The 57,671-nt window shown below is 68.1% G+C and carries 43 protein-coding genes and 1 pseudogene (1 of these 44 running past the window's edge); 17 read left to right on the top strand and 27 right to left on the bottom strand.

Annotated elements, in window-relative coordinates; all coding sequences use genetic code 11:
- Window positions 1-1,405, top strand: the 3' portion of a protein-coding gene (locus AC1EJR_RS21900) for a [protein-PII] uridylyltransferase (protein ID WP_092297604.1). It extends 1,169 nt beyond the left edge of the window; the window shows 1,405 of its 2,574 coding nt (coding positions 1,170-2,574); its start codon lies off the left edge, out of view; its stop codon occupies window positions 1,403-1,405.
- 30 nt (window positions 1,406-1,435) lie between these two features.
- A complete protein-coding gene (locus AC1EJR_RS21895) occupies window positions 1,436-3,361 on the top strand; it encodes a pseudouridine synthase (RefSeq protein ID WP_441590801.1) in 1,926 nt (641 codons plus the stop codon).
- 50 nt (window positions 3,362-3,411) lie between these two features.
- Here the strand turns inward: AC1EJR_RS21895 and def are convergent, their stop codons facing one another.
- From def to smc, 4 genes are read right to left on the bottom strand one after another with little or no spacing between them, the layout of a single operon-like run.
- Complete coding sequence (gene def / locus AC1EJR_RS21890; RefSeq protein WP_477113705.1) at window positions 3,412-3,945, bottom strand: peptide deformylase; 534 nt, start codon at window positions 3,943-3,945, stop codon at window positions 3,412-3,414.
- Entirely contained in the window at window positions 3,942-6,095 is a 2,154-nt protein-coding gene (gene ligA, locus AC1EJR_RS21885; protein ID WP_092297598.1) for an NAD-dependent DNA ligase LigA, read from the bottom strand. Before ligA ends, def begins: the two co-directional genes overlap by 4 nt.
- Window positions 6,096-6,106: 11 nt before the next feature.
- On the bottom strand, window positions 6,107-7,468 hold the full coding sequence (locus AC1EJR_RS21880) for a cell division protein ZipA C-terminal FtsZ-binding domain-containing protein (RefSeq protein ID WP_441590799.1): 1,362 nt from the start codon (window positions 7,466-7,468) through the stop codon (window positions 6,107-6,109).
- Window position 7,469: 1 nt separating this feature from the next.
- The gene (smc, locus tag AC1EJR_RS21875) at window positions 7,470-10,985 is read right to left on the bottom strand and encodes a chromosome segregation protein SMC (RefSeq protein ID WP_477113704.1); all 3,516 of its coding nucleotides are present in this window, start codon (window positions 10,983-10,985) and stop codon (window positions 7,470-7,472) included.
- Window positions 10,986-11,436: 451 nt separating this feature from the next.
- Between smc and AC1EJR_RS21870 the strand changes: the two genes are divergently transcribed.
- The 8 genes from AC1EJR_RS21870 to AC1EJR_RS21835 all read left to right on the top strand — a co-directional run bounded on the left by AC1EJR_RS21870 (window position 11,437) and on the right by AC1EJR_RS21835 (window position 19,116).
- Window positions 11,437-12,276, top strand: coding sequence for a ferritin-like domain-containing protein (locus tag AC1EJR_RS21870; protein ID WP_092297588.1), 840 nt, complete (start codon window positions 11,437-11,439; stop codon window positions 12,274-12,276).
- A gap of 75 nt (window positions 12,277-12,351) precedes the next feature.
- Complete coding sequence (gene dapC / locus AC1EJR_RS21865) at window positions 12,352-13,557, top strand: succinyldiaminopimelate transaminase (RefSeq protein ID WP_477113703.1); 1,206 nt, start codon at window positions 12,352-12,354, stop codon at window positions 13,555-13,557.
- 68 nt (window positions 13,558-13,625) lie between these two features.
- Window positions 13,626-14,453 (top strand): 2,3,4,5-tetrahydropyridine-2,6-dicarboxylate N-succinyltransferase, encoded by an 828-nt coding sequence (gene dapD / locus AC1EJR_RS21860; RefSeq protein ID WP_092297582.1) that lies wholly within the window; start codon window positions 13,626-13,628, stop codon window positions 14,451-14,453.
- Window positions 14,454-14,546: 93 nt separating this feature from the next.
- Window positions 14,547-14,906, top strand: a complete 360-nt coding sequence (locus AC1EJR_RS21855; protein WP_244844656.1) for a hypothetical protein — start codon at window positions 14,547-14,549, stop codon at window positions 14,904-14,906.
- Window positions 14,907-14,911: 5 nt separating this feature from the next.
- A complete protein-coding gene (locus AC1EJR_RS21850; RefSeq protein WP_092297576.1) occupies window positions 14,912-15,259 on the top strand; it encodes an arsenate reductase in 348 nt (115 codons plus the stop codon).
- Window positions 15,260-15,281: 22 nt separating this feature from the next.
- Complete coding sequence (gene dapE, locus AC1EJR_RS21845) at window positions 15,282-16,433, top strand: succinyl-diaminopimelate desuccinylase (RefSeq protein ID WP_092297573.1); 1,152 nt, start codon at window positions 15,282-15,284, stop codon at window positions 16,431-16,433.
- A 60-nt stretch (window positions 16,434-16,493) separates the two neighbouring features.
- A complete protein-coding gene (gene prmB, locus AC1EJR_RS21840) occupies window positions 16,494-17,384 on the top strand; it encodes a 50S ribosomal protein L3 N(5)-glutamine methyltransferase (RefSeq protein ID WP_092297570.1) in 891 nt (296 codons plus the stop codon).
- A 280-nt stretch (window positions 17,385-17,664) separates the two neighbouring features.
- On the top strand, window positions 17,665-19,116 hold the full coding sequence (locus tag AC1EJR_RS21835; RefSeq protein ID WP_255370905.1) for a Fic family protein: 1,452 nt from the start codon (window positions 17,665-17,667) through the stop codon (window positions 19,114-19,116).
- 70 nt (window positions 19,117-19,186) lie between these two features.
- Here AC1EJR_RS21835 and AC1EJR_RS21830 read toward each other — a convergent pair whose 3' ends face one another.
- The 6 genes from AC1EJR_RS21830 to AC1EJR_RS21805 form a co-directional block, all read right to left on the bottom strand.
- Window positions 19,187-19,690 carry an RcnB family protein gene (locus AC1EJR_RS21830; RefSeq protein WP_255370904.1) on the bottom strand — a complete coding sequence of 168 codons (504 nt, stop codon included), beginning with the start codon at window positions 19,688-19,690 and terminating at the stop codon, window positions 19,187-19,189.
- A gap of 239 nt (window positions 19,691-19,929) precedes the next feature.
- On the bottom strand, window positions 19,930-20,685 hold the full coding sequence (locus AC1EJR_RS21825) for a sulfite exporter TauE/SafE family protein (protein ID WP_477113701.1): 756 nt from the start codon (window positions 20,683-20,685) through the stop codon (window positions 19,930-19,932).
- 90 nt (window positions 20,686-20,775) lie between these two features.
- A complete protein-coding gene (locus AC1EJR_RS21820) occupies window positions 20,776-31,434 on the bottom strand; it encodes an LWXIA domain-containing protein (protein ID WP_477147549.1) in 10,659 nt (3,552 codons plus the stop codon).
- 141 nt (window positions 31,435-31,575) lie between these two features.
- Entirely contained in the window at window positions 31,576-32,379 is an 804-nt protein-coding gene (locus AC1EJR_RS21815) for a putative hydro-lyase (protein ID WP_092297559.1), read from the bottom strand.
- Between the two features lie 105 nt (window positions 32,380-32,484).
- Entirely contained in the window at window positions 32,485-33,450 is a 966-nt protein-coding gene (locus AC1EJR_RS21810) for a LysR family transcriptional regulator (protein ID WP_092297556.1), read from the bottom strand.
- Window positions 33,447-34,013 (bottom strand): SRPBCC family protein, encoded by a 567-nt coding sequence (locus AC1EJR_RS21805; protein WP_092297553.1) that lies wholly within the window; start codon window positions 34,011-34,013, stop codon window positions 33,447-33,449. Before AC1EJR_RS21805 ends, AC1EJR_RS21810 begins: the two co-directional genes overlap by 4 nt.
- Before the next feature lie 382 nt (window positions 34,014-34,395).
- Between AC1EJR_RS21805 and AC1EJR_RS21800 the strand changes: the two genes are divergently transcribed.
- The gene (locus AC1EJR_RS21800; protein ID WP_477113699.1) at window positions 34,396-35,709 is read left to right on the top strand and encodes an MFS transporter; all 1,314 of its coding nucleotides are present in this window, start codon (window positions 34,396-34,398) and stop codon (window positions 35,707-35,709) included.
- A gap of 338 nt (window positions 35,710-36,047) precedes the next feature.
- Window positions 36,048-37,055 (top strand): helix-turn-helix transcriptional regulator, encoded by a 1,008-nt coding sequence (locus tag AC1EJR_RS21795; protein ID WP_092297550.1) that lies wholly within the window; start codon window positions 36,048-36,050, stop codon window positions 37,053-37,055.
- Between the two features lie 33 nt (window positions 37,056-37,088).
- Here the strand turns inward: AC1EJR_RS21795 and AC1EJR_RS21790 are convergent, their stop codons facing one another.
- The 13 genes from AC1EJR_RS21790 to sctV form a co-directional block, all read right to left on the bottom strand.
- A complete protein-coding gene (locus AC1EJR_RS21790) occupies window positions 37,089-38,129 on the bottom strand; it encodes an EscU/YscU/HrcU family type III secretion system export apparatus switch protein (RefSeq protein WP_092297547.1) in 1,041 nt (346 codons plus the stop codon).
- A complete protein-coding gene (gene sctT, locus AC1EJR_RS21785) occupies window positions 38,126-38,950 on the bottom strand; it encodes a type III secretion system export apparatus subunit SctT (RefSeq protein WP_092297544.1) in 825 nt (274 codons plus the stop codon). The genes AC1EJR_RS21790 and sctT overlap by 4 nt, the downstream gene beginning before the upstream one ends.
- A 3-nt stretch (window positions 38,951-38,953) precedes the next feature.
- The gene (locus AC1EJR_RS21780) at window positions 38,954-39,466 is read right to left on the bottom strand and encodes a flagellar FliJ family protein (RefSeq protein ID WP_092297541.1); all 513 of its coding nucleotides are present in this window, start codon (window positions 39,464-39,466) and stop codon (window positions 38,954-38,956) included.
- Window positions 39,463-40,824: a FliI/YscN family ATPase gene (locus tag AC1EJR_RS21775; RefSeq protein WP_441590785.1), complete on the bottom strand. Its 1,362-nt coding sequence runs from the start codon at window positions 40,822-40,824 to the stop codon at window positions 39,463-39,465. Before AC1EJR_RS21775 ends, AC1EJR_RS21780 begins: the two co-directional genes overlap by 4 nt.
- Before the next feature lie 11 nt (window positions 40,825-40,835).
- Window positions 40,836-41,444 (bottom strand): type III secretion protein, encoded by a 609-nt coding sequence (locus AC1EJR_RS21770; RefSeq protein ID WP_092297535.1) that lies wholly within the window; start codon window positions 41,442-41,444, stop codon window positions 40,836-40,838.
- Entirely contained in the window at window positions 41,426-42,217 is a 792-nt protein-coding gene (locus AC1EJR_RS21765; protein WP_477113698.1) for a type III secretion system protein SctK, read from the bottom strand. The genes AC1EJR_RS21770 and AC1EJR_RS21765 overlap by 19 nt, the downstream gene beginning before the upstream one ends.
- Window positions 42,214-43,005, bottom strand: coding sequence for a type III secretion system inner membrane ring lipoprotein SctJ (gene sctJ / locus AC1EJR_RS21760; protein ID WP_255370902.1), 792 nt, complete (start codon window positions 43,003-43,005; stop codon window positions 42,214-42,216). Before sctJ ends, AC1EJR_RS21765 begins: the two co-directional genes overlap by 4 nt.
- Window positions 43,002-43,493, bottom strand: a complete 492-nt coding sequence (locus AC1EJR_RS21755; RefSeq protein WP_092297527.1) for a hypothetical protein — start codon at window positions 43,491-43,493, stop codon at window positions 43,002-43,004. Before AC1EJR_RS21755 ends, sctJ begins: the two co-directional genes overlap by 4 nt.
- A 175-nt stretch (window positions 43,494-43,668) precedes the next feature.
- Complete coding sequence (locus AC1EJR_RS21750; protein ID WP_092297932.1) at window positions 43,669-43,872, bottom strand: hypothetical protein; 204 nt, start codon at window positions 43,870-43,872, stop codon at window positions 43,669-43,671.
- 76 nt (window positions 43,873-43,948) lie between these two features.
- Window positions 43,949-45,094 (bottom strand): type III secretion system protein SctD, encoded by a 1,146-nt coding sequence (locus tag AC1EJR_RS21745; RefSeq protein ID WP_477113697.1) that lies wholly within the window; start codon window positions 45,092-45,094, stop codon window positions 43,949-43,951.
- Window positions 45,095-46,810: a type III secretion system outer membrane ring subunit SctC gene (gene sctC, locus AC1EJR_RS21740; protein ID WP_477113696.1), complete on the bottom strand. Its 1,716-nt coding sequence runs from the start codon at window positions 46,808-46,810 to the stop codon at window positions 45,095-45,097.
- A gap of 45 nt (window positions 46,811-46,855) precedes the next feature.
- Entirely contained in the window at window positions 46,856-47,122 is a 267-nt protein-coding gene (locus AC1EJR_RS21735) for a flagellar biosynthetic protein FliQ (protein ID WP_092297519.1), read from the bottom strand.
- Window positions 47,123-47,129: 7 nt separating this feature from the next.
- On the bottom strand, window positions 47,130-49,250 hold the full coding sequence (gene sctV / locus AC1EJR_RS21730) for a type III secretion system export apparatus subunit SctV (RefSeq protein ID WP_092297516.1): 2,121 nt from the start codon (window positions 49,248-49,250) through the stop codon (window positions 47,130-47,132).
- A gap of 281 nt (window positions 49,251-49,531) precedes the next feature.
- Here sctV and sctQ point away from each other — a divergent pair, with 281 nt between their 5' ends.
- From sctQ to AC1EJR_RS21705, 5 genes are all read left to right on the top strand, one after another.
- Window positions 49,532-50,617: a type III secretion system cytoplasmic ring protein SctQ gene (gene sctQ, locus AC1EJR_RS21725; RefSeq protein WP_477147548.1), complete on the top strand. Its 1,086-nt coding sequence runs from the start codon at window positions 49,532-49,534 to the stop codon at window positions 50,615-50,617.
- Window positions 50,614-51,273, top strand: a complete 660-nt coding sequence (gene sctR / locus AC1EJR_RS21720) for a type III secretion system export apparatus subunit SctR (protein ID WP_092297510.1) — start codon at window positions 50,614-50,616, stop codon at window positions 51,271-51,273. Before sctQ ends, sctR begins: the two co-directional genes overlap by 4 nt.
- A gap of 128 nt (window positions 51,274-51,401) precedes the next feature.
- Window positions 51,402-52,706 (top strand): MFS transporter, encoded by a 1,305-nt coding sequence (locus AC1EJR_RS21715; protein WP_092297507.1) that lies wholly within the window; start codon window positions 51,402-51,404, stop codon window positions 52,704-52,706.
- A 25-nt stretch (window positions 52,707-52,731) separates the two neighbouring features.
- On the top strand, window positions 52,732-53,964 hold the full coding sequence (locus AC1EJR_RS21710; protein WP_092297504.1) for a metal-dependent hydrolase family protein: 1,233 nt from the start codon (window positions 52,732-52,734) through the stop codon (window positions 53,962-53,964).
- 90 nt (window positions 53,965-54,054) lie between these two features.
- Entirely contained in the window at window positions 54,055-54,957 is a 903-nt protein-coding gene (locus AC1EJR_RS21705) for a LysR substrate-binding domain-containing protein (RefSeq protein ID WP_441590770.1), read from the top strand.
- A 15-nt stretch (window positions 54,958-54,972) separates the two neighbouring features.
- Here AC1EJR_RS21705 and AC1EJR_RS21700 read toward each other — a convergent pair whose 3' ends face one another.
- The 4 genes and pseudogenes from AC1EJR_RS21700 to AC1EJR_RS21685 form a co-directional block, all read right to left on the bottom strand.
- On the bottom strand, window positions 54,973-56,067 hold the full coding sequence (locus tag AC1EJR_RS21700; protein WP_441590768.1) for a M14 family metallopeptidase: 1,095 nt from the start codon (window positions 56,065-56,067) through the stop codon (window positions 54,973-54,975).
- Window positions 56,068-56,176: 109 nt separating this feature from the next.
- Window positions 56,177-56,308 (bottom strand): annotated as a pseudogene (locus tag AC1EJR_RS21695) (DUF2846 domain-containing protein); the annotation flags it as partial.
- A 232-nt stretch (window positions 56,309-56,540) separates the two neighbouring features.
- Window positions 56,541-56,750, bottom strand: a complete 210-nt coding sequence (locus AC1EJR_RS21690) for a DUF4926 domain-containing protein (protein ID WP_144194986.1) — start codon at window positions 56,748-56,750, stop codon at window positions 56,541-56,543.
- 5 nt (window positions 56,751-56,755) lie between these two features.
- On the bottom strand, window positions 56,756-57,671 hold a 916-nt coding region (locus tag AC1EJR_RS21685; RefSeq protein WP_477147547.1), incomplete at its 5' end, for a DUF6883 domain-containing protein.

Raw genomic sequence — 57,671 nt, 5'->3', positions numbered from 1 at the left:
CCGCCGCCTGTTCCTGGCCATCATGCAAGAGCCGCAGGGTATCACCCACGCGCTGCGGCTGATGAACCAGACCAGCGTGCTGGGCCGCTACCTGATCAATTTCCGGCGCATCGTCGGCCAGATGCAGCACGACCTGTTCCACGTCTACACCGTGGACCAGCACATCCTGATGGTGGTGCGCAATATCCGCCGCTTCGCCATCGTCGAGCACACGCACGAGTTCCCGTTCTGCAGCCAGTTGATGGCCAGCTTCGACCGCCCGTGGGTGCTCTGGGTGGCCGCGCTGTTCCACGACATCGCCAAGGGCCGGGGCGGGGACCACTCCAAGCTCGGCACCGTCGATGCGCGCCGCTTCTGCAAGCAGCACGGCATTTCGCGCGAGGACACCGACCTGATCGCCTGGCTCGTCGAGCATCACCTGACCATGAGCCACGTGGCGCAGAAGCAGGACCTGACCGATCCGGACGTGGTCAAGGCCTTCGCCGGCGTGGTGGGCAATGAACGCTACCTGACCGCGCTCTACCTGCTGACCGTGGCCGATATCCGCGGCACCAGCCCCAAGGTGTGGAATGCCTGGAAGGGCAAGCTGCTCGAAGACCTGTACCGCATCACGCTGCGCGTGCTCGGCGGCGCGCAGCTCGACCCGCATTCGCTATGGGCCCAGCGCCGGGACGACACCATCGCCCAGTTGCGGCTCAAGGCGTTCGACCCCGAACTGGGCAGGCCGCTCTGGGACAAGCTCGACGTCTCGTTCTTCCTGCGCCACGATGCCCGCGACATCGCCTGGCTCACGCGCCATCTGTTCAACAAGGTGGATAGCGACGCGGCGGTGGTCAAGGCACGCATCTCGCCGGCTGGCGAGGGCCTGCAGATTGCCGTCTACGTCAAGGACCAGCCTGACCTCTTCGCGCGCATCTGCGGCTATTTCGAACGAAAGGCGTTCTCGATTCAGGACGCCAAGATCCACACCACACGCCACGGCTACGCGCTGGACACCTTCCAGGTGACCGACCCTGGCCTGGCGGGCGACTATCGCGACATCCTCGCGTTGGTCGAACACGAACTGGCGGAACGGCTGCGGCTGGAGTGCCCGCTGCCCGATCCGGCGCAGGGCCGGCTGTCGCGCCAGTCGCGCAGCTTCCCGATCAAGCCCCGCGTGGACCTGCGGGCCGACGAGCGCGGGCAGTTCTACCTGCTGTCCCTGTCCGCCAACGACCGAACCGGCCTGCTCTACGCGATCGCCCGCGTACTGGCCCAACATCGCGTGTCCGTGCATTCGGCGCGCATCAACACCCTGGGGGAGCGCGTCGAAGACGTGTTCCTGGTCGATGGCAGCCGTCTTGCCGCCGACAACCGATTGCAGATTCAGCTTGAACAGGATTTGCTCGACGCGCTAGCCATCTGATGGCAATGCGGGTCGGGCAAACGCAACGATATGACAGACAGCAAAACGCCCGGCCGCAAGACGCTGGGCATCAAGACCGCCACGTCCACCTCGGACGCGCCGCGCAAGCCCACCCGCCCGGTGCGCGTCTCCGACCTGAACCGCAAGCGCGTGCAGGACGTGGTGACGGGCATCAAGGAGGCGCGGGAACGCGCGGGCGAGCGCAACAAGCGCAAGGCCGCTCCCGCCGAGGGCGCCGCCCGGCCTGATCGGGCGGATCGTGGAGAGCGCCCGGCGCGCCCTGCCCGTCCGCGCCCCGAGGGGGATCGGCCGCCGCGCCGCTATGGCGACGACGAGCGACGCCCGCCGCAGCGTGGTTTCAGCGGCGATGACCGCCGTCCGCCCCAGCGTGGCGCCGGTGGCGACGACCGTCCGCCCCGCCCCCGTCGTTTTGGTGACGACGAAGCCCGTCCGCCGCGCCGCTATGGCGATGACGAACGCCGCCCGCCGCAACGTGGCTTCGGCGGCGATGATCGCCGTCCGCCCCAGCGCAGCTTCGGGAACGATGATCGCGGTGCGCCGCGTCCCCGCCGTTTCGGCGATGACGAGGCCCGCCCGCCGCGCCGTTATGGCGATGACGAGCGCCGCCCGCCGCAACGTGGCTTCGGCGGCGATGATCGCCGTCCCCCGCAACGTGGCTTCGGCGGCGACGACCGCCGCCCGCCCCAGCGCAGCTTCGGCAACGATGATCGCGGCGCGCCGCGTCCGCGCCGTTTCGGTGACGATGAAGCCCGCCCGCCGCGCCGGTATGGCGATGACGAGCGCCGCCCGCCGCAGGGTGGTTCCAGCGGCGATGACCGCCGCCCCCCGCAACGCGGCTTCAGCGGCGATGACCGCCGTCCCCCGCAGCGTGGTTTCAGCGGCGACGACCGCCGTCCGCCCCAGCGCAGCTTCGGCAATGACGACCGCGGCGCGCCGCGTCCGCGCCGTTTCGGTGAGGACGAAGCCCGCCCGCCGCGCCGTTATGGCGATGACGAGCGCCGTCCGCCGCAGCGTCGTGCCGATGGCGATGACGCGCGCCGTCCTGCCGCGCCGACCCGTCGCTTCAGCGACACCGCCGATCGTGCGCGCCCGGTGCGACCCGAGCGTCCGGCGCCCCGCGCCGAGGCGCGCGAGCCGGTCCGGCAGCAGGCGGAGGCCAACGACGACGGTCTCATCCGCCTGTCCAAGCGCATGTCGGAGCTGGGCCTCTGCTCGCGCCGCGAGGCCGACGAGTGGATTCCGCGTGGCTGGGTGCACGTGGACGGCAAGGCCGTGACCGAACTGGGTTCGCGCGTCCGCCCCGACGCCGAGATCGAGATCCTGCAGGCCGCCCGCTCCGAACAGGGCGAGCGCGTGACCGTGCTGATCAACAAGCCTGTCGGCTATGTCTCAGGTCAGGCCGAAGACGGCTACGAGCCGGCCGCCGTGCTGTTCGCGCCCGAGAACCAGTGGGCCGAAGACCCCACCCGCAAGCGTTTCCAGCCGTGGCAGCGCAAGAACCTGGCCCCGGCCGGCCGTCTCGATATCGACTCCACCGGCCTGCTCGTGCTGACGCAGGACGGCCGCGTGGCACGCGCGCTGATCGGCGACGACTCGAATGTGGAGAAGGAATATCTGGTCCGCGTGGTCTGGGAATCGCCGGAAGGTCCGGTCGAGCGAGACATCAGCACCGTGTTTCCGGCCGAGGAGATCGAGCGGCTGCGCCACGGCCTGTCGCTCGACGGCGTGCCGCTGAAGCCCGCCAAGGTGAGCTGGCAGAACGAGGAGCAGCTGCGCTTCGTGTTGCGCGAAGGCCGCAAGCGCCAGATTCGCCGCATGTGCGAGCAGGTTGGCCTGCGCGTGGTGGGCCTGAAGCGCGTGCGCATGGGCCGCATCGTGCTGGGCGACCTGCCGCCGGGCCAGTGGCGCTTCCTGGGGGCGTTCGAGAAGTTCTGACGTCAGGTTGCGCCTCCCTCGCCGGCAAGCGGTGAGGGAGGCCAGCCGCCTCAATCGTCGTAGTTCGCCGGCAGCTCCGGGAACAGCACCTCGGTGAAGCCGAAGCGCGTGAAGTCCTTCACCCGCATCGGGTACAGCACGCCGATCAGGTGGTCGCACTCATGCTGCACCACGCGCGCATGGAAGCCATCGGCCACCCGCTCGATCGGTTTCCCCATCGGGTCGAATCCCGAATACTTCAGTCGGGCATGGCGCGGCACCACGCCTCGCAGCCCCGGCACCGACAGGCACCCTTCCCAGCCCTCTTCCATCTCGTCGGAGAGCGGTTCCAGCACCGGATTGATCAGCACCGTCTTCGGCACCATCGGGGCGTCCGGATAGCGCGGGTTGCTGTCGAAGCCGAAGATCACCACCTGCAGGTCCACGCCAATCTGCGGCGCGGCCAGGCCGGCGCCGTTGGCGTGCGCCATCGTGTCGAACATATCGTCGATCAGCACGCGCAGCTCGGGCGTGTTGAACGCAGTCACGGGCCGCGCCACCTGCGTCAGGCGCGAATCTCCCATCTTCAAAATGTCACGGATCATTGCGCGTCCTCCGGTTGTGCGCCCGTGGCGTCGGCCAGTAGCGCCAACATGCCATCCTCGTCGATCACCGCCACGCCGAGCGCCTGCGCCTTTTCGAGCTTGCTGCCCGCCTCGGCGCCAGCCACCACGTAGTCGGTCTTCTTCGACACCGAGCCGGCCACCTTGGCGCCGGCCGCTTCCAGCCGCGCCTTGGCGTCCTCGCGCGAAAGCGTCGGCAGCGTGCCGGTCAGCACGAAGGTCTTGCCGGCCAGCGGCAGCGGCGCGCGGGCCGCAGGCTCGCTCTCCGGCCAGTGTACGCCGGCGGCGCGCAGTTGCTCGACCACCTCCACGTTGTGCGGCTCGCCCAGGAAGTTGGCGATCGACTGCGCCACCACCGGCCCGACGTCGTTGACGTCGAGCAGCGCGGCCTCGTCGGCGGCCAGCAGGTTGTCCAGCTTGCCAAAGTGCTTGGCGAGATCCTTGGCCGTGGCCTCGCCCACGTGGCGGATGCCCAGCGCGAAGATAAAGCGGTTCAGCGTGGTGCTGCGCGACTTGTCGATGGCGGCCACGAGGTTCGTCGCCGACTTGTCGGCCATCCGGTCCAGCGCGGCCAGCTTGGCTACGCCGAGCTTGAAGAGGTCCGCCGGGGTGCGGACAATGCCCAGATCGACCAGTTGCTCCACCACCTTGTCGCCCAGGCCCTCGATGTCCATCGCACGGCGCTGGGCGAAGTGCAGCAGCGCCTGCTTGCGCTGCGCGGCGCAGATCAGGCCGCCGGTGCAACGGGCGATGGCCTCGTCCTCCAGCCGCTCCACGTGCGAGCCGCACACCGGGCAGGTGGTCGGCATGACGAACGCGCGCGCGTCAGCCGGGCGCCGTTCCAGCACCACGGCCACCACCTCGGGAATCACGTCGCCGGCTCGGCGCACGATCACCGTATCGCCGATATGCACATCCTTGCGACGGATCTCGTCCTCGTTGTGGAGCGTGGCGTTGGTCACGGTCACGCCGCCCACGAACACCGGCGCGAGCCGCGCCACGGGCGTGATGGCGCCCGTGCGGCCCACCTGCACCTCGATGTCCTCGACGGTCGTCGTCATCTCCTGCGCCGGGAACTTGTGCGCCAGCGCAAAGCGCGGCGCGCGCGAGACGAAGCCAAGCTGCTCCTGCTCGGCAATCGCGTTGACCTTGTAGACCACGCCGTCGATGTCGTACGGCAGCTGGTCGCGGCGCGCGCCAATATCGCGATAGAAGGCCAGCAGGCCCTGCGCCCCCTTCACCACCTGGCGCTCGGTGCAGACCGGCAGGCCCAGCCCGGCAAAGCCGTCGAGCATTACGCTGTGGGTGGCGGGCCGGTCCGCGCCCTGCAACTCGCCGATACCGTAGGCGAAGAAAGACAGCGGGCGCTTGGCCGTGATGCGCGGATCGAGCTGCCGCAGGCTGCCGGCGGCCGCGTTGCGCGGATTGACGAAGGTCTTCTCGCCGGCCTCGGCCTGGCGCGCGTTGAGCTTGTCGAACTCGGCGCGGTACATGAAGACCTCGCCGCGCACTTCCAGCACGGCCGGCGCCTTGCCGCGCAGCTTCAGCGGAATCGCCTTGATGGTTCGCACGTTGACGGTCACATCCTCGCCGGTCTCGCCGTCGCCGCGCGTGGCGGCCTGCACGAGCTTGCCGTCCTCATAGCGCAGCGACATGGCCAGACCGTCGAACTTCAGTTCGCAGGCGTATTCCACGGCCTGATCGGTCGCCTCGGCGGCGCTGAACAGGTCGTCAGCCGGCGCGGGCGCGGCGGCGGTCCGGCCCAGCCCCTGGGCGCAGCGGCGGTCGAAATTGACGACGTCCTCGTCGGCGAAGCCGTTATTCAGCGACAGCATCGGCACGCGATGCCGCACGGAGTCGAACGCGGACAGCGGCGCGCCGCCCACGCGCTGCGTGGGCGAATCGTCGGTCAGCAAGTCGGGATGCTCGGTCTCCAGCGCCTGGAGTTCGCTGAACAGCGCATCGTACTCGGCGTCCGGAATCGACGGATCATCGAGCACGTAATACTGGTAGGCGTGGCGATCGAGTTCATCGCGCAGCCATTGCACGCGCGCGGTGGCGGCGGCGTCGGCCGGCAACGCGCCGGGGGGCGCGGAGGCCGGAGCCTGCGCGCCCTGAGTCTTGGCGGTCATGGCAGGCTTCCTTACAGGCTGAACAGGCGCTGGGCCGCCGATGAGCCGGCGGGCATGCCGCGCGCCTCGAGCTTCTCGTACAGCTTTTCGAGCTGGGCGAAGATCGCCACGAACGAAGCCTCGGTCAGCGGCCGCATGTTGTCGTCCACGAGCTGGGCGCCCATGCGCTGGGCGAGGCTGTAGCCGTACTCGCACACGGTCTTGAACGGCTTGACGGCCTGCGCGGCCTGCGGCACGTCCAGCAGCAGCGTGATCTGGCGGCCGGCGTTGACGGTCAGGTCATCGCGCAGGAAGTTCGTGTCGCCGAACTGGAGCGTGAACAGCGGCTTCTGCACGCCATCGGCGCCCGGTTCATAGCGGATGAAGCGCGTGCCGTCGCGAGACAGCACCAGCCCGTCCTGCGTGGCCACGGTCTGCACATAGGCGGCCGACCACGGCGCGCCATCGGAAATCACGTTCACGCCAAGCTGCACGTCGGCGCCGGCGGCAAAGCCGTCCAACTCGCGGGCGTTGGCGACGGTCTCGGTCATGTCGGGGAGGTCTGCCGATGCATCGAGCGCCTCGGCCAGCGCCTCCACGGCATTGACGAATTCGGAGAACTCCAGCGCGTTCAGCGGGCCGCTGCGGTTGGCCAGCTGCACGGCGACCTGGATGTCCTCGTACTGGTGGCCGGCAGTCACCGGCTCCCAGGCGTTGGCTTCGGCACGCAGGCCCTCGATATGGACCTGCTTGGTCCCGGCGCGGCGCAGCCGGCCCGTCAGCGGCAGGATGCGGTCGCCAGACGCCTTGCGTTCAAGGTGCATCGGCACGATGCAGTCGATCAGCGGGTCGATCACCGCCTGGGCCGGCTGGCCGTCCATCCCAGCGGGGGCGGCCTCCGGGGCGGCGGGCTTCGGCGCGGGCGCCGCCACGGTGGCGGTTTGGGCCTGATCGCTGTCCTCGTCGGCTTGCTCATTCCGGCTGGCAGGCTGCGCCATGGCCGGCGATGCCGCCACGGCCACTTCGTCGGCGACGATCTCGTCCGCATCGGCCGAACCTGCGGCTGCATGCGCGGCGGCGGTGGCAGTGGCTACCTCGGCGTCGTGCTTCGACTCCTGCCGGGTGGCTGGCTTCACCTCAGGCCTGGCCATCTTGCCAGCCTCGCCTAGCGTGGGCTCGCGCCGGGCGATGTGCTCGGGCGGCAGCTCCTGCAGCTTGGCGGCCGTCTCGGGATGCACGGTCTTGCCCACCACCGGCTCGCGCATGGGCGGCAGGTCGTCGTCAGGCATCAGCGGCCGCACGCGGCGCGCCTTGTGGATCTGCCAGCGGTTGTACGCCACCAGCAACAGCAACAGGATGACACCGGCGATGATCAGAGCGTTTTGCAGTTCCATCTCAAGCGGCCTCCGCCATAGACACTGCTGCATCCATATCCACCGCCACGATCCGCGACACGCCTTGCTCCTGCATGGTCACGCCGATCAGCTGGTGGGCCATCTCCATCGCTATCTTGTTGTGAGAAATAAACACGAACTGGGTCTTGTCGGACATGTGCGCCACCATGTTGGCGTAGCGCTCGGTATTGGCATCGTCGAGCGGCGCGTCCACCTCGTCCAGCAGGCAGAACGGCGCCGGGTTGAGCTGGAACATCGCGAACACGAGCGCAATCGCGGTCAGCGCCTTCTCGCCGCCGGACAGCAGGTGAATCGTCGAGTTCTTCTTGCCCGGGGGCTGGGCCATCACCTGCACGCCGGCATCGAGGATTTCCTCGCCGGTCATGATCAGGCGCGCCTGGCCGCCACCGAACAGCTGCGGGAACAGCTCGCCGAAGTGATGGTTGACCTGGTCGAACGTGCCTTGCAGCAGCGCGCGCGTCTCCTGGTCGATCTTCGCAATGGCGTCCTCGAGCGTGTTGATGGCGTCGTTCAGGTCGGCCGACTGGGCATCGAGGAAGGTCTTGCGCTCGCGCGCGGCGGACAGTTCATCGAGCGCGGCCATGTTGACCGGGCCCAGCGCGTTGATCGCGTTGTTGATACGCGTGACCTCGCCTTGCAGGTAGGACGGCTTCAGGTCGCCGGTCAGCTTCTCGGCCAGCGCCACCTCGTCGACCTGCGCGGTCGTCAGTTGCTCGGTGAACTGCTCCTGGTTCAGGCGCGCAGCCTGCTCCTTGAGCTGCAACTCGGTGATGCGGTCGCGCAGCGGCTGCAGGCTGCGCTCGGCGGCCAGGCGCTGTTCGTCGAACTGGCGGAGCTGTGCGGACAGCGCATCCAGCTCGATGCGCGCCGCCGACAGCTTCTCTTCCTTCTCGGCGCGCACTTCCAGCGCCTCTTGCAGGCCGGTGTGGGCGGTCTGCTCGTTGATCGTCTCAAGCTCGACGCGTGCGTTTTCCAGCGATTCGGCGATCCGCTCGGACTGGTCCGCCGCCATCTGGATATTGCGGCGCAGTTCGTCGATGCGGCCGGACAGATTGCGCTCGCCGAACACCGCCTCCTGCGCAGCCCGTTCGAAATCGCGCAACTGCTGGCGCGCGCCGGTCAGCTTGCCGTCCAGCGCCTCGAAGGCCATCTGGTGGTCTTCGTGGGCCGCCTGCATCTCGGCCAGCTGGGTGTCGTGCTGCTCGAAGGTCGCCTCGGACTCGGCACGCACGGCGCGCTGTTCCTCGATCTGGGCCTCGATCTCCGACAGTTCCTCGCGGATCTGGCCGCTCCGGGCGGAGAATCGCTCCATCGCCTGCGACAGCTTGAGCACGTCCATCTGCAACGTGTGCACGCGCCGCGTGGCCTGCTCGGCACGGGTGCGGGCCTCGGCCAGCGCCTGACTGGCCTGGGTGTAGGCCGACTCCGCGCGCACGGCCTGGGTCTTGGCCTCGTCGGACAGCAGCATCTGCGCGCGCGCCTGCTTCTGCAGGTTTTCGATTTCCTGCTCGCGGGCCAGCATGCCGGCCTGCTCCGAATCGGCAGCGTAGATCTGGATCGCGTTGCGGCCCACCAGGTGACCTTCGGCGACGACAAACTGCGCGCCCTCGGGCAGCGTGCCGCGCCCGGCCAGCGCCTGTGCCATGTCGGTGGCGGTGTAGATGTCGGCCAGCCAGTCCTGCATGACCGCGCGGATGCCCGGCTCGGTGATCTGCACCAGCGACATCAGCGGACGCAGGCCGGCCGGCGCGTCCACGGGCCGCGCGGCGGACGGCGGCGAGTAGAAGGCCAGCTTGGCGGGCGGGGCATCGGACAGGAAGGCCTTGACCCAGTCCAGGTTGGACACTTCCAGTGCGGCCAACTTCTCGCGCAGCACGGATTCGAGCGCGTTTTCCCAGCCCGGCTCGATATGAACCTTCTTCCACAGGCGCGGCAGCTCGGCCAGACCATGGCGCTCCAGCCACGGCTGGACCTTGCCTTCGGTCTGCACGTTTTCCTGCAGCTGGCGCAGCGCGGAGAGGCGGGCTTCCAGCGCGGCGATGGCGGCGGCCTCGCTCTGCACGCGCTCCTGCGCGCTGCGGCGCTCGCCGTCCAGGCGCGGCACGCGGTCCTCGCTGTCCATCAGCAAGGCCTGGGCTTCCTCGAGCATCGCTTCCTGCTCGGCCAGTTCGCCGCGTTGTTCTTCCAGACGGGTCTCGTCGGGGCGGTCGAGCCCCTTGTCTTCCAGTGACAGGCGTTCCTTGCGCTGCTCCAGCTGCTGGAGCATCTGGTCGGCACTGCGCTGCTGGGCGGCCTCGAGCTTCAGCGTCTGCTCGGCCTGCATGATGCCGGCGCGCTGCTCGTTCAGCAGTTGCTGGGCATCGCGCCACTGGCCTTCCAGCGTCGGCAGTTCGTCGGACTTCTGCGCCACGGCGTCCTGCGCCTCGATGGTGCGGGCCTCGGACAGGGCGAGGTTTTCCTCGGCCTGCGCCAGTTCCTCGGTGGCCTGCTCGGCCTTGCCCTGCCATTGCTCGCGCTGGGTGGTCAGCGCGGCGATCTGCGCCTGCACGCGATTGCGCGACTCCACCACATAGCGGATCTCGGCTTCGAGCTTGCTGACCTCGGAATTGGCTTCGTACAGCGCGCCCTGTGCGGCGTGCATGCCGTCCGACGCGGCGTAGTGCGCCGCGCGCATCGTCTCCAGCTCGGCTTCCACATGGCGTAGCTGGGCGGTCTGGGCTTCCAGGTCGATCTGGGCCTGCTCGATGGCGCGCGCATGGCGCTCCTGCTCGGCCTGGGCCTCGCGCTTGCGCAGCAGCCACAGCAGTTGCTGCTTTTCCTCGCCGTCGGCATGCAGCGTCTTGAAGCGCTGGGCCACCTCGGCCTGGCCTTCCAGCTTGTCGAGGTTGGCGCCGAGTTCGCGCAGGATGTCTTCCACGCGGGTCAGGTTCTCGCGCGTGTCGCCCAGGCGGTTTTCGGTCTCGCGGCGGCGTTCCTTGTACTTGGAGACGCCCGCGGCCTCTTCCAGGAAAATCCGCATGTCATCGGGCTTGGCCTCGATGATCCGCGAGATCATGCCCTGCCCGATGATGGCGTAGGCGCGCGGCCCGAGGCCGGTGCCAAGGAAGATGTCCTGGATGTCGCGCCGGCGCACCGGCTGGTTGTTGATGTAGTACGAGGAGGTGCCCTCGCGGGTCAGCACGCGCTTGACGGCCACTTCGGCGTATTGGCTCCACTGGCCGGCGGCGCGGCCTTCGGCGTTGTCGAACACCAGTTCCACGCTGGCGCGCCCGGCCTGCTTGCGCGCGGTGGAACCGTTGAAGATGACGTCCTGCATGGATTCGCCACGCAGTTCGGACGCGCGTGACTCACCCAGCACCCAACGCACGGCGTCGATGATGTTGGATTTGCCGCAGCCGTTGGGACCGACGATGCCGACCAGTTGGCCGGGCACTTGAAAATTGGTGGGATCGACGAAGGACTTGAAGCCCGCCAGCTTGATCGAGGACAGTCGCACGGTTGTCGTGTGGTTTGGGCGTTACGAATGTTGGAAAAGCCGGGCTGCCCCGGAGGCGCTCGACGCGACGTGACGTCTACGTCTCATGCGACCCGTTGGGGCCCGATTAGATTGGCGGTAATCATACCATCGCGCACCGTTCGTCCGGCCGCTTTATCGCCCGATGGGCGGCGTTTTGGACCTCCCATTCCCCGCCCGGAAAATCCTTGCTTTTCCACGAGTTGCGTCTATTCATGCAAGCGGTTTCGAGGTGGCTGCTGCGTGACCGCAACACCGCGATGCGACGCCCACGCGGCAAATCCAAAAGAAACTTCCTAGGGTTAGTGCTAGTCTCTTGGAATGCTGGCGTGACCCCGGAGCCCCTCCGGCGCGAAGCGCCCTCCCCGCCGCTCGACCGTCATCCGGCCGTCACACGCCGCCTGCAGGTCGCGATTTGCCTGGAGATCTGTGCATGACCGTAAGCCAAGCGACCCCGGAACGGGACGACCTGCCCTGGTCCGTGTCCGACATCGACTACGCGTCCATCGACGTGGAAAAGGTGCGCGACAACCGTACGCTGTTCTACCTGCTCGTCGCCGCATCGTTTATCGAAAGCGGCTCCGACACCTACGCAGGCAACCTCGCCACCTACTACGCCCATGTGCCCGAGGCCGCCACGTGGCTCGCCCGGCACTGGGAATCCGAGGAACTGCAGCACGGCTTCGCGCTGCGCCGCTACGTGGAGCATGTCTGGCCGGAATTCGACTGGCCGCGCGGCTACCAGCGGTTCTTCGACGAATACAGCAAGACCTGCTCGATCGACAATTTCGAGCGGTCGCACGCGCTGGAGATGGCGGCGCGCTGCGTGGTCGAGACCGGCACGGCCACCTACTACCGCGCGCTGGAGCAGGCCAGCGACGAGCCGGTGCTGCGCGACCTGACGCGCCGCATCGCCAACGACGAGGTACGCCACTACAAGCATTTCTTCCGCTATTTCAATGCCTTGAACGGGCAGGAGCGGATTGGGCGCGCCCGGGTGCTGGGCGCGCTGGCGCGGCGTTTGCTCGAAATCAAGAACGAGGATGCCGAGATCGCGCTGCGCAACGTACTGCGGGTGGAGCGCAATCAGGAAGACGTGCCGGAGCGCGACGTGCGCGCGCTGAACTCCCAGTGCAGCGCCGTGGTGCGCCGGAACCTGCCGCTCGAGATGACGGTGAAGATGCTGTTGCGTCCGCTGCACCTGAACGCGGCGCTGGAGCGGTTCATCCGCCGGCCGCTGGTGGCCACGGTGTCGCGAGTGATGCTTTATTAAGCGAAGCCGGCACGCGGGGCGTCGGCGGCATTCCTTTATAATGCCGGGTTTCAACCGCCCCGCCTGCCTGCCACCGTGAATCCGCGCCTCGACCTGCTCCAGACCTATCCCTTCGAGAAACTGCGCGTGCTGGTGGCGGACGTCAAACCCGCCGACAAGCCAGCCATCAGCTTCGGCATTGGCGAGCCCAAGCATCCGACCCCCGAATTCATCAAGCAGGCGATGACCGCGTCGCTGGCCGGACTGGCCAGCTACCCGAGCACCGCCGGCACCGACGCACTGCGCCAAGGCATCGCCGGCTGGCTGGAACGCCGCTACGGCCTGCCGAAAGTGGACGCCGCCACGGAAGTCCTGCCCGTGACCGGCTCGCGCGAGGCGCTGTTCGCCTTCGCCCAGACCGTGGTGGACGCCAGCCGCCCCAACCCGCTGGTGCTGTGCCCGAACCCGTTCTACCAGATCTACGAAGGCGCCACGCTGCTGGCTGGCGCCAAGCCGGTATTCGCCAACAGCGACCCGGCACGCAACTTTGCGCCCGCGTTCGACCAGATCGGCGCCGAGACCTGGCAAGACGTCCAGTTGCTGTACGTCTGCTCGCCGGGCAATCCCACCGGGGCCGTGATGTCGCTGGCGGACTGGAAGCAACTGTTCGAATTGTCCGATCGCCACGGCTTCGTGATCGCCTCGGATGAATGCTATTCCGAGATCTATTTCGACGAAGCCAACCCGCCGCTTGGCGCGCTGGAAGCCGCCCACAAGCTGGGCCGCGGCTTCGAGCGGCTGGTGATGTTCTCGAGCCTCTCCAAGCGCTCGAACGTGCCGGGCCTGCGTTCGGGCTTCGTGGCCGGCGACCCGGCAATTCTCAAGAAATTCCTGCTATACCGTACCTACCACGGCGCGGCCATGAACCCTGCCGTGCAGGCCGCCAGCGTGGCCGCGTGGAACGACGAGGCCCATGTGCGCGAGAACCGCGCGGCGTACGTGAAGAAGTTCAGCGCCGTGACGCCGACGCTGGCCGAAGTGCTCGATGTGACACTTCCCGATGCCGCCTTCTATCTCTGGGCCGATGTCTCGCGCACCGGGTTGTCCGATACCGACTTCGCCGTGCGCCTGCTGGCCGAGCAGAACGTGGCCGTGCTGCCCGGCAGCTACCTCGCGCGCGACGCCCATGGCGCGAACCCGGGCAAGAACCGCGTGCGAATGGCCCTGGTGGCCACGCCGGACGAATGCGTGGAAGGCGCGCGCCGGATCGTCGAATTTTGCAAGTCGCTGGGCGGGCACTGATCCCGCTCCGGCGGACCAACGCTTTTGCCTGAACAATTACCTGAACAATCACCACTAAAGAAACGACCATGACGCAAGCACTGCAAGCCCTGATCGACCAGGCCTGGGAAGACCGCGCCAGCCTGTCGCCCAAGTCCGCCCCGAACGACATCCGCGAGGCGGTGGCCAACGTGATCTCCCAGCTCGACGCCGGCGCCCTGCGCGTGGCCGAAAAGCAAGGCAAGGAATGGGTCGTCAACCAGTGGATCAAGAAGGCCGTGCTGCTCTCGTTCCGCCTGGAAGACAACGCGCCGATGGCCGCTGGCGGCTTCGCACAGTTCTACGACAAAGTGCCGACCAAGTTCGCCAACTGGACCGGCGACGATTTCGCCCGTGCCGGTTTCCGCGTGGTGCCGCCCGCCGTGGCCCGCCGTGGTTCGTTCATCGCCAAGAACGCCGTGCTGATGCCGTCGTACGTGAACATCGGCGCCTATGTGGATGAAGGCACGATGGTCGATACCTGGGCCACCGTGGGTTCGTGCGCGCAGATCGGCAAGAACGTCCACCTGTCGGGCGGCGTGGGCATCGGCGGCGTGCTGGAGCCGCTGCAGGCCAACCCGGTGATCATCGAGGACAACTGCTTCATCGGCGCGCGCTCGGAAGTGGTGGAAGGCGTGATCGTGGAAGAGAACTCGGTGATCTCGATGGGCGTGTACCTGGGCCAGTCGACCAAGATCTATGACCGCGAAACCGGCGAGATCCACTATGGCCGCGTCCCGGCCGGTTCGGTCGTGGTGGCCGGCAACCTGCCGTCCAAGGATGGCAAGTACAGCCTGTACTGCGCCGTGATCGTGAAGAAGGTGGACGCGCAAACCCGCGCCAAGACCAGCCTGAACGACCTGCTGCGCGGCGACTGATCCGCACAAGCCGCCGCAGCGCCGCCGGCCATCCTCGTCGAGGATGGCCGGCGGCGAACCGATTCGCCCATGCCCTCCCTCCGCAAGCGACTCATGGCCCTAGACCCCGCCACTGTCAGCACCGTGCTCTCCCTGCTCCCTACCATCCTCGACCAGGCCAACAAGACCATCGAGAAGATCAAGAAGGGCCGCCGCAAGGACGAGCCGGACATCGGCGGCACGATGGAGCCGCGCGACCCCGCCGCCCGCATCGCCGAACTGGAAATGGCGGCCATGCAGCAGGCCGAGGCCGTGAAGCTGCTGGCCGAGCAGCACGCCATCACCATCGAAGCGCTGCGCAAGGAAGCCGCCCGGCTGGACCGCCGCCTGCGGCTGATGACCGCCGTGGCCATGACCGGCGTGGCGCTGGGCCTGGGCGGGCTGGTCATCGCCCTCAACCTGCTGTTCCGATAATCACCATGACTGTCCTGCTCTACGGCATTCCGAACTGCGACACCGTCAAGAAGGCACGCACCTGGCTCGACACGAACGGCGTGCCGTATACGTTCCACGACTTCAAGAAGCAAGGCGTGGACGAAACGCTGCTGCGCGCCTGGCTCAAGCACGTGCCGCTGGCCACGCTGCTGAACAAGAAGGGCACCACCTACCGCGCGCTGTCCGACGCGGACAAGGCCAGTGCCGAGTCCGAAACCGGCGCCATCGCGCTGATGCAAACCAGTCCGTCCCTGATCAAGCGGCCCGTGCTGGACCGCAACGGCCAGGTCAGCGTGGGTTTTTCCGCCGACGGCTACGCCGCACTTTTCTGAATTTTCCTGCCGCCACCGCAACATGAACCCCACCCTCGCCCTGACCGAAGACCTGATCCGCCGCCGCTCCGTCACGCCCGCTGACGAAGGCTGCCAGGCCGTGCTGGAATCCCGCCTGAAGGCCCTCGGCTTCGTGTGCGAAAACCTCGTCAGCGGCCCCGACGACTTCCGCGTGACGAACCTGTGGGCGGTGAAGCGCGGCACGGCGGGCACGGCGGGCAAGCTGCTGGCCTTCGCCGGCCATACTGACGTGGTGCCCACCGGCCCGGTGGACCAGTGGCAATCGGACCCGTTCCAGCCCACCCACCGCGACGGCAAGCTCTACGGCCGGGGCGCGGCGGACATGAAGACCTCCATCGCCGGCTTCGTGGTCGCCGTGGAGGAATTCGTGGCCAAGCACCCGGCCCACGCCGGCTCCATCGCCTTCCTGATCACCAGCGACGAGGAAGGCCCGGCGCACGACGGCACCGTGAAGGTGGTGGAGGCCCTCAAGGCGCGCGGCGAGCGGCTGGACTACTGCGTGATCGGCGAGCCGACTTCGGTGGACACCCTCGGCGACATGGTCAAGAACGGCCGGCGCGGCTCGCTGTCCGGCAAGCTGACGGTCAAGGGCGTGCAGGGGCATATCGCCTATCCGCACCTGGCCCGCAACCCGATCCACCTGGCCGCACCGGCGCTGACCACGCTGGTCGCCGAGACCTGGGACCAGGGCAACGAGTACTTCCCGCCCACCACGTGGCAGATGTCGAACATCCATGGCGGTACGGGCGCGACCAACGTGATTCCGGGCCACGTGACCATCGACTTCAATTTCCGCTTCTCGACGGCCAGCACGCCGGAGGGCCTGAAGGCCCGCGTGCATGCCATCCTCGACCAGCACGGCCTTGAGTACACGCTCGACTGGACGCTGGGCGGCGAACCGTTCCTGACCCCGCGCGGCGACCTGTCCGACGCGTTGAGCGCCGCCATCGCGGCCGAGATGGGCGTCAAGACCGAGCTGTCGACGACTGGCGGCACCTCCGATGGGCGTTTCATCGCCAAGATCTGCCCGCAGGTGATCGAGTTCGGCCCGCCTAACGCGAGCATCCACAAGATCGACGAGCATGTGGAAGTGCGCTTCATCGAGCCGCTGAAGAATGTCTACCGCGGCGTGCTGGAACGGCTGATCGCCTGACCGGCAGCGACGACGGGGGCCCTGGCGGCCCCTTTTCTTATCCTTATTGTGGTGTCTCCCATGGCCTCTTCCCCCCTGCAAACCGTCCGCGACCTGCTGCGCCTGGCGGTCTCGCGCTTCACCGCCGCCAAGCTGTCCTTCGGCCACGGCAGCGCCAATGCCTACGATGAAGCGGCCTACCTGGTGCTGCATACGCTGAACCTGCCGCTCGACACGCTCGACCCGTTCCTGGACGCGCGCCTGCTGCCCGAAGAGGTGCAAGCCGTGCTCGACGTGATCGAGCGCCGCGTGACCGAGCGCGTGCCGGCCGCCTACATCACGCACGAGGCGTTCATGCACGGCCTGCGCTTCTACGTGGACTCCCGCGTGATCGTGCCGCGCAGCTTCATCGGCGAATTGCTCCAGGAAGGCCTGGAGCCGTGGCTGGGCGAGACGGACGGGATTACCACCGCGCTGGAACTCTGCACCGGGTCGGGCTGCCTGCCGATCATCGCCGCGCACGTCTGGCCGAACGCCCGGATCGACGCCGTGGACATCTCCCCCGATGCCCTGGCCGTGGCGCGCCGCAACGTGGCCGACTACAAGATGGGCGAGCGCATCGCGCTATATGAAGGGGATCTGTACGCGCCGCTGCCGTCGGGCGCCACCTACGATGTCATCCTGACCAATCCGCCGTACGTCAACGAGCAGTCGATGCGCGACCTGCCGCCGGAGTACCTGGCCGAACCGCGCATCGCGCTGGCCGGGGGCGACGATGGCATGGACATCGTGCGTCGGATCATCGCCGGCGCGAAGAAGCGGCTCAATCCGGGTGGCGTGCTGGTGGTGGAGATCGGCAACGAGCAGACCAACGTCGAGACGGCCTTCCCCAACCTGGACATCATCTGGCTGCCGGTCAGCGCTGGCGACGAACAGGTGTTCTTGGTGACTTACGATGCACTTCCTGACTGAAATCCCGCCTCGCCCTAAAATTTTGTGCGGAAAATCGGCCGAAATATAAATTCGGTTCGTTCAGCGCGAATTTGGTGGGCGGCGGGGCCGCGAAACGACGGTTTTTCTAAGTTTTCCCGGTCTCCCTAAAAAAAAGTAGACAACCTGGCCTCCAAATATAAAATTTGTGCGTTTAGCGCGAATTTTGTTGGGTCTTATTGATCACATTGGAGGGAATGGCGTGCATCACATGCGGCAGGTTGGCTATGCGTGGGTCCGGAACCACCTCACGTCACCCTTGGTGCCCGTGACCCGCGAGGCACGCTCGGGCGCCACGACGCGCATCCTGGAGATGCCCGACGCCATCCTGTTCCCGCGCAAGGTGGCGCCGTCCGATGACGCCCCACTCCTCGCCCATACGCTCTTCGCCATCAAGCACGAGGGCGTGAACCTCGCCATCCTGTCCCAGGCGCTGCCCCAGGTGCCGCAGGCGGAAATGCAGGCCGAACTGGACCTGCACCCCACCAGCCGCTTCGGGCGTATCGCGGCCATGCTGTGGGAGCACTTCACCGGCCAGACGCTCACGCCCACCCTCTCCGACAAGGTTCCCTACGTCAATCTGTTCGACCCGGCGCGCTACTACACCGCCGCGCCGGGCAAGCTCCATCCGCGCTGGCGCGTGCGCTTCAACGGGCTGGGCGAGTTGGACTACTGCGTCACCGTGCGCCGCACCGAGACCATCCAGTCGATTCTCGACATGGACGTCTTCGGGCGCATGGACGCCTTTATCGCCTCAGTCGGCCCGGACATCCTGGACCGCGCGCTGCACTGGGCCTACCTGAGCGAGACCGACAGTTCGTTCGAGATCGAACGGGAGAGCGCCACGCAGGACAAGTCCGAGCGCTTCGTCCAGCTGCTGCGCCACGCGCATGAAAAGCGGCCGTTGAGCGAGGAGTACCTGACCGAACTCCAGAACGATGTCATCTCCAACCCGTTCGACCAGGCGATGCAGTACCGCACCGAGCAGAACTGGCTGCGCCGGGGCGGCAACGGGCCGGCGTCCGTCACCTACGTGCCGCCCGTGCCGGACGACGTGCCCGGCCTGATGCAGGCGCTGGAAGACTTCGCCAACGATCCGCCGGCCAACGTGGACCCGCTGATCGTGGCGAGCGTGGTGTCGTTCTGGTTCGTCTTCATCCACCCGTTCATGGACGGCAACGGGCGGCTCTCGCGCTTCCTGATCCACCACGCGCTGTGCCGCTCGGGCAAGATGGCCAAAGGCTTCCTGCTGCCGGTCTCGGTGGCCATCAAGCGGCATGAAGCCGACTACCTCGCCGCGCTGGAGAGCTTCTCCAAGCCGGTGCGCGCGCTCTGGCGGGTGCGGGTGCTGGGCGATCAACAGTTCGATTGCGAGACCAGCGCCGGGGCCACGCCCTATCGCTACTGGGATGCCACGTCGTGCGTGGAATTCGGCGTGCGCATGGTCCGGGAGGCCCTGGAGCACGACCTCGAGGCCGAAACGCGCTTCCTGATCGGCTATGACGAAGTGGCCAAGCGCGTGGATGCACAGTTCGACATCCGCAACGCGGACCTTGCCACGCTGGTTTCGAGCTGCTTCCGCGAGAAAGGCCGCGTTTCCAACCGCTGGCGCAAGCAACTGGCCCTGCGCGTGCAGCCGGCCGCGTTCGACGCCATCGAGGCCGCCGTCAAGGACGTGTTCTTTTCGGACGAGTCCGATCCAGTCGCACCATGAAAAACGGGCACGCCGACGTGCCCGTTGCCCTGCTGTTTACTAATTAGTTGTTTACTCATTAGCAGACCACTCAGCCTCCCGGCCCCACCGAGTAGATCGTCCCGTTGGACGACACCTGGTAGTAATCGGCACCCACGCCGACCCAGTGATAGCCCTTGCGCGGTGCGGGCAGGTTGTAATCCTTGTACTTGTCGATGACGTACTGGCGGTCGCGGAATTCCGCCGGCAGCTTGTCACCCTTGTTCCACTTCTGCGGCGCGTAGGGCGACTGGGCACCCATCGGCTGCGAGCCGGTGCGGCCCGAACTGCTCATGGAATCCGAGGACGTCCCGCCTTGGGACATGCCCTGGCTCTTCGGTGCGGGCGCAGTGCTGCGTGGCTTGCCCTGCGAGGCAGGTGGCATTGGTGTGGCCGATGGCGGCGTCGCGCCAGCCTGGCCCGGTGCGGGCATGGGTGTCGGGCCGGATGGCTGGGTCTGGCCGGGCATCTGGCCCTGGCTCTGTTGCGCCATCGCGAATGGTGCGGCCAGCATGCCTGCCGCCACCAGGGAGGTTATTAACAACTTCGTTTTCATCGTGATCTCCTCACAGATGGAACGTCAGGCCGCCCGGGCGCGGGCAGCCCCCAAATCAGCTTAGTAGCAATTGCGGGGCCCGCATCGGCATATACCCGCCCAGCCGTCGGCGCGAGGCGGTTTTCCCGAATGATTTCAATCACTTACCGGATGGAAGATGTGGCCTGCCGCGATATGCGTTTTCTGCACGGCAACCGGTAAAAACGGCGCGGGCGTGTAGCAACTGCCACCCCGGCCGGTCAGCGGGTGAGCAGTTGCGGCACCGAGGCCGCCAGCATGGCCAACCCCGAGCCCGTGAGCAGCGTCAGCACAATGCGGCGGAACATGATGTCGCTGATCCCCAGATAGACCCGCGTGCCGAGCAGCGTGGGAATCAGCATGGCCGGGGCGACGACGGCGAACATCGGCAGCATGTCCCGGGTGACGATGCCGGTACCGATGTAGACGGCCATCGTCACCATCAAGGCCCCGAGGTTGAAGTTCTGGATCACCACGCGCTGGGTATCCTTGTCGAAGCCGCGCAGCGTGCACCAGAGCGTGGGCGCGATACCCGTGAACCCGCCGATGCCACCCAGGATGCCGCCGATTCCACCGACCACGGCGTCCGCCAGCCGCCCGCCGCGACGGATGGGCGGCAGCTTGGCCGAGAACAGCATGATCGGGCACCAGATCACGAGGATGATGCCGAGGCAGAGCTTGAACAGGTGGATATCCAGCTTCGGCAGGATCGACACCCCGATCGGGATGCCGACCGCCCCGCCGATCAGGAACGGCAGCACGGTGGCCAGATGGAACTTGCGGCGGACCGTGAACGCGGCCAGCAGTTGCCCGGTGAGCGCGCCGAACACCGACATGGCCGACGCCATGCGCGGATCCACGCCCCATGCCCAGAACGACATGGCGACCATGCCGAACGCGAACCCGGACAGGCCCTGAACGAAGCCGGCAACGGCGGCGCCGAGGGCAATGAGGATGACGACCGGATCGACGGACATGGGGGGGCGGAAGGGGCGTAACGGGGCGAAGGGAAGCGGCATTGTAACGTCGTCGCCACCCGCCACATCCCTCACGCGCCCCTCCTCACCCTAACGGGTCACGTCGAACTCCCAGCCCGGCTCGATATGCCCGGGATTCTCCGCCAGCTTGTACTTCGGATTGAGGTTGATCAACTCGCGGAGCGCGAAGTCGGCCACCAGCGTGTCCGGCGGCAGGGCCTGCTCGCGCGCCTCGGCCTTCTGTTCGTCGGAGAGCAGCGTGTCCAGATGCGCGCGCGAGATGCCCCAGAGCGTCGAGACGGCCTCGTTGCCACGCCGGTACGGCTGCACGCGCACGGTTTCCGGCGATGTGGGCCGCGTCCTTGGTGGCGTCTCCGGCCGGGTGTCCGGCGGCGTCTCGGCGGGCGGCTTCGTGCCCGAGGGGGATGGCGACGGGGACGGCGAGGCGTCCGGGGTGGGGGTTGGCGTCGAAGTCGGCGCCACAGTCGGCGCCACAGTCGGTGTCCCGCCCGGGTTCGGCGCCCCGTCCTTGTCATCGTCCTTGGTCAGCTCCACCGCAATCTTGGCGACGAAATTGACGATGACGCCCGCCCCCAGCAGCACCAGCCCGCGTGGCATGGCCCGGCCGAAGACATTCCACTTGCCCTCCGCCCAGCCCTGCGCCGGCAGCAGCCCGGTCTTGGGGTCCTGCTGCAGCGCCAGCCGGTTCTTCTCGCCCACCACCGCGTTCCGGTCCACGCGCGACTGCAGGTGCGCGCCCACGCCGAACACGGTAATGCCGGCCGCCTCGATCATGCCCACCACGCCCGGCGTGTTCATGGCATCGGCCACGGCCAGCGGAATCGTGCCGAGCGCGTACCCGTTCATCACGAACTTGCGCATCTGGGCAGACAGCAGCACCGTGGGTTTGCCGCCCAGGTGATGTCCGAGCCGCGTGCCGATGTTCAGCGTGCTCAGCACCGTGTTCGATGCCAGGAACGCCGCGTTGCTGTAGGTCAGCGGGTTGTCGGCCGGCAGATGGTGCTGCATGAACCAGATCGCCGTGTTGCTGTTGTTGACCGCCAGCGTGCCGATCTGCGCCGTGTCGTTGAGCCGGCCCGGCACGGTATCGGGGTTCAGCAGCTTGGTGCCGACGGTCTTGATGGTCGCCTGCGCGTCCTGAATCTGCGTGGCGCGGTCCGGGGCGTCTTTCTTCGCCCCGTGGGTGTGGGCCTCCAGCGTGTCCACGGCGGTCTTGAAGACGTCCTGGTCCTTGGCGTGGATGCCCCACGCATCGGCGGAGCGGCCGTGCAGCCGGCTGCGCAGATAGGCGATGTTGGCCGGCGTGGGGTCCGCCGCCCGCGCGTTGATCCGCAGGGTGTGCAGGGTCCGGCCCGCCGCCACGCTGCCGCGGTAGATAAAGCAGGTCGCGCTGCTGAGCACCGGGTTCACGTGCGCCGCGGACGTCGCCACGCCTGCCAGCGTGCCAAGCGCGAAGGTGCCCACCGTGGACACCGTCATCGTCTTGGCCATCTTCCACGGGCGCGGGCCATTCCCGCCGGCCGGCGGGGTCGCGGGACCATGGGTGATGGTGCGCCGCTGGGCCGCGCCGCCCTGCCCGGCAGCCTCGTTGGCGCGCGCCACCTCGCGCATGCGGGCCACGATGTCGGCATGGGCGCTGCCCTGCGTGTCATCCACCTTCAGCTCCACGCTGGTCAGGTCTGCCACCTTGACGGTGCCGTCCGGGTGGATGCTGAACTCCACGTCACCCAGATAGACGTGGCGGTCCGCCATGGTGTCCAGGATATGGTCGAGGTCGCGCAGGGACTTGCCGTTCAGCAGTTCAGTGCGCGGATCGGGCACCCCGTGCATGGCCTTGTTGCCGAACAGGTCCCGGGAGCTGGCCGCGTAGCGCTCGTAGACCACGGTGGGCCGGCCCGAGACCGTCATGTCGTCGGGGCCAAAGGTCTTCAGCGTGTTGAAGCCGAGCCCCGCCGCCGTGCGCAGCGCCTCGCGCTCGCCCTGCACCATGAAGCCGGTCATCTCGTCATTGGCGATGCCCACGGCCTTGTCGCGGCCCAGCGCGAACACGGTCTTGGCGCCGCCGCCCCCGAGCCGTGGCCCGAGATAGGTGGCCAGGTCCACCCGCTCGCGCCCGCCGCCCGGATGGCGCAGGTAGACCACCCCGCGTGCGTTCACATCGAAACGATGGTTGGCGTACGGGTCTGGCTGGGGCTGCACGCGCCGCCAGTTGCCGCCGGCCTGTGTCAGGTCGATGGCGGGCTTGCCGTCCGCGTCCGCATGGCGTTGCAGCGCGAACTCGGGGGCCAGCACCTCGGTCTGCATCACGTTCGCCACCTGCTCCGCGAAGACGCGGCCCTGCGGCAGGTGGGCGCCGTCGAGCGCGAGCACGATCGGCTGACCGGCCTGCCACTCGTCGGCCATGCGGAGCGCGAACGCGTGCGCGCCGATGGGCTGGCCATCCTCGCCACGCAGGCCGCCCTCGGGGTGGATCGCCCCGACCACCACCGTATGGTCCCCGGGCGCGTTCACGCGGTGCGGCTTGTCGCCAACCGCCACCTCGCTCCAGCGCGCCGGCGTCTGCCGCCAGCCTGCCGGCGTGGCCGCGTCGGGCACCGGCGCCGCCGCAGCCGCCGCCGTCCTCCCGCCGTGGGTGACGCCCACGATGGGCAGCCCCGGCCGGGCGCCGAAGAAGCGGCCACCGTTCACCACGTGGAGGTCCGCGCCGGACATCGCCATCGTCGCGCGGTCCGCCGCCACGCCCAGCCCGGCGCCGTGCGCGAGGTCGCTGCCCGGCGAGAAGAACGCGTCGATATTGAGCGCGCCGTCCGGGCCATAGACGTTGGCGCCCAGCCCATTGGCCACTTCCTGCGCCAGCGAGACCACGCCGTCCTGCGCGTGGCAGCCGTAGAGCAGCACGGGCATGCCTTCCTCGTAGTCGGGATGGGCGCGGATGCGGTCGATGATGGTGGCGGCGTCGGCCATCCGCGACGGCCCTGTGCCGCTCGCGTTCATCTCCACGCCGCCGAACACGCCTTCGGCCCGCACCGTGAAGTAGCCCGGCACACGCGGCACGGAAATGCCGACCGCCGCACCATCGAACGTGACCTGCCCCGCCTCCTGCGCCAGATCCAGATGGGCCGGCCCGCGCGGGAACTGCGCCAGCTGGCCGAGATGGTCCACGCGCCGCCCGCCCTCGCGGCGCACCAGCGGCGCTCCGGCGCGGAAATCCTCGGGCAAGGCGATACGGATCTCGCCCCCATAGCCCCGATTCAGCGCGAGGCTGCCGGCGCGCGTGGTGCGGCCGGTCAGCGTCACCGGAATCGTGCCGATCAGGTTGCCGTCGTGGATCCGACCCTGGAAGCCGCGTTGCGCGACCACGGCCACCTGCACCGGCTGGCCGGCCTGCACGGCCTCGTCGGCGCTGGCCAGCGCCTGCTGGAGCGAGTCATGCGAGGACTCCGGCAGGCCGCTGCGCACGGTCACCTCGCCGCCAGCCGCCGGCAGCACCACGTAGTGCACGCCGGCCAGCCGCCCGCCCGAAGCGTGCACGCCGTCGATCGTCGCCGCCATGGCGCCGGCGTCGACGGTCTCGTCGCGCAAGGACCAGCTACCGTCGCGCACCGGCGCGGCGTCCGTGCGGCGCGTGGACACGGCGCGCGGACGCGGGCCGGCTTGTCCTTGAGGATGGCCCCCCGCCGGCGTGCGCCCGCCATGGTGGATCACCGCGTTGGCCGCCTCCGCCACCGGCGTGCGCGCCACGCCCGGGCCGCCGAACCAGGCATTCGGCGCGGCACCGGGGCCGGCAGGCAGTTCGCCCGTGGCCGCGTGGCGGTAAAGCTGGACGATGGCGGCATGCACGTCGGTCGAGAAGCCGTCCACCGTCGGCACACGCTCGCGCGAGACGCCATCGACGGCACCCGCATCGGCAGCCGCCTGCAGCACGCGCCGCAGCTCGTCGGGCGTCTGGAACCGCTCGATCATGTTGCCGCGCCTGAGCAGCAACGCCGACAGCGCATACGCGCCCCAGTTAGACACGCTGGCCGTCACCACATGGTCCGCCGTGATCTCGGCCGCGATCTGCTTGCCGTTCCAGCCCTTCGGGATCAGGCCCTTGAGCCCGCCCATGCCCACCTCGTTGCCGCCGTCGCCAATGCCCAGCGTCTCCACGCCCTCGCGCGCGTTGGCCTGGATCAGGATCTCGTCGATGGCCGGGTTGAAATCGTCGATCTCAAGCCCGCGCATATTGTTCTTGGTGCCGTCCGCCGCGCGCGACGGCAGTTCGATCGCCATCACCCGGTCCGGCCCCACGGCTTCCAGCAGCGCCCGCGCCGGGGCCTTGGCGTCGCCCACGGGTACGTCGAAAACCTTGATGTTGTCGGTCGGCTCGCCCATCTCGCGCAGGATGGCCTCCAGGATCGGCTTGTTGGCCGAATCCACCACGTAGGTCACCTGCTTGCCGCGCAGGCGCAGCGCCCGGCCCAGTTCGGCCGTGCCCGGCGGCCCGTCGGTCTCGGGCATGCCCTTGGCGACCGAGAACCCGGTCAGCAGCATGATGTTCTCGCCACTTTCCAGCGCCGCCGCCGCGCGCTGGGCCCCGTCCGGCATATAGAACTCGCGCAGGCCCCGCCCGATATAGCTGAAGCTGACCCGATCCACCGGGTTCAGGTGGCGGCCGGCATCCACCAGCGCGCGCACGCCGGACACATCGGCGGCTTCCCCGAACGGCGACTTGAACACGCGGATGTCGTTGCGGCCACCCATGGCGTGTGCCAGCCGGGACACCGCCGAGGGTTGGCCGGAGGTGACCACCATCGTCGGCAGCGTCTTGCTGTCGGGCACCTGCATCGGGTCCAGCGGCGTGTCCAGCAGGTCCGTGGCCTGCAGCAGGCCCTTGTCGATCAGCACGTCCACGGCCTTGCGCGCCTGGAACTGCATCGGGTCGATCAGCTTCACGTGGGACATGCCGATGGCGTCGAGCTGCTGGCGCACCAGCGACTCCAGCGCCGGGTAGTGCGTGCAGCAGAACCAGACCGAGGTGGTATCGGCCGGAATGCGGTCCAGGTTGATGTAGTCGGCAATCCACTGCTTGAGCTGGGCGAGCTGCGCGCCATCGTCCAGGTGCATCAGGTTGTTGACCGCGCCGGCCCATTCCGTGGCAGGGATTTCCTCCACGGTGCGCCGGCCGCCGCTGGCCTCGCGCACGCCGTTCAGGTAGGCGTGGCCGCCCACCGTGCCGGGCGTGGCCACCACCACGGGCCGCTCGCCGCCCATCTCCACGATCTGCGGCACGGTCTGCTGGATCAGGTTCACCATCTCGAAGCCGTGCATGCGCGCCAGCACCGTGGCCAGCGCCAGGCAGGCGGTGTTGCAGGCGGCCAGGTTCACGTCGCCCATCAGCTTCTGCACGGCCTGCAGGCCGGCGTGGACCTTCTCGGCCAGATCCTCGGGCGTGCGGCCGCCGTAGGTGCCGGCCGCGTGGTCGGTCACCGCCTCCACCTGCACCGCCTTGCCGGTCAGCGCGTAGATGTGGCGGGCGAGGTTCTGGGCGGCCAGCAGGCCGCCGTTGCTCGAATCGAACGCGGTGACGACGATGACATCGTCCTCCACGCGGATGCCGGCGGCCTCGGCATCGACATCCTTCGGCAGGAAGCGGCGCTGGATGCCATCGAACAGCTTCACGAAGTCGAGCCCCTCCGGCAGGCTCTCCGCCGCCTTGCCGAGCAGCTCGTAGACGCCAAGCTGCACGGACTTGTCCATACCGCGCACGCTGGTGGCGCCCACCTCGTAGGTCACGCCGTCGCGCGCGTTGAAGCTCGCCATGGTCTCCAACATGTCGCCGATCTGCTGGATGTCCGGCATCTTGCCTTCGCCGTTGTGGTACCGCTGGAGCGCGAAACCGATGGCCTGCGCGGCCAGGTTCGAGTTCATGCCGGTGACCACGTGGTCCGCGCTCACGTCTGACCAGAGTTCGGCGTGGACGTCCTCGGGCGCCATGGCCCGGGTGATGCGCTCGCGCAGGGGGCGCATGCCAGCCTCGTTGCCGTGGTCGCCCACGGCCACCGTCAGCACGCCCTTCATGTCCCGGGCATCCACCAGAAGCTGGTCCACGCGCGGCCTGCCGGCCACGGCCTCCCCGGTCTGGAGGCGGTATTCGTTGTTCAGGTTGCGGCCGGCAACCTCCACGGCGATGACGGCCTCGGGCTGGTGCATCGCCAGCAGCGCCTTGGATTGCAGCGTGGCGGCCAAATGGTCCTTGGCGCGGAAGGTTTCCACGCGCGCGTTGGGCTGGTCGAGGTCATTGCGCAGCATCTTGCGCAGCGCCCGGCCGTGGGCGCGGTCGGTCACGTAAACCACTTCCTTGCCGAGCGAGGTCAGGTACGCGCCCAGCGAGGCCGCGCCGATCACGCCATTGGTCTCGGCATGGCCATGCGCGGTCAGCGGCGCGGTGACGATCATCACGCGGTCGAGGTCCGCCAGTGCCCGCGCGGCCAGCTCGGCGCCGTACGGCACGCCGATCTGCTCCATGCGGCCGTCGATCCAGAGCACGTTGTCGAGCGGGGAGATGGCGTTCTGGCGCAGCGCGTGCGCCGGGGCATCGGCCTCGTCCGCAGTACGCGCCGCGCGCGCCGCCTCCTCGGCCGGGCCATGCCGGATGGTGCGTCGCTGGGCGGGGGCGGCCCCTTCCGCGTCGCCCCGGCCCCGCCGCAGGGCCGGGCCGTGGAAGATGCGCCGGCGCTCGGACGCGGCGCTTTCGGATCGACGGTCTGCGGCATCGGCGCTTTCGCGCCGGCGGCTGGTCGCCTCGGACAGATAGCGCTCCTGGGCCCGCGCCAGCGCGCGATCCATCATATTGGTGATGACGCGGTCCTGCACCAGCGTGCCGCGCGCGCGGAATGCCTGCCAGCGCGAGGCGACCTGCTGGGCGTCCGGCGACGTCGTCGCCCGGGTGGTGGCGCCTTCCGGCGTGTTGGTCGACCGTCCAGTGGATGGTGCAGCGGGGCTGGTCGGCTCTCCCGGCGTGCGCGCGCGGTTCGACGTCGAGGGACGTCCGGCCTCGCCATCGCGCGCGCCAGGGCGCTGGCCCGGCGCCGGCACATCGTCGTGCAGGCGCGGACGGCCGCCGCCCGGGTTGGCGGCATCGCGCGACGTACGCGGCGCGGTAGTCACGTCAGGATCACCGTCCCGCAGCACGTTGGCGGCCTCGCCATCGGCGGCGCGGTTCGCGGGGCTGTTGGCGGCATCGTCCAGCGGCGTACGGCCGCGCGTGCGCTGGTAGGTATCGCGCACGGACTCGCCCACCCGCTTCTGGATGGCTGCCGGCATCATCTGCGTGGCGCCCATCAGCAGCATGGCGCTGTTCTGCACCACCTCGCTGACGCTCATGTCCTTGCCGTGCTGGGCGAACGCCGTGGCCTGCTGGGCGGTCTGCACACCGCCGATGCCGAACGCGGTGCCGTTGAGCACGCGGCTGGTCGTGCCGAAGCGCGAGGCCGACTGCATCAGCGTTTGGCCCGCCATCTCCCGCACCGTGCCGCCGCCAGCCGCCACCCGCACGCCGGCATTGGCCGCCAGCGAGCCGAACTTGGCAAAGCCCATGCCGCCGATGCCGGCCACCGAGCCGCCCACGTTCAGCCATTGGGACATCGCCTCCTGGCTCTTGAACGGATTGATCGAGCGGCCATGATCGGCGATGTTGTCCAGTTCGTGCCACGAGGTGCCGATGCCGTAGCCCATGCTGCCGATCATGCCGCCCCAGGCCACCGCCACCAGCGGCGTCAGCGTGCCGCCCGACGCCACCATGACCACCCCGCCCGCCACGGCGCCGACCGCCGCCACGCCGAGGTTGACCCAGCCCATGACCTTTTCCGTGCCGGTCACGATATGGGCGTCCATCGCCTCGTAGCTGACGTGGCCATCCCTGCCGAGATCGAGGTTACGGTCGGCGATGTAGACGGTGCCCTTGTCGGCCAGGAGGTTGTTCTCCTGGAAATCGCGCTTCGGGTCGGCGCCCTCCTTGCCGTAGACGGAGCCGCTGTCGTCCACCCACATGGTGTTGCCGTCGCGGCCCTTGAACTCGAACACCGCGGTCTGGTAGGCCGCACTGCCCGGCTGGGTCACGAAGATCGGGATGGCCGAGGCCGTCGCGTCATTGCCGGCATTGGCGCGGATCTCCGCCTTGACGTCCTTGATGGTCTGGGGCGTGGCGCTGGGCATCGCCAGCTGGATCGCCTTGTCGAGCGCGGCGCCGTCGCCGACCTTGGCCTTCAGGTCCTGCTTCTGCAGGCCCATGCTGTCGAACGACTGGCGCAGGATCTCGTCCTTGTCGAGATCGAACATCTTGTTCTGCTCTTTGGCCTCGGCGCTCTCGCCGTACTTCTCGTTGCCGCGCGCGGTGGCCTTCTGGACGTAGTAGTCCGACATCGGCGGCGCGTCCTTGCTGGACTTCAGTGCCTGCTCGAAGGCGATGGAGAGCCCGGTGTAGCCCTGCGCGGCGGCGTCCTGGGCGCCGCCGTAGATGCGGCCCTGGCGGGAGCTGCCGGACTGGTTGCTCATCATCAGCAGGCTGACGTCGTTGTCGCGGTCGGTCAGCCAGGCGGCCGTGCGCTGGGCGGCGGGGCCGGAGCCCGGTTTGGCGCCTTCGGTGGTGGCGTAGTAGTTGGCGTCGGCCTTGTCCACCACGGCGGCCAGCCCGTGGTAGAAGTCGTCCCAGTCGTTGTAGCCGGCGCCGGTGCTGTCGTTGCGGGCGGTCCAGTCGTTCTTGTACTCCGAGCGGACGGTCTCCAGCAACGTGTCGGCATCCTCGGGAATCAGGTTCGGCGCGGTGTCCTGCAGGTACTGGCCCACCTTGTCGGCGTACATGTCCTGCTGGCCCTGGATCGGGCGACCCTCGTCGTCGTGCGTCTTGTTCTTGAGGTTCTTGTCCATCGCCGCGTTGATCTGCGTCTTGAACAGGTCGCTGTCGAAGCGGTCGTTGTGCACGGCCACGTACTGGGCGCGCTCGTCGGGCGACTGGGCGGCGTCCACGCCAGCCTTGCGGGTGGCCAGTGCGCCGTTGACGTCGCCGGCATCGAGCTGCCTGGCGATGCTGGTGGTCATCGTCTCCACGCGCTGCTCGGTCGATGCCTGGAGCAGCACGCGCATATGGTCCAGCGCCGGCGTGGTCGCGGTCGCCTTCTCTTCCGGCGTCTTCGCGCGGGCCTTGGCCGCGTCGGTCATCTGCTGCGCCGTGTAGAACAGGAGCTGGCCGCCGTACTGCTGCACGCCCTGGTTGTACTGCGCGGTTTTCGGGTCGCCGGCCGGGGCGTTGGGGTCGGGGCGGAGGCTGTCCGCATCGAGCGACTTGTAGAGGACGTAGCCGGCCGGGTTGTCCTTCATCATCGCCCGTTCGTCGGCGGGCAGGTCGCGCGTGAGGACCGAGTTGGGATCGTTCTTCGCATAGGGATCGAGCGTCAGGCCCTCCATGTGGGCCAGCGCCAGCGTGGTCGGGTCGGTCTTGGCCAGCCCGCGCTCGAAGTCGTTGGTGGGCACGAGGTTGGCCATCTCGCCCTTGAGCTGCCCCTTGGCATTGGCGAGGTCGATGACCTTGCCGAGGTCCGGGCTGGCGCCGTAGCGCTCCTTGACCTCGGCCACGGCCTGCTCGCGGAAGCGCTCGGGCACCTTGACGCCCTGCCCCTTGTCCAGTGCCGCGCGCTGCGCCTTGGCGTCGTTGACGGCAGTCGTATAGATCGACATGCCTTCCTGCCGCTCGTAGCGGTTCGGCGTCTTGTCGTTCTGGACCGTCTTCAGGCCCTCATCGGAATCATGCTGGTAGCGATTGACCGCCGAGGTGTCGATTTCCTTCTGCAGGGCGGCAGTGAAGTCGTCGCTGGCCTTCTGGAGGTCCTGCTGCGCGGCGGTGTCGTTGGCGCGAGCGGTTTGCAGGTCATCGTCGAGGCCCGCCTCGGCCCGGCGAACGCCGCCGGGGATCTTGTTGTAGGCGGCCATCTCCTGCTGGAGCGTCTTGCCGGTGGCTTCGGCCTTGTCCTGCGCCAGCACCAGCTTGAAGCGGGCCGCGCCGGTGTCGCGCGCGGCCTGGTTGGGCTCGGTCTTCAGGTAGTCCTTCCTGGCGTCCTCAAGGTTGGCCTTGAGCGCCGGGTCGTCGTAGCGCTTGGTGATTTCCTTGAGCTTGGCGTCGACGGCGGCCGTCTCGTCCCGTCCGGTCTGGGCCGCGTGATTGGCCGCCACGCGCAGCTCGTTCTGCACGCCGCCGAGCACGGTGCCGTACTTCTCGCCCAGCGGTTTCCACTTGGCGTCGGTCATCGGGCCGCCGTTCAGCTTGTCGACGGTATCGTCGTAGGCGCTCTTGGCGTCTTTCTCCCAGCGGTCGGTGTGTGCCTTGGCGTCGTCCTCTTCCTGCTTGCGCTTGGTCTCGGCGGGATCGGGCGGCGGCGCGGCAGGCTTATCCGTCTTCGGGGCACTGGCCAGCGTCAACGTGAGCGGCTCGTTGCCGGTGTAGACCGCATTGGTGACCTGCGGCGTCTGCTGGGGCTTCTCGGTCTGCTCGGTCTTGGCCGGCTGCTTGGGCGTCTCGGGCTGCTGCGGCTGCTGGGCGCGGGCGGCGGCTTCCTGCTGGGCGCGGCGCTGGGCCTGCTCCTGGGCCTCGCGCGCGGCGCGCTCTGCGGCTTCGCGGGCGCGCTCGGCGGCCTCGGCGGCGGCACGGGCGGCGGCCGCTGCGGCGGCCCGGATCGCATCCATGAAATCCAGCATGTCGCTTGTCTCCACGTGGATGCCGGCAAGCCACGCGGGGCGCGGCGGCCGGCAGGTCAGACGGTGCCGCAGATTTTGCGCGCGCGGGCACGCGCGCGACACTATGAGAACTCGTAGGGCTGACTGGTGCTACAGCCGGCGCTACAGCCGGTTGTTGTCGAGGTCGGTCACCAACATGCAGCCCGGCGCGTGCGTGATGCAGATTTCCGGGCGCGCCTCGCGGATCACGGCCTGCGGGGTGACGCCGCAGGCCCAGAACACCGGGATCTCGTGGGCGTCCAGGGGCACGGCATCGCCATAGTCGGGGGATTCGATGTCCTCGATGCCGATCAGCGACGGGTCGCCGATATGCACCGGCGCCCCGTGCACGTCCGGGTAGCGCGCGGTGATCTCGGTGGCCAGGATCGCGTCGGCGGCGGACAGCGGGCGCATGGACACCACCAGCTTGCCGGAGAGCCGCCCGGCCGGCCGGGTCTCGATATCGGTGCGGAACATCGCCACGTTGCGGCCCAGGTTGATGTGCTTGAGCGGCACGTTGGCAGCCAGCAGCGCGTGCTCGAACGAGAACGAGCAGCCGATGGCGAAGGCCACGAAGTCGTCACGCCACAGCTCCGCCACGCTGGCGGTCTCGTGGTACTCGGTGCCGTGGCGATAGACGCGGTACATCGGCACATCGGTGCGGATATCGACATCCACGCCCAGGTTGCGGAAGACCGGATCGCCCGGATCGGTCACGTCGATCACCGGGCAGGACTTGCGGTTCAGCGCGCAGAACTGGAGGAAGTCATAGGCCCAGTCGCGCGTCAGGATCACGATATTGGCCTGCACGTAGCCCCGCGCCAGGCCGCTGGTGTGGCCACGGTAGCGGCCCTCGCGAATGATGCGGCGCAATGCGGCGGGGTCGTCGGGCAGGATCGAGGCGGCGTGCTGGAGAGGCTGGTTCATGGCTGCGGCGTGGGAATCGGGTGAAGTCGAAACCGATTCTGGTGGCCGGTGCCGCATCGCGTCCAACAAATCTTTCGGGTGGCGCGCGATAAAGAAATCCGATGACTACGAGCCTGCGTGGGAGGTTTCGGGCATGGCGGTGGCCAGCACCGGGGAGGCCGCCGTGGCCATGTCGTCGCCCACTTCGAGGCAGAAATCGGCCACCACCTGCGTGGCGATCTCGACGATGGACTCGTTGACTTCCAGCCCCGCGCCGATGCGCCACGAGGCCACGATGTCCAGCGCCGGCGGGTGGTTGTCCACCTGCACCACGGCCAGCGTGCCGTCGGCCAGTTCCTGCCGGACCAGTGCCGGCGGCACCGCGCCGATGCCGAAGCCATCGCCAATCAGCCGCGTCATGGCCGCCACCGAGTTGACGCAGTTGATGCGCGGCGAGGTCACGCCGTTCAGGTGGAACAGGCTCAGGATGTCCTGGTGCGGCCGGGAATTCTTGACGAAGGTGATCACGCGCTCGGCGCCCAGCGCCTCCAGCGACGGGTACGGGCGGTCATAGGCGCTGCCCTTCGCCACGATCCAGCGGATGGGGTAGCGCGCCAGCTCGATGTTGCGGACGGTCTCCAGCCGCAGCAGGTCGGTCTGGAAGATCACGTCGAGGTAGCCCTTCTGCAGTTGGTCGCAGAGGTTGAGCGCGGCATCGGCAGTCAGCTCGATCTCAAGCTGCGGATAGGCCTGCATCGCGCGCTTGACCACGGTGGAGAGCCAGGTATGGATGACCGAGTCCATCGCGCCGATGCGCACCCGCCCCGCGATGGTGCGCGAGCGGTCCAGCGATTGCCGCAGATGGTGCATCGTGTTCACCATCTTCTCCGCGTACTCGAGCACGCGCTGGCCCTCGGGCGTCAGCGTCACGCCTCGCGAATCGCGCAGGAACAGCTTCACGCCGAGGTCTTCCTCCAGCACGGCAATGCGGCTGGAGATGGACGCCTGCGTGCTGAACAGCTTTTCGGCGGTCAGCCGGAAGCTGCGCAGACGCGCGACCCAGACGAAGGTTTCGAGGAAACGCAGGTTCATGGGGTGGGGGCTTGCGGGAGAGGGGCGACAACCGTCGCGGATTTTGCGTCGGCAGCGGCTTCCAGCGCCACCTCCTCCGCCCTCGCCTTCAAATTCCCCAGCGCGGCCTGCATCGCATCCCCCAGCGCGTGCGGATACTCGGAGCCCGCGCCATCGGGCAGCGCGAAGGGGTCCAGCCACACCTGCCACGTCAGGATCGTGGTGCCGGCATCGAGCCCCGGCTTGGCCTGCAGGCGCCCGCGCGTATGGCCGGAGAGCTTGCGGTAGCTATAGGCGTAGGGCCCCTTGTCGGTCAGGATGTCCACGGCCGGCAGCCCGCCCGCCTTGTAGACCATGCGCCGGACCGTGCCGGGCGCGCCACTGCCGAGCACTACGTCGCAACGTTTGAATTCGCCGTCCCATTTCGCCAGTGCGCAGTAGCCGCCGGCCTGCTGCCACACCAGGTCGGCGTCGGCGTTGATCGCCACCGAGCGCTCCACGGGCACCAGTTGGGCGTGCGCGGCACCGGCCGCGCCAAGCAGCAGGACCACGAGCAGGGGTCGAAGCGAGAGGTTGGGGAGCATGGGAATGGGCGTGCAATGAGATTGCCGCAAGCCTACCGGCGACGTGCGCGCGCGACCACTACCGAGCACTCGTAGGAAACCCTCGCCTACGGATCTCCGTAGGAAGTGACGGGGCTGGCGCGCCGTATGCTTACGCCTTCCCCTGCGAAAGGGGGGCATCGGCACGATCAGGGAAAACCCCGAACCGCTGCGCGGGCGCTCTCCCGCAATCCCCCGAATTAGCTGCCTTTCAGCACAGGATTCAATTTTTCTTATCGGCCCTCGCCCGAAAAACTAGTTGGACGCGAGGGAGGCGCGGTTTCAAGAATGCAGGACAAGAACAAGAAGAACCATCGGCAAAGCCCTGGCAAGAGACCACGACAAGACCACGAAGAGGAAAGGCATGGAATCGCAGATCGGCCGTATCGACACCCCCGCGCAAGCTGACGCCACCCCGCACGCCGAGCCATCGCGCGGCTTCTTTTCCTGGTATCGCGACATCACCCCCAACGAACGCCGCACGTTCTGGAGCTGCAAGGTCGGCTACGCGCTGGACGCCATGGACACGCAGTTCCTGAGCTTTGTGATTCCCACGCTGATCGCCACCTGGGGCATCTCCCGTGCGGACGCCGGCTTCATCGGCACCGCCACGCTGCTGACCTCCGCCGCCGGCGGCTGGGTGGCCGGGATCCTGTCGGACCGCATCGGCCGGGTGCGCACGCTGCAGCTGACCATCCTCTGGTTCGCCTTCTTCACCTTCCTGTGCGGACTGGCGCAGAACTATGAACAACTGCTGATTGCCCGCGCGCTGATGGGCTTCGGCTTCGGCGGCGAATGGACCGCCGGCGCCGTGCTGATCGGCGAGGCGATCCGCGCGCAAGACCGCGGCAAGGCCGTGGGCATGGTGCAGGCGGGCTGGGCCATCGGCTGGGGGCTTGCCGCCCTGCTCTACGCGCTGGTGTTCTCGCTGCTGCCGGCCGAGACGGCATGGCGCGCGCTGTTCCTGATCGGCCTGTTGCCGGCCGTATTCGTGATCGTGCTGCGCCGCATGGTCAAGGAGCCGGAGGTCTATACCGAGCACAAGGCCCGGGAGGCCCGGCAGGACCAGGACCGCGCCTCTTTTACCGCGATCTTCTCGCCGAAGCTGCTGTCCATCACGCTGCGCGCCGCGCTGCTGACCACCGGCGCCCAGGGCGGCTACTACGCCATCACCACCTGGCTGCCGACCTTCCTGAAGACCGAGCGCGGCCTGACCGTGCTCGGCACGGGCGGCTACCTGGCGATGGTGATTGTCGGCTCCTATATCGGCTACGTGACCAGTGCCTACCTCACCGACCGCATCGGCCGCAAGCGCAACTTCATCCTGTTCGCGATCGGTTCGATGACCATCGCGCTGGCCTACACGCACATCCCGGTCAACGACACCGTCATGCTGCTGCTCGGCTTCCCGCTCGGCTTCTTCGCCTCGGGCATCTTCGCCGGCATGGGCGCGTTCCTGACCGAGCTGTTCCCCACGCGGGTGCGCGGCTCCGGCCAGGGCTTCTGCTACAACGTGGGCCGGGCCATCGGCGCGTTCTTCCCGTTCCTGATCGGGCAGGTGAGCCAGCAGATGACGCTGGGCCACGCCATCGGCATCTTTGCCGCGGCGGCCTACGGCGTGCTGATCCTGGCCGCGCTGACGCTGCCCGAGACGCGCGGCAAGCAGCTGGAGGACTGACATGCAAGACGCGGTGCACAAAACCATGGACCGGACAGGGAAAGTGGCGACGACACCACGGCGCTTGCGGCATCGGTGCCGACTGGCGTACGCTTGCACCCACGCCGCGCCCGCCGCCCAGAATCATAAGATCGACCGGCCGCGTGGCGTTCACCATCAGGTCCATACGGGCCGCGCCTTCATGGCCCGCACCCAGCCAGCACAACACTAGAACACCAGAACATCGACAGCCCGGGCCCATGAGCCCGCGCAGCAAGGTGCAGCAACGGTTTCCGACGGGATCCGGGTCAGCAGTATGTGGAGCCAGACGGCTCGGCAGGCATACGCACGGAGGCCTTATGACCAGAGCAGTAGAAGTTGTATCCGGCATGGACGCGGGGGCGTCCGCACTGGATACCGCAAGCACGCTGCGCGCCCGCCGCGCGGCGCCCGCCATGGCGAGCCCGACCAGCCCCACCATGGCGCACCACGGCATCCGCTTCTATGGCGAACGCCAGATCGTGCCGGTACGCGCGCGGCCCCGCCAGGGCGGCTCGCCGGGGCTGGTCTCGGCGCTGGCCGGCGAAGGCACGCACGAGGGCCGCAGCACAGTCATGCAGGCCGCGATCCACGCGATCGGCTTCGACTACCTCGGCTACGGCACCGCCGCCAACGTGGGCGGGCACATCCAGCCGCGCACGTTCTTCGACACCTATACGGCCCCCGGCTGGCGCGACCGGTACTTCCGCGAGCGCTATTTCGAGATCGACCCGCGCAATCCGCAGCCCGGCATGTTCGGCCTGCCGATGGTGTGGGACGCCGATGACCTCGAACACACCCCGCCCGGCGGCATTCCGCCGCTGCGCCTGCGCCGTTTCCTCGACGACCTGCGCGACGCCGGCATCCGCAGCGGGGTCTTCCTGAACCTGCCGATGCCGGGCACCAGCGACATCGTCATCATCAGCTTCATGTCGGGCATCGAGAGCCGCCGCTGGATTGGCGACACGGTGCTGGGTCAGGCGCTGACGGTGGGGCTGGGCCTGCACGAGTTCCTGACCTGCCATGCCGAGATCCCCACGGCGGGCCGACCCAAGGAGGGCTTGTCGGACGTGCAGCGCGACATCCTCGCCTGCCTGGCGCAGGGCCTCTCCGACAAGGAGATCGCGCGCCGCATGGACATGTCGATCTTCAACGTGGACTACCACATGCGCCGCCTGCGCAGCCACTTCGGCGTGCGCAACCGCGTGCAGCTCGCGGCTGCCGCCACGCTGCTGCGCCCCGCTGCGCCGCTGCCGGGCCACCCGGTTGCTGGTGACACGGCGCCGGCCATCATCACCGATCATCGCGCCGCCGCGCTGGCAGGCTGAGGGCGCCGGGGGACCTGCGCCTCCCGAGCCCCCCTACTCCTCGCCCGTGGCCCAGCGCATGAGGTCTGCCACGCGCGTATAAAGCGCGCGATCGATCGGGCGGTCCAGCGGCACGCTCATGTAGAGCCTTTGCGCGAGGTCGGAATCGAACGCCGAGGGAATCAGGTAATCGGCCGCCGCCTGCCGGATGCGCGCGGCCACGTGGCCACCGCCCTTGGCCAGCACGCGCGGCAGCGTGCCCGGGCCGTCGTAGCGCAGCGCCACCGCGTATTGCGTGGAATACACCACCGCCGTGGACACGCGCACGCGCTCGCCCACGCCGAAGAACGCCGCCTCGAAGAAGGCCGCGCGGCGCCGCCCGGCCATGATCGGGTCGCCCTGCGTGTCCTTGTGCTCGCGCCGGTACTCCTCCACGCTCATGCGCTGCTGCTTCATGAACTGGTAGCGCTCGTGCACGTAGTCCACCACGGCCATGATCAGGTAGATCAGCGCGGCCCAGCAGCACATGCGCAGCAGGATGTAGGCCACCAGTACCAGGATTTCGGCCGGTCGGGCGTGGCCCGAGCGCACGCCGTCCTCGATGGCGCCGAGCGCGAGGATATAGACCAGCCCGCCCAGCAAGGCGATCTTCAGCACGATCTTGGCGAGGTTGACCAGGTTCTTCACGGCGAACATCCGTTTCAAACCTTCAGCGGGATTCAGCCGCGCCATGTTCGGCTTGATCTGCTCGAATGCCACCAGCGGCCCCACCTGGACGAAGGCGCCGAGGATGCCGCACACCAGCGCCACGGCCGCCACCGGCAGCACGCCCATCAGCAGGAAGCGCGCGCTGGCCTCACCGAGCACCAGCATTTGCTGATCCTGCAGATGCTGCGGCACGGCGCCCATCGCGCTATGCCAGAGCGCCTGAAACAGCCGTACGAAGTAACGGCCCAGCACCCACAGCAGGGCCAGCACGCCGAGGAACACCACGGAGGACGTCACGTCCGTGCTGCGCGGCACCTCACCGCGCTTGCGCGCCTCGTCCAGCTTGCGGCGGGTCGCTTCGAGGTTCTTCTCGCCGTCCTGGCTCATGGGCCGCCTCCCCCTCCTGCGCTCATGCCCTTGCGCAGCAGGTCGATCAGGGTATTGTCGGGCCGCAGGAAGCCCTGCAGCGTGTCCACCATCACCGCCAGCATCAACACCAGCATCAGGAACGCCACGGTGATCTTCACCGGCTGGGCGAACTGGAACACATCGAACTGCGGCACGAAGCGCGCGATCAGCGCGAAGCCCAGCTCCACGATGACGAGCAACAGCAGGATCGGCGCGGCCAGCTTCACCACCCACGAGAACAGCGTGCCGGCATAGGCGCCGGCGAACCCGATTGACGACAGCGACAGCTCAGGGCCGAACGACATCACCGGCCAGAACGCGAACGACTCGATGATCACGCCCGTCATCGCGAAAAACCCGCCGAACGAGGCAAACAGCGCGATGCCGAGGTGGGACAGCAGGTTCTCCATCGGCCCGTCTTCCTGCTGGGTCACCGGGTCGAAGAAGGTGGCGTTGCCGGAGCCAGTCTGGAAGTCGATCAGCTCGCCCACCATCTGCAGCGCCACGAAGAACAGGCCGAAAGCCATGCCCAGCAGCAGGCCGATGAACGCCTCCTTGAAGATCAGCACCAGCCACAGGCCGTTGGCGATATGGTCCAGGTCCACCCGCGCGCCGGGCGAGACGAACAGCGCGATGGCCAGCACGATGCCGTTGCGCGCCACGCCGGGCACGGCCTGATGCGACAGGAACGGCAGCACGGTAAACGCCGTGAGCAGGCGCGGCATGACCAGCACGATGGGCATGACCACCTCGCGCCCCCAATGGAACAGCCATGCCGGATCGATGGTGGAGCCCGGCATGCGCTATGCCGCTCCGTCCACATGATCGGCACGATCGGCACGATGCCAGCCCCGTACGGCGGCCTCGTCCACGGCCTCGTCGTCGCGGCGTTCCAGCCCCGCGCGGGCGTCGGCCCGGGCCCGCGCCACCAGTTCACGCGCCCCGACCAGCCGCCCATGGGCGCGCAGCAGCGCCTGACGGCTCTCCTCGAACACGGTGCGGCGGCGTTGGACCTCGTCCAGCGCCTCGGCCAGCCGCGTGTTGGCGCGCCCGATGCGGGCGTCGAAGGCGGCCTGCCAGCCCTGCGCGTCCAGCAGGCCGGACACCGACACCCCGCCCTGCGTGGCGCCATCGCGCAAGCGGGTGATAAAGGCGGCGCGCTCGGCCAGTGCGCCCTGCACGGCCTGCTGGGCGGTTTCGGCATCCCGCAGGCCTTCCATCACCCAGGCGCGGTGCTGCTGCATCACGCGCGTGGCGTCCTCGTGGCGACGCTGGCGCACCGATTCAAGCTGGGCGAGTCGCGGATCGTGGCTCATGGTTTCGCTTCCTGCCGGATGGCCTGCGCCAGCTTGGCGAGCGCCCCGGCAAAGGTGTCGAGCCGGATCGCCGGCTGGGTCAGGTAGGCGCGGATCGCGCCGATGGCGCCCACCGCCGCGTCGGCCACGGCATCGGCGCCGGGCCGGTACTCGCCAATCTGCAGCAGCAGCTCCATGTCCTGGAACTTGGCCAGCAGCTGGCGCAGGCGCAGGGCGTCCTGCTGATGCGGGCCAGCCGCCACCTGCGGCATCACGCGGCTGACCGACTGCAGGATGTCGATGGGCGGATACTGGCCCGCGCTGGCGAGCTTGCGGGACAGCACGATATGGCCGTCGAGGATCGAACGGACTTCCTCGGCAATCGGGTCGCTGTCGTCCTCGCCTTCGGTCAGCACCGTATACGCGGCGGTAATCGACCCCTGTACGCCGGTGCCGGCGCGCTCCAGCAGTTGCGGCAGCATCGAGAACACCGAGGGCGGATAGCTGCGCCGCGTGGGCGGTTCGCCGCCGGCCAGCCCGATTTCGCGCTGTGCGCGGGCCAGCCGCGTCAGGGAGTCCACCAGCAGCAGCACGCGCTTGCCCTGGTCGCGGAAGTGCTCGGCGATGGCCGTGGCGGTGTAGGCGCAGCGCACGCGCTCCATCGGCGAGCGGTCGGACGTGGACACCACCAGCACCGTGCGCGCCATGCCCTCCGGGCCCAGGCTGTATTCGATAAACTCGCGCACTTCCCGGCCCCGCTCGCCCACCAGCGCCACCACGTTCACATCGGCCGCCGAACCCCGCGCCAGCATGCCGAGCAGCGTGCTCTTGCCTACGCCCGGCGGCGCGAAGATGCCCACGCGCTGGCCTTCGCCCAGCGTCAGCAGGCCGTCGATGGCGCGCACGCCAGTGGCCAGCGGCTCGCGGATCAGGCGGCGCGTGAGCGGATCGGGCGGCTCGTTGTCGATGGGCACGCGCGTCACGCCCACGAGCGAGCCCTTGGCATCGATCGGCTCGCCCAGCGCATCGAGCACGCGCCCGAGCAGCGCGGCGCCGGCCGGGCATTGCGGCCCGTGCATCGCCGGCACCACCTCGGTCAGCGCGGAAATGCCGGTGATGCGCCCCAGCGGCGTCAGCACGGCAGTCTGCTGCATGAAGCCGACCACCTCCGCCAGCAACGGCGCCTCGCCCGGCGTGACCAACTGGCAGATCTCGCCGACATGCGCCTGGATGCCGGTGGCATGGATCAGCATGCCGACGGCCTTGCTGACGCGGCCACGCATCGCCACCGGCGTGAAATGGTCGAAGGCGCGGCCCAGGTCGGCGGCGGCATGCTGGAGCGCAGCCTGGATGTCGGCGGCGGGCAGTTCGGTCGCCATGGTCGTCTCCGTCAGCTAGCCTGCAGGCGCCGCGCGAACGCCTCCAGCTGGGCCTGGAGGCCCACTTCCATCGTCCCGGACGGGGTCAGGATGCGGCAGGCATCGGCTTCCAGGCTCCCTTCCACCACCACGTTGGCGCGGCGCGGCCAGTCGAGCGTCTCGGCCAGTTGGTCGAGCAGGCCGCGCACGGTCTGTTCGCGACCGAGCGGAATCTGGATGGTGATGAACGGCTCGGCGCGCACCAGCGCCTCCACGCGTTGCAGCGCCACTTCGAGGATGATGTCCGGGTCCAGCTCGCCCGCGATCTGCTGCACGGCCTTCATGACGATCTCGGCCATGGTGCGGCGCATGCCGGTGAGCTGCCGCTCGGCCTCGGCCGCCGCGCTGACCTGGGCCGCCGCGTGATCGGCCTGCGCGCGGGCCCAGCCGTCGCGGTAGCCGTGCTGGCGCCGCTGTTCGGCCTCGCGCTGGGCCTCGGTGCTGATGTGCAGCGCCTCGCGCCGGGCGGACTCGATGACCTCCGCCGCATCCATCAGCGCCGCGTACTCTGCCTCCTTGAGCACCTTGCGCTCGGACAGCAGCTGCAGGTTCTCGCTCGTGATCAGAAAAGCCAGTGCCATGCCGGGAACCGTTCGGGAATCAGGTTAAGCAGCAGGAGTTCGCGCAACTGCGCGGCCTGCGCGCGGGTCAGCGCCACGGGCGGCAGGGCCGCCAGCCGGCGCGGGAACTTGCGCATCAGCGCCTGCCGCAACGGGGCGCCGTAGCCGGCCATCAGGCCGCACAGCAGCCGGTAGCCACGCTCGGCCATCACACGGCCCACGCCGGGCGGGCGGGCGCGCAGCGGGGCGAGGTTCATCGGCAGTTCGCTGAGGTCCGGCACGCGTTTGAGCAGGAAGGCCACCGCCTGCGCGTCGATCCGCCGCGCCACACGGCGCATGGCGCGCGGCAGCTGGCCGATCAGCGAGCCGGCGATCGATTCGATATTGGCGAGCGGCGCCGGCACGATGCGGCGCTCGCTGGCGAAGCCGGGCTTGTGCACGGCCAGCCCCACCCAAAGTGCCAGCAGGCGCAGCGCGGGACGGTCCATCAGGACGATGCGCGGGAGGACATCGGCGCGGGCATCGCCATCGCCGGTCAGCACGCGCACGAGGGTGTCCCGGGTCACCACGTCGGCGGCAAGACCCAGTGGCGCGGCCAGCAGGTCTGCCGCCGCCGCGCCGAAACGCGCAGGCCGGCGCCACGCGAGCGGCCAGTCGGCGGGCAGCCAGCTCGGATGCAACTGCGCCAGCGGCCGTTGCAGCAGCCCCGCCACGGCCCGGGCCAGCGCGGCATCCGGCAGGGTCGGCGCCGCCGGCGCCAGCGCCGTGGGCAGCGCGGCGGCGGGCAGGCTCATGACAGGCCCCGCGACGGCGCACGCGGCGGCCAGCGCAGCCCGCCACGCTTCCAGGCCAGTGCCCCGGTGGCAATCAGCGCGGCGGCGAGCACCACCATCAGCGCGATCAACGCAAAGCGGCCCACCGGGAACGCCCCGGGCACCGCTGCTGCATGGGCGACGGGCGTGAACGGCCGCGCCTCCACCAGCGACAGGGACACGCTGTCATGCGTCACCCCCTCGATGCTGTGCGCCACCATGTCCTTGACGGTCGGCACCAGCAGCCGCAGGTCCACATCCGGCCGATGCTTGATAAAGACGGCCGCCGACGAGGGGCGGATCTTGTCGGAGAGCGGATCGGTGGCCGGAATCACCACGTGTACGCGCGCCGTGACCACACCATCGATATTGCGCAGCGTCTCGGACAGCTCCTGGGAGAGCGCATAGATATAGCGCATGCGCTCCTCGGTAGGCGTGGCCACCAGCCCCTGCTTCTGGAACACCTGCCCCAGCGAGGCGAAGCGCTCGCCGGGCAGCCCCTCGCTACGCAAGATCTCCAGCGCGGCGGGTAGCTGCGACTCCTCCACGCGCACGCTCCAGTTGCCGTCCTGGTTACCGCCCCCCGATTCGCCGGCGCGCGCTTTCTCGGCGTTGAGCCCATCGGCGGTCAGCGCGGCCAGGATCTGGTTGGCCTCGTTCTCGTTCAGGGAGGCGTACAGGTCCACCTTGCAGCCGGCCAGCGCCAGCGCGGCGAGCAGCGGCAGGGCCAGCCGCGCGCGGCACATCCAACGGGGAAGGGGTGCGGTCATTGCTGGTTCTTCAGCAGGCTGTTGAACAGGTTGGTGCCGGCGCTGCCGATGCTCGACGTGACGTGGATCGACGAAAACAGCTCGAGCGACTGGGTCTGGAGCATCATGGCCTGATAGACCACGTCGGAGGTGCTGCCGGTGTGGATGGCGGCGAACATGCCTTCGCGCATTTCCTGCAGCCGTGTGGCCTGCCGCGCGGCTTCCTCGCCGGCCGACACGTAGCTGGAGCGGATGGCATTGCCGAGTGTGGTGGACGACGGGTCGCTGGCGGCCTGCGCCGCATGGGCACCGCGCGAGCCATCGGCGGCCTGGCCGCCGCGCACCATATCGGAAAAGGTCTGGGCGTCGGCGGGGTTGGCCTGACTGGCGTGAGTCGGCGCGGCAGGCGGCGCCTGGTGCGCGGCCAGCGTGGCGGCGTCCGAGGTCGGGCCCGCGTTGCCCCCGGCGCCCGCTACGGCCCCGGTGGCGGCAATCGTGGTGGGATCCATGGTGGTTCTCCCTGTTTCGATTTGACGACGATTTGCTCCCCTCTCCCGCATGCGGGAGAGGGGCCGGGGGAGAGGGCCTGAGTCTCTCGAAGCGATATCGCCCCTGGAACCGCCTGCCCTCTCCCCCGCCCCTCTCCCAAGGGGAGAGGGGAGAACCCAATCGGCATTGCGAACGTCAGTTCGTGCGCGAGGTCTGCTTCACATCCTGCATGGCGCCCTGGATCAGGTTCGCCTTCTGCGTGTTGTGTGCCATCTCGCTGCTGACGACCGCGTTCTGGCGCGTCAGCGTGTCCTGCAGATTCAGGATGTTCACGGAGAACTCCTGCGCCTTCTGCTGGATCTCGTTCATCTTGGCGTTCAGGTCCACTTCATTTGCCATGGTTTGCTCCTTGGTGGGTTGACGACCTTCCGCCAGGCCCCCAAAGGCCGGCGGCATCTGCATCGCGTGATGCAAATTACTTGCGTTGCGGCGGCGCGGGCACCGGGCTGTCGCGCAGCACCACGCCATCCGCGTCGATTCGTTCGATTTCGGCACCGTTCTTGAGCACCGCCCCTTCGAAATACCGGCTGCCGTTGGCCAGCTGCACCGAGCGCTTGCCCTCGCCGTCCTCGGTGATGCTGACCACGCGCGCCGGAAACACGCCCTGCCAGTTCTCCATCTGGCCATCCCGCACCTGCCGGCGGCGGTTGTCCGCCGTTTCGCGGTAGTCGATGCGGTCCGTGACCAGCACGCCCGGGTGCAGGTCTTCGGTCAGCCGCTTGACCTTGTCGCGCCCGGCCGACGGATCCGCTGTGCCGCTGAGCAGCACGCGGCCCTGCCCCTGATAGGCGATGCCCACGCCGGGCTCGTCCAGATAGCGCTGGATGTGCTCGATCAGATCGTCGGCGGAACGGAGCTGCTGCTGCACGGCGCGGCCGTAGGGCGCCAGCGCCTGGGTCACGCGCTGGCGGTCCACACGTGAATTCACGAAGCCGCGCACCGCGACCGTGCCGTTGGGCTGCGAGACCACCTCCAGTTCGGGAAACGCTGCCACGGTCTTGCGTACCGCCGCCGGGTCCACCTGCGCGCCGGGCACCGGGGCGCCGCGCTGCGAGAGCGTGGCTGCGGCCCAGCCGGCGCCCACCAGCAGCACCGTGGCCGCCACACCCATCGCCGCCATCAGGGCGCGCCCATGACGGCGGGCCGCTTCGCCCTCGCCCTGCCCGTCCGCCTGCCGCTCGGCGCGGCGGCCCGACTCGGCCCAGGCGAACAGGGTGTCGGTGGCTTCCGTCGCCGCCGGCTGCGCGCGCAGCAGCTCCACATCGAGCGAGCCGATAGTCAGGATGTCTCCGCCGGCCAGCGCGAACACGCGCTGCGTGGTGGGACGGCCGTTGATCTCCACGGCGGCATCGCCCACGCGCTCGGCCGAGACCGCCACGTCGCCCACGTTGAGCACCAGATGGCGCGGCTGCACGTCGGCGCCGGGCACGCTGATGTCCACCTCGCCGGCGGCACCCAGCACGTTCTCGCCGCGCCGCAGCGTGACGAGACGGCCGTAGACATCGCCCCCGAGGAACCGGAGCGACCAGCCCGAGTTGCCCTCATGCAGGATGTCGGCCATTTAGCTCATCCCCGGCAGCACGAGGCGCGGCGTGAGCAGGTAGAAGCGCTCCATATTGTTCTGGCGCTTCTCCTGATACTTGAACAGATTGCCGATGATCGGCACGTCCTGCAGCAGCGGCACACCGGACGAGGCGTTGATGCGCTCCTCGGTGGTATACCCCGCGATCAGCAGGCTCTTGCCCTCCTCCACCATCGCCTGCGTGGTGATCGAGCGGCGCCGCACCACCGGAATGCGATCCACGGTTTCGCCCGACAGGTTGCCGTCGGCAATGTCGATGGTCAGCATCACCGCGCGGCTCTGGCTTTCATCGACCACCAGCGGCGTCACCCGCACCGCCGTGCCGGCGGTCACGTTGAAGAGGCCGGCGTCCTGGAAGCCATCCACCCGCACATAGAACTCCTGGAGGTTCTCCAGCGCGGCTTCGGTGTTATCCAGCGTCAGCACCTTGGGCCGCGCGACGAAGTTCGCCTGCCCCCGGTCCGCCAGCGCCTTGACCCGCGTGAGCAGGAAGCGCGTGACATCGTTGCCGATGGCGCCCGTGAACTGGAGGCCGGAAGCCGCCGACGCCGCCGTGGTGCCCGCCTCCGAGGTCAGGTTGCCGAAGGTCAGCGGCGCGTTGTTATTGCCCCCGCCGATCTGGAGGTCCACGTGCCGCGTGTGCAGGCGCCAGTCCACGCCGAGGCTGTCCAGGTCCTCCTGGCTGATGTCCATGATCGTCACCTCGATCTCGACCAGACGCGGCTTCACGTCCAGCGATTCGATCAGGCGACGGTACTGGGCCATGTGGTCGGGCGTGTCGCGCACGAGCACGGCGTTGAGCCGGGTGTCGGCCTGGAACTGCGGCAGTTGTCCGCTGCCCCAGGCGTTGCCCTGCACGTCGGCGGCGATCATGCCGTTCCCGCCCATGCTGTCGAGCACCTGGCCCGGATCGGCGGATGGAATGCTCATGCCGCCGCTGTCGCCGGTGCGCAGCTTGGCCATGCGCGTGGCGCCACGGCTGGTGCCCAGGCTCGGGTTCGAATTCGCCAGCGATCCGCGATTGCGGCCATAGAGATTGCGCAGCACGCTGACCACGCCGGGCACGGTCATCTCCTTGCCGGAGCGGTTGATGCGAAAGTCAGACGCCCACGAGTACTTGAGCGGGAAGAGCTGCACCTCGGCGCGGTCATCGGCGATGGAGCGATCGTCCACGGCGCGCACGGCGGCCCGCACCGTCTCCACATAGCGCTTGGGCCCGGAGACCATCAGCGTGCCTTCGGCGTCGTTGATGGTGATCGGATAGCGCGCATCGGGCACCTGCATCCGTACCAGCGACTCGCGCAGCCGCGTGCCGGCCCCGCGCGCAATCGGAATCACCTCGTTGCGCGCCTCGTTGGCCACGTCGATATAGAGCAGCGAGCCGTCGTAGTAGTACGTCAGCCCGAACATCGCGCAGACGCTGCGCAGCACGTGCTGGGCGGATTCGGTGAACTTGCCGCTGATGGTGCCCTCCACCTTCGGGTCGATCACGGCGGTGGTGCCCTGCGAGGCGGCCAGCTCGCGCAGGAAGTCCGGCAGCCGCTTGTCGCTGGCGGTGGCGGCGAACGGTTTGCCGGACCAGCGCAGGTCGGCCGCCTCCGCTGCCCCGGCCGTAGCCAGCAGGCACAGGCCCAGCAGCAGCGCCCTGCAGGTGCGCTGGATCTTGTTTCGGTGCTCCCCAGGGTGCGGCGTCATGTCGGCTCGGTCTCTTTCGGTTCTTGTGGAAGGTTGCGGAGCACTTCAGAGAAACGTCAGCATCGTTTGCAGCGCGCGCTGCGCAAAGCGCATCACTTCGCCGCCCAGCCAGCCGCCCAGCAGCACCAGCGACACCAGCACGGCAATCAGCCGCGTGGACGTGCCGATGCTCTGGTCCTGGATCTGCGTGACGGCCTGCAGCACGGCCACCACCAGCGCCACGACGGTGCCAATCAGCACCACGGGCAGCGTGACCCACAGCACCACCAGCAGCGCCTGGCGGGTGATGTCGAGGATGGTGTCGGCGGTCATGGCGGTCTTACTCGCTCGGCGGGTTCTGGATCCAGCCCACCGGCACCAGCGTCACGTCCTCGTCGACCTCCTGGTAGGACAGCACGGCGATACGCGGCGCCACGGGCTCGATCAGCCGTTTGATATAGCGCCGCACATCGGTGCTGACCACGACCACCACGCGCGCGGCGCCGGCTTTCTCCAGCAGCACGCGCAGTTGCTCGCGGATGTCGCGCGTCACGTCGTGGCTCAGCAGCAGAATGTTGCCGCGCGCCGCGCGCTCGATGGCGCCCTGCACGCGCGCTTCAAGCGCCGGTTCGAACAGCACGGCATCGATCGACCGTGCCGGTCCCACGTGACGGCTGGTGATCAGTCGGCCCAGGTCCACGCGCACCAGTTCGGTCAGCGCGATGGCGTCGGTCTCCTTCGGCGCCCAGGTCACCAGGCTTTCGAAAATCGTGCGCAGGTTGCGGATGGGCACGCCCTCCTGCAACAGGCGGCGCAGCACGTCGGTGATGCGCTGCAGCGGCACGACCCGGGCCAGTTCCATGACCAGGTCCGGTGCGTCGGCCTGCACCACGTGGATCATCGCCTGCACGTCCTGAATGCCGAGCAGCGGCGCCGCGTGCTGCTTGATCATGGCGCCGACGTGCACGGCCAGCACTTCCTCGCAGGACAGCGTGCGTACGCCCTCAGGCGGCGGCGCGTCGCCGGCGGGCGCGGGAATCCACACCACCTCCGGAAACGGGCCGAAGGGCACGCCGACCTCGGCCTCGCCCTGGTCGATACGGGCGCGCGCGCCGGGCTCCAGCAGCCGCTTGCCGGGGCGCAGCACGCCGGCCGACGCCACCACGTCCTGCACGCGGATGGCGTAGGCGTCGCGCTCGGCCAGCGGGCGATGCGCGATCCGCAGCCGGGGGAAGACCATGCCGAGGTCCGCCTCCACCTCGCCCTTGGTGGTGGTCATGCGCTGTTCGAACTGGCGCAGGTCGATGCGGCCCCGCAGGGCGTCGTCCAGCTCCAGCGCCAGCGCCGGGGCCACGGCGGCGGCATTGGCGTCCGCCTCCGCATCGCCCATCTCGATCCACGTAACCGTGCCGGTGCTGCGCGCGGCGCGGCGCATCAGCAGGTAGCCGCCGCCGGCCACCACGATGGCCATGATCCCGAAGGTCCACTTGGGGAAGCCCGGCACCACCAGGAACACGGCGATGGCCAGCCCCGACACCACCAGCGCCTTCGGCTGGCCCAGCAGTTGCCGGCCAATCACGTTGCCCAGGTTCAGCGAGCGGGTGCGGTCTTCATCGGACGAGACCCGCGTGATAACCACGCCGGCCGCGATGGACACCAGCAGCGACGGGATCTGCGACACCATGCCGTCGCCAATGGTCAGGATGGCGTAGCGCTGGAGCGCCTCGCCGATGCTCATGTCCCGCATCAGCGTACCGATGCAGATGCCGGCCAGGATGTTGACCAGCGCGATCACCACGCCGGCGATGGCGTCGCCCTTGACGAACTTCATCGCGCCATCCATCGCGCCATGGAGCTGGCACTCCTGTTCCAGCGCGCGGCGGCGGTCCTGCGCCTGGGCGGCCGAGATGGTGCCGGCGCGCACGTCGGCGTCGATGCTCATCTGCTTGCCCGGCATGGCATCCAGCGCGAAGCGCGCGCCGACTTCCGCCACGCGCTCCGAGCCCTTCGCGATGACGATGAACTGCACGATGGCGATGATCAGGAACACCACGCCGCCCACCACCACGTTGTTGCCGACGATCAGCTTGCCGAAGGTATCGATGATGTGGCCCGCGTTGGCGTGCAACAGGATCAGCTTGGTCGAGGCGATATTGAGCGACAGCCGGAACAGCGTGGTGAACAGCAGCAGCGACGGGAACGTGGACAGCGACAGCGCGGACGGGATATAGGTCGCCACGATCAGCAGCGTCAGGCTCATGCCGAGATTGATCGTGAGCAGGAAGTCGAGCAGGAACGTGGGCAGCGGCAGCACGAACAGCGCAATCACGGCGAACAGCAGCAGCGTCAGCGCGAGGTCTGACTGGCGCGACGCGACAGCGGCCATCTGCTGGAGCCCCGGTGAAGCGGGCCCCAGACCACCACGTGGGAATGCCGGAAGTTTTGCCGGGAATTTCGCCATGAATCAGCCCAGGTTGAGCGGAGTTTCGACAGTTGCCGCAGTGTATGGGCCACCTCCGGGCGCGACCAGTACCGAGGATTCGTAGCGCATGGCGCACACGCCGCGCCATGCGACGCCCAACCGCGCCACGGCGGGGGCTAGCGGATGCGGGCAGGTGGGGGCCTACAAGGGCTCGTAGTGGACGCGGCTGCACCCGGCTGCGTATCGTTGGCTCGAATCGAGTTGGCGCGAATTGACAGACACCCCTTCCATCCATCAACCGGGACCGACCGCACCGCGACATGCCATCGAACGTGGCCACGCTGGACACCGCGCCAGACCTGCCTCATGTGGAGGCCGACACCGCGCGCCTGATGAACTGGCTGACCTGCCGTGCCGCACCCGTGCCGCTGCGGCTGGCCGGTCATGACTGGCGCGCCCGCTTCGTGCCGCCGGACGGCGCCATCGCCGCCCGTACGGCGCAGGGCTATGCCTTCACGCTCGGCACGCGCCACGGCCGTATCTGCCTGGACGTGGCGAGCGAACGGACCCTGCTGGGCGTGCCGGGTGCCGCCGAGGCGCTACCTGTGCTGCTGCGCCACGCAATCATGGCCGATGCCTGCGCCGACGTGGCCGCTGCCGTTGGCGCCGTGCAGCCGGACGCGCTGACGTGGCATCCGGCGCCTGCCGCGTGGCCGTCGAATCTCGCCGCGCTCGGTGTGGAACTCACGCGCCCCGGCGCCGCGCCGCTGCGCGCGGTGCTGCAGTTCGAAGCGCCGGAACGGCTGGTGGCATTGCCCGCCGCGCCGCCCGCGCGGACCGCGCCGTGGCTGGCTGCCCTGCCGGCCCCGCTGGCCGTACGCATCGGCACCACCACGATCACAGTCGGCGAGATGCGAGAGATCGAGCCGGGCGACATCGTCAGCATCGAGCGTTGGCAGTCGCAGGCGGGCGCGCTGGTGGTGCGCTGCGCCACGGGCCAGCGCGGCATGACGTGGACCGCCGTGGCCGAAGGCCGCCGCGTGACGGCGCTGGACGACATCACCTTCCTCCATGGAGCCCATATGGCAGACACGCATCCCGAAGGACACCGCGCCGCCGAGCCCGGCGCGCCGGCCGACATTCCCCATCCCGATGCGGCGCAGGCGACGCTTTCGCACCTGGACGGCCTGGAGGTAGAACTGCGGTTTGAAGTTGGCGATGTGGCGGTGCCACTGGCCGAACTGCGCGCCGTGAAGCCCGGCTACGTGTTCGAGCTGCCCCAGCCGCTCAAGCAAAGCGAGGTGCGCATCGTGGTGAACGGCAACCGCATCGGCACCGGCACGCTGATCGCCGTGGGCAACCGGCTGGGCGTGCGCGTGGCGACCTTCGCGGCAGGCGACGCATGAACAACGGCCTCTACAATCCGGTACTGATCCTCACCGTCATCCTCGCCTTCGGCGTGGCGCCGTTCGTGGCGTTGATGGTGACCAGCTACACCAAGCTCGTGATCGTGTTCGGGTTGCTGCGCGCCGCACTGGGGCTCCAACAGGTGCCGCCCAACATGGTGCTGAACGGCATCGCCATCATCCTGACCGCCTACATCATGGCGCCGATCGGCTCCGACGCGTTCGACGCCATGAAGCGCCGCGCCGAGTCCAACGCCGCGTTCAACGTGGGGGACGTGGTGGTGGTCTACGACGCCGTGAGCGGGCCGCTCAAGGCGTTCCTGGTGAAGCACACCGAGGAACGTAACCGCACCTTCTTCGTCCAGTCGGCCAAGCGGATCTGGCCCGAGGGCCGCGCCGATGACCTCAAGGCGGACGACATGATGGTGCTGATCCCGAGCTTCACGCTCTCCGAACTGACGCGCGCGTTCCAGATCGGCTTCGTGGTCTATCTTGTGTTCGTGGTGGTGGACCTGATCGTCGCGGCCATCCTGCTCGCGCTGGGCATGTCGATGATCGCCCCGACCACCATCTCGGTGCCGTTCAAGCTGCTGCTGTTCGTGATGCTGGAAGGCTGGACGCAGCTGATACAGGGGCTGGTGCTGTCGTATCGGTAGCGGCTGGCAGCGGCCTGGCACAGCCCATGCATGCGCTGACGTCATGACCGCATGCGCAGATTTCGTTTCTCGCGTCATCGCGGCGCCCCTAACATCGGCCTGAACTGCCATAAAAGGGAGAGAGAGACATGCAAGCCAGCGCCCCCGCCTACGCGGCCGACCAACCCCGTGTCGGCGCCAGCCAGCGACGCCGCGCCATCATCGCCACGGTGATCGGCAACGGGCTCGAATGGTTCGATTTCACGGTGTACAGCTTCTTCGCCGTGATCATCGCCAAGCTGTTCTTCCCCACCGGCGACGAACTGACTTCGCTGCTGCTGGCCGTGGCCACCTTCGGCGTGGGCTTCTTCATGCGCCCCGTGGGCGGCATCATCCTCGGCATCTACGCCGACCGCGTGGGCCGCAAGGCCGCGCTCTCGCTGACCATCCTGCTGATGGCGCTGGGCACCACGCTGATCGGCATCGCCCCCACCTATGACCAGATCGGCCTGTTCGCGCCGCTGCTGATCGTGGTGGCCCGGCTCATGCAGGGCTTCTCCGCCGGCGGCGAGATGGGCGGCGCCACCGCCTTCCTGACCGAATACGCGCCGGAAAACCAGCGTGCCTATTACTCGAGCTGGATCCAGGCCAGTATCGGCGTGGCCGTGCTGCTCGGCGCCGCCGTAGGCACTTTCGTCACGGCCTCCCTGAGCACCGAGGCGCTCAATAGCTGGGGCTGGCGCCTGCCGTTCCTGCTGGGCATGGTGATCGGCCCCGTGGGCTACTACATCCGCCATCACCTGGAGGAAACGCCCACCTTCCGCGAGACCACCGACAAGACCGACTCGCCGCTGACCGAGGTGCTGCGCGACTACCCGCGCCAGACCGCCGCCAGCTTCTCGATGGTGATCCTGTGGACGGTCTGCACCTACGTGCTGCTGTTCTACATGCCGACCTACGCCGTGAAGGTGCTGAAGGTGCCGCAATCCACCGGCTTTGTCGCCGGCATGGCCGGGGGCATGGCGATCATGGTGTTCGCGCCCATCGTCGGCCTGCTGGCGGACCGCATCGGCCGCCGTGGGCTGCTCTCCGGCGCCGCCGCGCTGATCTTCGTGCTGGCCTGGCCGATGTTCGCCTACATCAACCACGCCCCGGGGCTGGCCTCGCTGCTGGTGTTCCAGGTGGTGTTCGGTGTGCTGATCGCCACCTATACCGGCCCGATCCTGGCCGCCTTCTCGGAGCTGTTCCCGGCCAAGGTGCTGTCCACGGGACTTTCCGTGGCCTACAACATGGCCGTGACGATCTTCGGCGGCTTCGCCTCGTTCTTCATCACGTGGCTGATCGCCACCACGGGCAGCACGATGGCACCGGCCTTCTACGTGATGATTGCCGCCGCCATCAGCTTCGTCGGCACGCGTCTGGTGCGCGAGCCCGCCTATCTTCGCAAGCATTGAACGGAAGTCTTTCCGCTACAGCCTCATGACTCAAATCCTGCTCCAGGGCGGCAACGTCCTCGACCCCGCACGCGGCACGGTGCTGCCGCGCCATGATGTCCTGATCGACGGCGAACGGATCGTCGAAGTCTCGGCCACGCCCATCCACGCGCCGCAGGCCACCGTGATCGACGTGACCGGCAAGACCGTGATGCCGGGCCTGATCGACTGCCACGTGCACGTGCTGGCCTCGCTGGCCAACCTCGGCGTGAACGCCGTGCAGCCCAACGTGCTGGTGGCCTTCCGCGCCATGCCGATCATGCAGGGCATGCTCGAGCGCGGCTTCACCACGGTGCGCGATGCGGGCGGTGCGGACTGGGGCCTTTCGCAGGCCGTGGCGACCGGGCTGATTCCGGGGCCGCGCATCTTCCCGTCCGGCAAGGCGCTCTCGCAGACTGGCGGTCATGGCGACTTCCGGCCGCGTTCGGACACGCTCGAGCCCTGCTCGTGCGCCTTCCGTGCCGGGGCCATCGCCCGCGTGGCGGATGGGGTCGATGCCGTGCGCCTCGCTGTGCGCGAGGAAATCCAGAAAGGCGCCACGCAGATCAAGATCATGGCCTCGGGCGGTGTGGCATCGCCGACCGACCCCATCGGCAACACGCAGTACAGCGAGGACGAGATCCGCGCCATCGTGGCCGAAGCCGAGGCGGCCCAGACATACGTGATGGCCCATGCCTACACCGGCCGCGCCATCACCCGCGCCGTGCGCTGCGGCGTGCGGACCATCGAGCACGGCAATCTCGTCGATGCTGCCGCGGCCCGCGTGATGCGCGAGCACGGCGCCTTCGTCGTGCCCACCCTGATCACCTACGACGCGCTGGCGCGCGACGGCGCACGCCTCGGTCTGCCTGCCGACTCGGTCGCCAAGATCGAAACCGTGCGCCAGGCCGGACGCGATTCGCTGGCCATCTACGCCGAAGCCGGCGTGCAGATGGGCTTCGGCTCGGACCTGCTCGGGGAAATGCACCAGTACCAGTCCGAGGAATTCCGCATCCGCGCGGAACTGCTCGGCAACCTCGAGGCGATTCGCTCGGCTACCTCCATCGCCGCCGCCATCCTCCAGCGCGACGGGGAACTCGGCACGGTACGCGCCGGCGCGCTGGCCGACCTGATCGCCGTCGATGGCGACCCGCTCACCGATATCGGCGTGCTGGCCGGCCCCGATGCCCGCATCGGGCTCGTCATGCAGGCCGGCCGGGTGCATCAGGCACCTCGCTAGTGCAAGACTCGGGGGACGAACGGTAAAACGTGTCGCCGCCCGGCGTGGGACTTATCATGGCGGCTCCTGCCGCCATGTTTTCGTTCCCCCATGCGCATCACACCCCTGCCGCCCCTGCCCTGCCTGGTCGCCTTCGAATCGACCATGCGCCACGGCAGCTTCACGCGCGCGGCCACTGAACTCCATCTCACCCAAAGCGCCATCAGCCGCCAGGTGGCGCAACTCGAGCGCTTTCTCGGCAAGAAGCTGTTCGTGCGCGAACCACGCGCGCTGCGGCTGACCGTGGCCGGCCAGCAGTACGCAGAGCAGGTGCAGCGCCTGCTGGTGGCCTGCGCCGAGGCCACGGAAGACGTGATGAAGCGCAAGGGGCACGTCGAGCTGTCGGTGGCCTGCTCGTCCGGCGTGGCGGTGCTGTGGCTGGCGCCCCGGCTCGCCGCGTTCCGCGCGCAGCATCCCGACTACCGCGTGCGACTCATCGTCAACGACAGCCTGGCCTCGCTGGCCGGCACGGACTTCGATATCGCCCTCTACTACCTGCGCGAAGGTGCCCCGAGCGGCCTGGCCGCGCGGCGGCTCTACGACGAGGAGGTCTTCCCCGTGTGCGCGCCCAGCTACCTGCACGGCCGCAAGCTGGCCGTGGCTGACCTGCCGAAGGAGACGCTTCTGGTGCTGGAGGACGCCCAGCGGCAGTGGATGTCATGGCCCACGTGGCTTACCCGCAATGGCCTGCGCGATCCGCGCATCGAACATGAACTGGTGGTCAACGCCTATCCGGTGCTCGTGCAGATGGCCATCGAGGGCCAGGGCATCGTGCTCGGCTGGCGGCACATGATCGACAACTGCCTGGATGCCGGCGTGCTGGTGCGGGCCTGCGATGCAAGCGCCTCGCTGGGCGGCGGCTACTACGCGGTCTGGCCGCGCGACCGCGTGGAGCCGGCGGCGGCGCGCTCGTTCCGGAATTGGCTGGTGGAACAGAGTGGTGCGCAGGCGTAGCTTGCCAATACGCCGCTAGGCCACGCCCACGCCCTTCCGCACCGCCTCCAGCACCTGCGCGACAACGCCGTCGCGCCAGTCATCGGCGTCCCCATAAAACGCCCGCCAGACCGCAAGCTTGATCAGCGCGCGCTGGTTCTCGTCAGCCTCGGGGTGGCGATGGAGCCAGTGGTCGCCGCGCAGCGCATCGAGAACCTCCGCCAGCGGCAGCGTGCCGAATTCGAGCGCGATACCCGCATAGTCGATGCTGCCCAGCGTCTGCGGCACCGCCTGCCACGCCAGCCCCGTGAGGTTGGCCGACGTCGACGAGCCGTCATAGATCGACGTCACACCCGCTCCCCAGATCTCGCGGGCCTTGGCGATTTGCGCGGGCTCGTCCGGCCCCATATAGATCGGCTCGCCATAGCCCCACGGGCCGAGGCCGGTGTGGATATCGATCCAGCGCAGCACCTGCCGGTCCGCGCCGAAGCGGGCCAGAATGCGCCGCAACGTGTAGTTGCTCCAGGCCGGCTCCTGCCCACCGAAAAAGAGCCCGCCCGGATCGTGATACTGCCCGGCGCTGACCGCCGCCTGATACCACCCCATCCCACGCTCGGCCGCAATCTTCATCAGCGCGGCCTGATCCGCGTCCGACGCCGGCCACTGCGCCGGCAGCAACAATGGGGCCACCTCCGCATACGGCGCGTTCGTCGGCAGCGGTTGATCGAAATCCATGAAATTGCGATTCAGGTCAACGTTGTCCTCATTGACCCGCCGCAGGTGCGAAAATCCGTACGGATTCACCGCATGCACGAACAACAACGCATAGCCGGCCTGGCGGCACTCGGCATGGAGCGCGGTATCGCCCAGCAAGGCCACTTGGGCACCGGATCCGCAAAACCCTTCGGCGCCGTGGGTGCCGGAAGTGATCATTAATACGCGCAGCGCATCAGCGGGGCCAATCCACGCCACGTCAATGGCGAGCACCTCGCCTTCGCTACCGGTCTCGGTGGGATGGGGGAATTCAGTCAGCGTGGCGCCGGCCTGGCGCGCTGCGGTGAGGAATTTCTGACGGGCTTCCGCGTAGCGCTGGGCAAAGCAGCGGGCGATGGGGCTGGCGCTGGCAGGCATGGCGGGGCCTGGAGGGAGTGGAGATTTGTTTATTTAACGCCATTTTTTGGGGGTGTGCCAAGGCTTACCGTGGAGGATGCCGAAGCCAGCATCCTCCCAACGACTTCTGTTACTTCGCGGCCGTCTTGACCTGATCGCCCGTATAGCTCAGCGACGAGAGATCCTCTTTTGCTTTTTCCGGCGTTTCCAGTTCCAGCACGACGCGACCAACCATCAGGCCCATCGACGGCGAACTGCGCATCTACTTGGGGGGCGCATGCACTGAGGGCAACCGATAACGCTAGCGCAAGATGGTGAAATCTCATCACAGATTCTTTCGCTTTCGAATAGTCTCAATTAATTTCGAGACAAAATTCTTGTAGCCGCACCTTCTGCAGAAGGTATCTTTTCTGTGCATTGAAGTCATCCAGATTCGTGGGTCATCCGTGCCGAGCGCGGTCAGGCCTGATCATGCCTCCCCTGAACGCGGTATGTCAGCTTTGTCTCCAGACAACTCTTATCTGATTTGGTAACAAGGCCACGAGAGCCGAGGTCCTCCCCATTTCGTCACAAAATTCCACTTCATAGGCTAGGTACGGGTTTTGGTGGACTTCAACCACTGTCCCCTTCATGCCAGCGCGCAGCCCTTCTTCGGGAATGTCTTCAGTCAATAGGACTACATCCAAGAGATTTGCATTAACCATGGTAATTACTTGACATACGCAGTTGTCAACCGTGGAACAGATGAACCTGGATCATAGATCCAGCCCGTACGAACCGGCACCGTTTTGCCGTTTGGACCGGTCACAGGAATGTCCACGGTGAACCGTTGCCCAAACTGATCCACCTTCCCAAGTGTGGCCGGGTACTTTGTTACTCCTTGCTGGAGTTGCGCTAGGAGGCCATCTGCGTTTGATTGATTGAAACCCAGTGCAGACTCAAAAACAATCGCCTTGTTACCGCCAACCGGATGGGTTGAATCTAGCGCATAACTGACGATCTTACGCGAGTCAATGACAGCATTCTCAGCATTCTTCAGTAGCCCCGCACCATTCGCACTGGTGGGCCCTCTGGAACTCCCTCCTCCATCTGAATCAATCCCGGTCACCCCCTTAATTGCTCCGAACAACGCAACATTCCCGATGATTGCCTTCGTCACAAAGACATCTACAGGGTTGGCCGAATCGCTTACGCCCAATTTGTAGCGCTGAAATGCCGCATCAAGCTGAGTAGCCGTATAGCGACTTCCTTGCGTCTCGCTCACCCGGCCCAGATAATCGCGTGCTGCCACGTCGGGATTTTGGTGTGAGATCGCCTGCCCGTATGCTTGCTGATATAGGCTTCGCTCCTCCTGCCTGGCAGATACACAATCTGCATTGCCACCGCACATGCCTGCGATCTTTGCATCGCTCAGCACTCCGACTTGCGCCTCCAGGAAGGCGGCGTTGGAGCGGCAGGACACCGGATCGACACACTCGCCCAACGCCTTTACATTGGCCTGAAAACGAGGATCCTTAACGTTCTGATATCGACTCGTAGCGTTATTGATCGCTTCATTCTGTGCCGCCAACCCTGCCGAATTGACGTCAGCACCCAGAAGCGCGCCCGCAGCCCCGCCTACAAGC

It is taken from the genome of Cupriavidus sp. 05T42, assembly GCF_056396345.1.
Note: the sequence above shows the minus strand (reverse complement) of the source record. Positions and strands in the feature narration are given on the sequence as shown.

Coding starts and splice junctions, on each gene's coding strand:
- AC1EJR_RS21750 (WP_092297932.1), bottom strand. CDS start 43,872: ATGGCAAATGAAGTGGACCTGAACGCCAAGATGAACGAGATCCAGCAG.
- AC1EJR_RS21775 (WP_441590785.1), bottom strand. CDS start 40,824: ATGGCGACCGAACTGCCCGCCGCCGACATCCAGGCTGCGCTCCAGCAT.
- sctV (WP_092297516.1), bottom strand. CDS start 49,250: ATGGCGAAATTCCCGGCAAAACTTCCGGCATTCCCACGTGGTGGTCTG.
- AC1EJR_RS21795 (WP_092297550.1), top strand. CDS start 36,048: ATGACCAGAGCAGTAGAAGTTGTATCCGGCATGGACGCGGGGGCGTCC.
- AC1EJR_RS21700 (WP_441590768.1), bottom strand. CDS start 56,067: ATGCCTGCCAGCGCCAGCCCCATCGCCCGCTGCTTTGCCCAGCGCTAC.
- AC1EJR_RS21855 (WP_244844656.1), top strand. CDS start 14,547: ATGGCCCTAGACCCCGCCACTGTCAGCACCGTGCTCTCCCTGCTCCCT.
- AC1EJR_RS21710 (WP_092297504.1), top strand. CDS start 52,732: ATGACTCAAATCCTGCTCCAGGGCGGCAACGTCCTCGACCCCGCACGC.
- AC1EJR_RS21765 (WP_477113698.1), bottom strand. CDS start 42,217: ATGAGCCTGCCCGCCGCCGCGCTGCCCACGGCGCTGGCGCCGGCGGCG.
- dapE (WP_092297573.1), top strand. CDS start 15,282: ATGAACCCCACCCTCGCCCTGACCGAAGACCTGATCCGCCGCCGCTCC.
- AC1EJR_RS21870 (WP_092297588.1), top strand. CDS start 11,437: ATGACCGTAAGCCAAGCGACCCCGGAACGGGACGACCTGCCCTGGTCC.
- AC1EJR_RS21690 (WP_144194986.1), bottom strand. CDS start 56,750: ATGGTTAATGCAAATCTCTTGGATGTAGTCCTATTGACTGAAGACATT.
- sctJ (WP_255370902.1), bottom strand. CDS start 43,005: ATGACCGCACCCCTTCCCCGTTGGATGTGCCGCGCGCGGCTGGCCCTG.
- AC1EJR_RS21800 (WP_477113699.1), top strand. CDS start 34,396: ATGGAATCGCAGATCGGCCGTATCGACACCCCCGCGCAAGCTGACGCC.
- AC1EJR_RS21705 (WP_441590770.1), top strand. CDS start 54,055: ATGCGCATCACACCCCTGCCGCCCCTGCCCTGCCTGGTCGCCTTCGAA.
- sctC (WP_477113696.1), bottom strand. CDS start 46,810: ATGACGCCGCACCCTGGGGAGCACCGAAACAAGATCCAGCGCACCTGC.
- AC1EJR_RS21810 (WP_092297556.1), bottom strand. CDS start 33,450: ATGAACCTGCGTTTCCTCGAAACCTTCGTCTGGGTCGCGCGTCTGCGC.
- dapD (WP_092297582.1), top strand. CDS start 13,626: ATGACGCAAGCACTGCAAGCCCTGATCGACCAGGCCTGGGAAGACCGC.
- sctR (WP_092297510.1), top strand. CDS start 50,614: ATGAACAACGGCCTCTACAATCCGGTACTGATCCTCACCGTCATCCTC.
- AC1EJR_RS21805 (WP_092297553.1), bottom strand. CDS start 34,013: ATGCTCCCCAACCTCTCGCTTCGACCCCTGCTCGTGGTCCTGCTGCTT.
- AC1EJR_RS21755 (WP_092297527.1), bottom strand. CDS start 43,493: ATGGATCCCACCACGATTGCCGCCACCGGGGCCGTAGCGGGCGCCGGG.
- AC1EJR_RS21820 (WP_477147549.1), bottom strand. CDS start 31,434: ATGCTGGATTTCATGGATGCGATCCGGGCCGCCGCAGCGGCCGCCGCC.
- AC1EJR_RS21770 (WP_092297535.1), bottom strand. CDS start 41,444: ATGGCACTGGCTTTTCTGATCACGAGCGAGAACCTGCAGCTGCTGTCC.
- sctT (WP_092297544.1), bottom strand. CDS start 38,950: ATGCCGGGCTCCACCATCGATCCGGCATGGCTGTTCCATTGGGGGCGC.
- AC1EJR_RS21830 (WP_255370904.1), bottom strand. CDS start 19,690: ATGAAAACGAAGTTGTTAATAACCTCCCTGGTGGCGGCAGGCATGCTG.
- sctQ (WP_477147548.1), top strand. CDS start 49,532: ATGCCATCGAACGTGGCCACGCTGGACACCGCGCCAGACCTGCCTCAT.
- AC1EJR_RS21825 (WP_477113701.1), bottom strand. CDS start 20,685: ATGTCCGTCGATCCGGTCGTCATCCTCATTGCCCTCGGCGCCGCCGTT.
- AC1EJR_RS21715 (WP_092297507.1), top strand. CDS start 51,402: ATGCAAGCCAGCGCCCCCGCCTACGCGGCCGACCAACCCCGTGTCGGC.
- AC1EJR_RS21735 (WP_092297519.1), bottom strand. CDS start 47,122: ATGACCGCCGACACCATCCTCGACATCACCCGCCAGGCGCTGCTGGTG.
- ligA (WP_092297598.1), bottom strand. CDS start 6,095: ATGACCGCCAAGACTCAGGGCGCGCAGGCTCCGGCCTCCGCGCCCCCC.
- AC1EJR_RS21815 (WP_092297559.1), bottom strand. CDS start 32,379: ATGAACCAGCCTCTCCAGCACGCCGCCTCGATCCTGCCCGACGACCCC.
- AC1EJR_RS21880 (WP_441590799.1), bottom strand. CDS start 7,468: ATGGAACTGCAAAACGCTCTGATCATCGCCGGTGTCATCCTGTTGCTG.
- AC1EJR_RS21850 (WP_092297576.1), top strand. CDS start 14,912: ATGACTGTCCTGCTCTACGGCATTCCGAACTGCGACACCGTCAAGAAG.
- AC1EJR_RS21780 (WP_092297541.1), bottom strand. CDS start 39,466: ATGAGCCACGATCCGCGACTCGCCCAGCTTGAATCGGTGCGCCAGCGT.
- prmB (WP_092297570.1), top strand. CDS start 16,494: ATGGCCTCTTCCCCCCTGCAAACCGTCCGCGACCTGCTGCGCCTGGCG.
- AC1EJR_RS21895 (WP_441590801.1), top strand. CDS start 1,436: ATGACAGACAGCAAAACGCCCGGCCGCAAGACGCTGGGCATCAAGACC.
- AC1EJR_RS21790 (WP_092297547.1), bottom strand. CDS start 38,129: ATGAGCCAGGACGGCGAGAAGAACCTCGAAGCGACCCGCCGCAAGCTG.
- AC1EJR_RS21745 (WP_477113697.1), bottom strand. CDS start 45,094: ATGGCCGACATCCTGCATGAGGGCAACTCGGGCTGGTCGCTCCGGTTC.
- def (WP_477113705.1), bottom strand. CDS start 3,945: ATGATCCGTGACATTTTGAAGATGGGAGATTCGCGCCTGACGCAGGTG.